The sequence below is a fragment of the Pseudomonas sp. 58 R 12 genome (assembly GCF_900005865.1).
GTDB classification, from domain to species: Bacteria; Pseudomonadota; Gammaproteobacteria; order Pseudomonadales; family Pseudomonadaceae; genus Aquipseudomonas; species Aquipseudomonas tritici.
The window spans coordinates 1-56,427 of the sequence record NZ_CVTP01000013.1 but is presented as its reverse complement, the minus strand read 5'-3'; the positions used below and the strand labels follow the sequence as shown (position 1 = coordinate 56,427).

The following is a 56,427-nucleotide window of genomic DNA, read 5'->3' as shown; positions in this document are numbered from 1 at the left end:
GCAGGAGCGCAACCTGATCGATGTCGACTACAGCGATAACGCCGATCACACGCGCTTTGCCGTGCAGGCCTACGCCGGTATGGTCTTGGCGCGCAGTCAGCAGGCACCGTTGGGCGCGTTGCGCAGCATCTTTGAACGACGCAGCGACGCCCGCTCCGGGTTGCCGCTGGTGCAGTTGGCTATCGCGTTGCAGAAGATGGGCGACCAGCCGCGTGCCGATCAAGCCTTGCTGGCCGGGCTGGCGGCGCAGCGCAATGCCAATGAATGGTTGGCCGATTACGGCAGCCCGCTGCGCGATCAGGCAATGATCCTGGCGTTATTGGAAGAAAACGATTTGGCCAAGGGCAAGCGTGAGGAGCGCTTGTTCACGCTGTCGGATCAACTGGCGGCCAGTCCGTATCTGTCGACCCAGGAGCGTAATTCGCTGTTCCTGGCGGGGCGCCTCGGTTTCGCCAAGCCGGATTCGAACTGGCAGGTGTCGCTGACCGGCAGTGGCGGTGTGCAAGCGTTGAATAATCAGCAATCGACGCTGGCGCTGGAAGGCAAGCTGCTTTCCAGTGATTTGACCTTGAGCAATCAGGGCGAAACGCCGGTGTATCAGCAACTGACGATCTCGGGTTATCCACAGCTGCCACCGGCTGCCGGCGGCGACAACCTGAGCATTCGCCGTGAGTACCTGGGCATGAATGGCCAGCCGTTGAATCTTCGTAGCCTCAACAGTGGGGATCTGGTGCTGGTGCATCTGGCGGTCGGTGCCAAGCAACGTGTGCCGGATGCCTTGGTGGTGGATTTGCTGCCCGCTGGCCTGGAGCTTGAAAACCAGAACCTGGCGCAGAGTGCTGCCAGCCTGGAGAACGCCAGCAGCCAAGTGAAGGAGTGGCGTGAGTCGATGCAGAACGCGTCGCTCAAGCATCAGGAGTTCAGGGATGATCGGTATGTGGCGGCGATTAATCTGGAGGGGTCTGGCACCACGCACCTGCTGTATCTGGCGCGGGCGGTGACACCGGGGACTTATCGCGTACCACCGCCGCAGGTGGAGTCGATGTACCGACCGAATTGGCAGGCGGTGGGGGAGACGCCGGCGGATTTGGTGATCAAGGGGCGCTGATAACCTAACTGGCAGGACTGGCTCCCACAGGGGGGTTGAGGTGTTTGTAGGGTTAGTGGACGACCCAGCTCAGGAGCCATAGGCCGAGCAGTAGCCAGATGATGCCCATGATGACCGAGGCGCGCATGAAGGCGCGTACGGCGGAATACAGGAACAGCAGGCCGATGATCAGGGTAATGATGCTGATGATCGAGGTGTCCATGCCCAGGGTGCGGGACAGGCCTTCGACGAAGTTGCCGCCGGCGTTGGTCAGGGCACCGAACAGGCCGCTGAGGCCGTCGACGATAAAGCGGATGATGGAACCGAGCGCCTGGCCCAGCCATTCGAAAAAGCTTTCTACCTGCATGTGTGTGTCCTGATGAAGAGGTGGGCGTATCTGTGTCTTTGGTTGTTATTGCGAGAGGCTAGTTCCCTACAAGCATAGAGGTTTGCTCGGTTGAATTTGCGATTAAGTTGCGTCATTTGCGGGTGTACGCTCCCACATTTACTGCGCTGGGCTTTGGGGGCAGTGGTGTTGGTGGTGGTGTTGTTGTGGGGGGCGGATCGGGTTTGGCCGTTGCCGTTGCCCCAGGATGATTTGGCGCGGGTGGTGTTGGCTGAGGATGGCACGCCGTTATGGCGGTTTGCCGATGCGAATGGGGTGTGGCGCTATCCCGTGCAAACCAGCGAAGTGTCGCCGTATTACCTGGATGCGTTGCTCACCTATGAAGACCGTTGGTTCTATCAGCATCCTGGCGTAAACCCGCTGGCGCTGGTACGGGCGACTTGGCAGAACCTGACCGGGGCGCGTGTGGTGTCGGGGGGCAGTACGTTGTCGATGCAGGTGGCGCGGTTGTTGGATCCGCATTCGCGCACCTTCCACGGCAAGTTGCGCCAGTTGTGGCGCACGGCGCAGTTGGAATGGCACCTGTCCAAGGAGGAAATCCTCAACCTCTACCTGAATCGCGCACCGTTTGGCGGAACATTGCAGGGCGTGGCGGCGGCCAGTTGGGCGTATCTGGGCAAGTCTCCATCACAATTGACCCATGCCGAAGCCGCCTTGCTCGCGGTTTTGCCCCAGGCGCCCAGCCGATTGCGCCCGGACCGTCACCCGCAGCGTGCCCAGGAAGCGCGCGACAAAGTGCTGCGTCGTCTTGGCGAGTTCAAGGTGTGGCCGCAAGCCGCCGTCGATGAAGCCCTGCAGGAACCGCTGCTGCTCGCCCCGCGCCTGGAGCCGAGCTTGGCGCCCCTGCTCGCGCGCCGCCTGAACCGCCCCGACAGCCCGCCGCTGATCCGCACCACCCTGGATGCCACCCTGCAACGCCGCCTCGAAGACCTGCTGTTGGGTTGGCGTGCACGCTTGCCGGAGCACACCTCCGCCGCGATCCTGGTGGTGGAGGAAGAAACCATGGCGGTACGCGCCTACCTCGGCTCGGTGGACATCAATGATGCCAAGCGTTTTGGCCATGTGGACATGATCAGCGCACTGCGTTCGCCGGGCTCCACCTTGAAACCCTTTCTCTACGGCATGGCCCTTGATGACGGGCTGATTCATTCTGAGTCCCTGCTGCAGGACGTGCCGCGGCGTTACGGGGATTACCGGCCGGGCAACTTCTCCATGGGTTTTACCGGCGCAGTGCCGGCGAGTACGGCGCTGTCCAGTTCGCTCAACCTGCCGGCGGTACAGTTGCTGGAAGCCTATGGGCCGAAGCGGTTCGCCGCCGAGATGCGTATCGGCGGGGTGCCTTTGGCGTTGCCGGCGTTGGCCGAGCCGAACCTGGCCTTGATCCTGGGCGGCGCAGGCAGCCGTCTGGAAGATCTGGTGAGCGGCTATAGCGCCTTCGCCCGTGACGGCAGGAGTGCAACTATTCGATTACAGCCGGACGATGCGCTTAGGGAGCGGCCATTACTGTCGCCAGGGTCCGCCTGGATTGTGCGGCGCATACTCAGCGGCCAGGCGCGTCCCGACCGCGACCCGCGTGCCGAGCTGGTGCAACGCCCGGTCCTGGCCTGGAAGACCGGCACCAGCTACGGCTTTCGTGATGCCTGGGCGATTGGCGTGGGGCCGCGTTACTTGATCGGCGTGTGGATCGGCCGCCCGGACGGCACGCCGGTGCCGGGCCAGTTCGGGCTGGCCTCGGCGGCGCCGTTGATGTTGCAGGTGCACGACGTACTGAGCAACCGCGACAGCCAGCGCGGCATCAGCGCGCCGGTCAAACCGGTGCCCGCCAATGTCGGCGTGGCAGCGATCTGTTGGCCACTAGGCCAGCCCATGAGCCGCAGCGACCCCAATTGCCGCCGCCAGCGCTTCGCCTGGACGCTGGACAACACCACGCCGCCGACCTTGCAGGCACTGGACCAACCGTTGAGCGTGGGCCTGATGGAAAGCGTATGGGTCAATGCCAAAGGCTTGCGGGTCGACGCCCATTGCCCGGGTGCGGAGCCGAAAAACATCGCCCTGTGGCCTGCGCCCCTGGAACCCTGGCTGCCAAGGGCCGAACGCCGCGAAGCACGCATCCCGCCCGCTGACGCCGATTGCCCGCCACCGGCGCTGGCCGCGTCTTCACCGCTGTCGATCGTTGGCGTACGCGAGGGCGACCAACTGCGCCTGCCCGCCGCCAGCCAGCAAACCTTGCGCCTGAAAATCTCCGCCCTCGGCGGCAGTGGCCGGCGCTGGTGGTTCCTCAACGGCGCGCCACTGGGCGACAGCGCCAACCAGGACTTCATCAACGCCAGCTTCGAACACCTGGGCCGCTACCAACTCAGCGTCCTCGACGAAGCCGGCCAAACCGCCCGCCTGGAATTCAGCGTCATCGACTAGAGCCTTATCGCAGGCAAGCCTACATTTTGATTTGCAAACCCATTCCAATGTGGGAGCTGGCTTGCCTGCGAAGGCGTCCTCAAGCACACCAGAGATTCACTTGCCTTAACCGCCAATCCCCCCGAAGCTACCCACCTTCAGGAGCCCCCGCATGAACCTCGAACACCTCACCGAACGCCTGCACCGCATTCGCGATACAAATAATTGGAAACAATTCCACAGCCCAAAAAACCTGGCCATGGCCGCCAGCGTAGAAATGGCCGAACTGGTGGAAATCTTCCAATGGCTGAGCGAAGACCAATCGCGCCAGCTCCCGGCTGAGAAACTCGCCCACGCTGGCCAGGAAGTCGGCGATATCGTGTTGTACCTGCTGTTGCTGTGCAGCGAACTGGGCCTGGACATGAACGAGGTGGTGCGCGCCAAATTGGCCGACAGCGAACGGCGGTTTGCCCATGAGTGATCGTCATTTCGACCAACTGGCCACGCGCTTTGCCGAAAAAATCTACGGCGGTGCCAAAGGCGCGATTCGCCTGGCGGTGCTCCAGGCCGACCTCACCGAAGCCCTGCCCAAACGCCCCTTGCGAGTCCTGGATATCGGCGCAGGCCTGGGCCACATGTCGCTGTGGCTGGCCGAGCAAGGTCATCAGGTTACCTTGGCGGAACCTGCTGAACCGATGCTCGACGGCGCCCGCCAACGTTTTGCCGACGCCGGGCAGACCGCGACCTTTATCCATGCGCCCTGGCAAGACCTGCTCGGCCAACTCACCGAACCCTACGACCTGGTGCTGTGCCACGCCGTGCTGGAATGGCTGGCCGAACCTCATGCGATCCTGCCGATGCTGCACCAGCTCACGGTGCCTGGCGGCTGGTTGTCGTTGGCGTTCTACAACCGCGATGCGCTGATTTACCGCAACCTGCTTAAAGGCCACTTCCGCAAAATGCGCAAGAACGACATGGCCGGCGAAAAGCAGAGTCTCACCCCGCAGCAGCCGCTCGATCCACGTGAGTTGGCGGCGCAACTCGAAGGCCTTTGGCAGGTCGAAAGCCAAAGTGGCGTTCGCGTATTCCATGACTATATGCCGGTGGAATTCCAGGCCCGCGCGGATTTGCAGGACCTTTTGGAGATGGAACTCGCTCACCGTCGTCACCCAAGCTTTGCCGGACTTGGGCGTTATTTGCACTGGGTCTGCCGTCCGGTTTAAACGGCTCAGTCTGCGGAGGTCGAAATGCGTCGTCTCTGTTTGATCCTGTTATCTCTCGGCTTGGGGGCGTGTTCGAGCCCCAACCCTTATGTCTCCGCTTCGGCGCCGATTCCACCGGCGCCGCCGCAGGCAGCCAATACCTTTGATGCCAGCGCCTATCCCGCGCCCGTGCGCGACTACGGCGCCTACCGCAACTGGGCGTGGCGCAATGGCCAGCTCCCGGCGGGCACGGCCTGGGCGGATTCGGCGCAAATTGCCGAAGCGGTCAGCGGCGCGCTTGACCAGCGCGGCCTGCGTCCCTTGCACGACAACCGCCCGGCAGACCTGCTGGTGAGCGCCGATGTGCGTCAGGAGAAGCGCCTCAAGCAAGTCCAGGATGACTATGGCTACGGTTACGGCGGCTACAACCGCTATGGCAATGGCTACGGCATGTACAACTCGGTGCCGATCGTACGCACCTATGAAGTCCAGGTCGTGGTGGTGCGCGTCAATCTATTCGATGCCCGCACGGGCCAGCCGGTGTGGAGTGCCAGCGCGGAAACCAGCAGCCAGGGCAGCCTCAGTGAACGGGGAGATGCCTTGCGCCAGGCGGTGCAAAAGGCAATGACGGCGTATCCTCCGAGTTAACAGCTATTCTCATCTTGAGCGCGGGTCGCTTTTTGGAGAAAAACCATGTTTTGTCGTATCGCTTTGCTCGCAGTTGTCATGTTGCTGGGCGGTTGCCAGACCAGCCAGGTCAACCACGATTTTGATGCCAGCCGGGACTTCGGCGCCTACCGCAGTTGGGCCTGGAAAGACCCGGCCCTGCAATATCGCCCGGATGACCCACGTATCAAGAGCGACCTCACCGAACAACGCATCCGTCAGGCAGTGGGCGAACAACTCGACCAACGCGGCCTGCGCCCCGCGGCACCGGGCAGCAAGGCCGACTTGAGTGTACAGGCCTACCTGATCGTCGAAGACCGCCAGCAACAAGTCACCACCAATTATGGTGGTGCATGGGGCGGCCCATGGAACGGCTATTGGGGCGCGCCGATGTACAACGAAACCCGCAACATCACCTACAAAGTCGCCACCCTCCAGATCGACCTGCTTGACGGCAAAGACGGCAAACTGGTCTGGCGCGGCAGCGACGAACAAATGATGGCCAGCTCGCCCAACCCGCAGGACCGCAACAACGCCATCCGCACCACGATCACCCGAATCCTCTCCAGCTACCCACCCCACTAAAACCCAGCACAGATTCAATGTGGGAAATCCAGTGTGGGAGCGGGCTTGCTCGCGAATGCAGTGTGTCAGTCACACATGTACCGATTGACCCACCGCATTCGCGAGCAAGCCCGCTCCCACATTGGAACTCGGTCAGCCAATAAGTCTCTGTCAATCATTCATCTGGCGACTGGCCAGCCCTTGTCTACACTCAAAACCAACTAAGGAGAGTAAGCGCTAAGGAGTGCCTGATGTCTCCCCGACTTGGTTCCCGTCAGCGTGGTGCGATTGGCCTGATGGCTGCGGGCACCCTCGCAGTGGCCCTGGTGTTCATGCTGCTCGCGGTAGACAGCGGCCGCCTCCACCTGGAAAAGCGCAAATTGCAATCCATCGCCGACACCTCGGCCCTGGAAGCCGCCGGCCGTGGCGGCCTGTGCACGCCCACCACCACCGCCAACGACTACGCCAAGGAAAACGCCACGCGCAACGGCTTCACCGTGGTCGCCGGTGACAACAGCCGTGGCCTGGCCGTGACCTGCGGAACGTTGACCACCAATGCCAGCAATATCCGTGTATTCACCGCAGACGCCACCAAAAACGATGCCGTGCGAGTGGTGGCCACGCGCAGCGTGATGACCAGCATTGCCGGCGGGATCTGGAGCATGTTCAGCGGCGGGCCAACATCCACGCAGATGATCCTGAGTGCCACTGCCGTGGCTGCGTATGCGCCGCCGGTGGCGCAGTTGACGATTCGCAGCGGCCTAGGAACGGTCGACGCCAGCAAATCTCCTCTATTGAACATGCTCATCGGCAATCTGTTGGGCGGCAACCTGTCCCTGACGGCTGCGGGCTGGAACGGCTTGCTGACGACGAACGTGAACCTACTCAGCTACTTGGATCAGCTGGCGATTCAATTGAATGTCAAGGCAGGTGACTACGATGCGTTGCTCAACACCGCTGCATCCGCCAGCCAGTTGATCGACGCCGCGGTAAAGGTGCTGCAAAAAAATGGCTCGGTGGCCACGGCGATCATTAACGACGTGATTTCAGTGAAAGCAATCGCGCCCAACACACAACTGTTGAAGGTCGGAGACCTGCTGAAGGTCGCTACTGGAACACCGGCCGCAGCCTTGAATACCAGCGTGCAGGTGTTTCAACTCCTACAGACCGTGGCGCAGCTTTCCAGTAGCAAGAGTGCGGTGAGTGCTGCAACTCAGTTGAATATTCCCTTGATAGGAAACGTTTCGGTCCAAACCAAAGTGATCGTACCTCCCCAGCTGTCGGCTATTGGTAACCCTGCAAAGGCCAAAGCGGGCTTGTTGAAGACCCCTCCGACAGATCAGATTTTTGTGCGTACGGCGCAAGTCCGCACGTTGGTGTCTATTCAACTTCCTGTGCTCAACGGACTGAGTCAGTTGACGTCTGCGGTTTCAGCGTTGACGACCCCGGTAACAGGAGTGGTCAATAACCTGTTGCACCTGAATCTTGTGGGCATGCTGGATCCGCTTCTGTGTCTAGTGTTGAAACCGTGTGACCGTACGGATGTGCAATTGCTTAGCGGCCTGGATATCAACATCGAAATGGCCAGTGCAAATGCCTATGTCACTGACTTTAGTTGCGCGAGCAATGCAACGAAGTCACTGACCGTTCAGGCGAGTACAGCGCTGGCGGACGTGTCAGTCGGAAAGGTTGACCCGGTGCAGGCATTCTCCTCGGCAGCGGCTGCCACTGTTCAGCCCGTCGCTCTAGTGGATATTGGTGTACAGACGTGCGCAGGGATTTTTGGATGTGCCCCACGTAAAGCCGGTTTGGGGGGCAGTTTATTGCTATCGGTTGTACACGCGACGGTTGGAGGCAGTACTCAGAAGCTTACGTTTTCACCGGTCAATGAAATGAACCTGACACCCACCTATCAACCCGTTGTTCCTGCTTCAGATGTAGTTAAAAGCTTGGTCAATACGCTGGGCGGGATTCAGGTGATATACGTTCCCCCTCCTGGGAATCCAACGAGCGGCCCATTGTCTAGTGTCTCGGGTTTGCTCGCGACCATCACCAACACATTGATCACTGCTGTCAAAGACGTCTTGTCGCCGGTGCTGGACCCGATCGTGAACGGGTTGCTCAGTGCACTAGGCATCACTGCTGGCAACGCCGAAGTCGGCGCCAACCTCAGTTGCCATATGGGCCGCGCCTACTTGGTGATCTAACTGATCGGCAATTCCACACAAAACCGCGCACCGTGCTCCCCATTGGCAACGCTCAACCGTCCGCCCATGTTTTCCACAATCCCGTAGCTCACCGACAACCCCAACCCCGTGCCCACGCCAATCGGCTTGGTGGTAAAGAACGGCTCGAAAATCCGCTCCAGCAACCGAGGGTCAATGCCACCAGCGTTGTCTTCCACCCAGATCCGCACATGCCGACTGTCGTGCTCGCAATGCACTGCGATCCAGGGGCGGAACGCCGGGTCCTTTTCCTGTTTGCTCAACAGCGCATCGCGGGCATTTACCACCAGGTTGATCAGCACCTGCTCAAGCTGGTCGACGTAACCTTTGACCTGCATCGCAGCGTCCGCTGGCGTGACGCGCACCTCCACACCTTTGCCGCGCAAGCCTTCACCGAGCAGTGACAGCGTGCCTTCCACCGCCTGTGACGGGTCGAAGGGTTGTTGTTCGATTTCCGAGCGGCGGCCAAACACGCGCATATGGTCCACCACCCGCGCCGCGCGCTGCACCTGGGTGTCGATGCGCTGGAGCTTGTCAGTGAGGTAGTCGATTTGCGCATCGCCAGTGCGCAGGCGCTTGAGCACATTAACGATCGCCATGCGCATCACGTTCAGCGGCTGGTTGATCTCATGGGCCAGGCCCGTGGCCATTTCGCCAAGGGTGGCCATCTTTGCGCTCTGGGTCAGTTGCTGCTGGGAGCGGCGCACTTCGGTGTTGTCGCGGCCCACCGCTTGCACTTCCACCAGCGTGCCCTGTTCATCGAACACGCCACGGTCTGACCATACCCACCAGGCGTGTTCGCGGCCGGGCAATTCCAGGCTGATTTCGGCGGTGCTGACCGGAAATTCCGCGCTCAATTGGCCGATACGTTGCACAAAGGCCTGGCGCTGTTCTTCCGACAGCCAGTGCCCCAGGTTCTGCCCCGGCAGCTGTGCGGGCAAGCATTCCAGGTAATTGGCCAGCGGCGTGTTGCCAAAGGTCAGGGTCAGGTCCGGGCGGTAGCGGCAGATCATTGCCGGGGAGTCTTCGACGAGGATGCGATAGCGCTCTTCGCTTTGTTTGATCTGCTCGGCAGCCTGGGTTGTCTCGGTGACGTCCAGCCACAGCCCGACGGCTTCCAGCGGCAATCCTAGGTCATCGCGCAGTAATTTGGCTTCATCGAGCAGCCAATGGTATTGGCCTTGTTTGTCGCGCAGGCGGTAGCGGCTGCGCACGGCGCCTTCGCGCAACAGTTGGCGGGTGCGTTCGAAGTACAGGTCGCGGTCTTCGGGGTGAATCAGCGACGCCAGGCTGTCGTGGTTACACTCGGCCAACGTCCAGCCCAGCAGCGGCAGCAGGCTATCGCTGAAGAACGCCGGGTGCAGGGCACCGCTGACATAGCGCTGCACATAGATGACTGCCGGTGAACTGGCGATGAGGTTGTCCAGGCGCGCATGGGCGGCGGCGGCTTGCAGTTGTTGGTTCTTGATGTCGCTGATGTCGAGCATGAAACCGACCCAGCGGCGGTCATCGCCCATGCCCAGCACCTGGCCCTGTACGCGGTACCAGAGGGGGTTGTGCTCGGCGTCGGTGCGTTGCAGGCGTACGCTGGTCAGCAGCGGTTTGCCCAGTGCCTGCAGATCGTGCAAGCGGCTGTTGAGTTCCTGGCGGTCGGCGGGGTGGATCAGCTCCAGCCACAGGCCCAGCGGTTGGTGGGTGGGGCCGTCCTCCGGGCTGAGGCTGTGCAGCAACTGCGGGGCGAGCTGGATTTCCTGGGTAGCCGGCAGCAGCTCCCACCAGCCGGTGCCGAGCAGGCCTTGCAGGGCTTCCATGCGGTCGAGCTGTTGATGATAGCGTTGCTCGCGCAAGCGGCTCAGCAAGGGGGCGGCGAGGGCGGCGGTGAGGTTCAGCCAGTCCTGTTCGCGGGCGTGTTGCTGGCCGTTGTAGAGGCCGCAGAGTAACCACGCGGCGATGCCCTGGCTGTCACGGTAGGGCACCAGGAATCCATCGGCATTGCCGAAAATGCTCTGCAGGCGTGGGTTGTCGCTACGCTCCTGGGCCAGGCTCAACGGCGTGTTGCCACTCACACTGTCGAGGCTGGTGCCCAGGTGTTGGCCGGTCCGCCACAAGGCGGGGGCATCGTGGGCGGCGTAGTGGCTGTAGATCCGCCAGTCCTGGTCTTCTTCATCGAGCAACGCCAGCGCGAGGCAGGGAATTCGCCAGCGCTGCGCCACGCTCCGCAGGTGCTCGTTGAACACCTCGGGCAGTCGGGCCAGGCTGCACACCCGCAACTGGCTGCTTATCTGGCAGGCCAGTTGATGATTCTGCTCACGGTGTTGGGCCAGTTGCGAGCCAGCCAGCAAGTCGCCGACGTCCAGCAGGCGCAGGCTCCAGCCGTCACCCTCGGCTTCGATCCAGCCGCGAGTGTGCAGGACCTGGCCGGTAGCACCCTGGAAGTCCAGGTCCAGGTTCTGGTGCTGCCAGTCTTCCGGACGGCCTTCAATGCTCAACGCGCTGCTGGCGCACAACAGGTCACGCAATAGTGGTCGGGTTTCGCCCACCTCATGCGACGCGAGCTGCGGCCGCAGAGTGCCGCTGATGCTCAATACGTGGCCCTGGGGATCCAGTTGCAGATGCAACCCTGGCGTGGGTGCGGCGGGCGTGTCGAGCGGCGTGGCGCTGGTGCGGCCGAGCAGGCGCCCGAAGAGGTTATCCCCCGAGGTCAAAACTGCAGACTCGACATGGCCGTCAGGTTGGCCGGCAGATTTGGCACGGGGCCTATGCCCGGCACTACCAATGTCGGAAACACTGAATAGAGACGGCTGGTGGGGTATTTAATCGTCACAGTCAGCGTGGTGCCGTTGTAGGCGGCGGTGATTAAATCGTCGGTAAATTGGAAGCTGGGTGGAATCCAGTTCAACTGCTGGATCGCCGTGGTTTTGGCGCGATCAGTCACCTGCGTGCCATAAGCGGTGCCCGCGGCTACCGGGTCCACCGCCATGGCCTGGCGTACGGCCTCCGCTGCCGCCTGGTTGAACGACTGCATTAACAGCATTGGCAGGCTATAGCTGATCAATCCATAGAACACCGCAAAAAAGATCCCGAAGACCAGCGCGAACTCAATCGCCGCCGCACCTTTTTGCTTTCTAGGGAGGCTTGTTTTCATGACTGCGTCTACCCTGACGGCTACTACTTGATATCAGCATAGAATCATTCGGCAAAAAGGGATGTTTTTTACGTGATCCATGGCGTGGTGATACTGCTCTGGTTGGGGCTCTGTGCATGGCAGGACATGCATCAACGGCAAATCGCCAACGGCTTGACCCTGGGGGCGGCGCTGCTGGCGCTGTTCTACCTGTTATGGACGGGCACCACCTGGCTCGGAGCGCCCGCCGGCGAAGGTGGCTGGGCCTTTGCCGTGGCACTGCTGCTGACCTTGCCCGGCTATGCGCTGGGCCGCTTTGGCGCGGGTGATGTGAAGCTGCTGGCCGCCCTGGCGCTGGCCAGTACGCTGGACTATTTATTGTGGTCTTTGATCGGCGCAGCGCTGTTCCAAAGTGGCTGGGTGCTTTTCCGTCAAAGGCTTAGCGCACCTCTTCAAGGTGCGGCTACGGGAGCGTCAACAAAACAGCCTTTTGCGCCCTTTGTATTGACTGGGTTTGGACTATATTGGTTTTGGATCCATTAGGCTGACGAGGTCTCTATCGCGGTGTACAGAGTCGGAAAGTAGGTCTACGTTTATTAACTGGATGTATAGGATTTTTTGTCAAAAGGGATCGATCAATCTTTTGGCTTTCCAGGCATGGAGTGGCGCGTGAACAAGCTTACCTCAGCGGTGAAAGTGCTCGTGGTCGACGATCAGCCGATGATCGTGGAAGAGCTCTGCGAATTTCTTGAAGGCAGTGGTTACCGCTGCGTCCCTTGTGAATCCAGTCGGCATGCGTTGCAACGCTTCGGCGAGGATGCCGACATCGGCTTGGTCCTGTGCGACCTGCATATGCCGGACATGGATGGCATCGAGCTGGTGCAGGCCATGCAGAAGGTAGCGGGCAAGCAGCGGGCGTTCGAAGCGATCATGCTGACCGGACGTGCCGACAAGCAGGACGTGATCAAGGCCCTGCGCGCAGGAATCTCGGATTACTACCAGAAGCCGATCAACCTCGATGAGTTGCTCGAAGGCCTGCAACGCCAGGAAGCGGCGTTGGAAGAACGGCAAAAAGAGCTGCAACTGGGGCACTTGAACCAGAAGCTGCAATACCTCTCCGAATCCATCAATGACCTGTACCAGGACCTCGATAAAGTGCGCCGCAGCCCAAGCCCCGGCTTGGTGGACGATGGCGAGCCGGTCGCCGAAGAGGCTGGACCAGTGGAGATTCCGACCATCTTCAACCAGCTGTCACCGCGCCAGCTCGATGTGGCTCGTCTGGTGGGCAAGGGCCAGACCAACTACCAGATTGCCTGTGAGCTGGGGATCACCGAGAACACCGTCAAGCTGTACGTGTCTCAGGTGCTGCGCCTCACCCACATGCACAACCGCACCCAGCTGGCGTTGGCCTTGTCACCGAATAACTCGGCGATGCGCCAACGGGTCACCGCCCACTAGGGTGTCACTGGCTCTTCCCGCCTTGGGAAGACCCTCCCGACTCCGATTCAAAGAACTCCGGAATCGGATGCTTATTGCTGTCCAGCCAGCGCTGAAAGGCTTGCTCCCGTTCTGCGGGAGTGGTCCTTTGCGGTGTCGCCGAAGCGGCCCGACCATTGACCTGCAAGGCCAGCCAGTTTTCCGTCTCCGCTTGTTGCGGGGACGACGGGCCAGGTTCGAGAGCCAGTGCGCTCAGCGGCAGCAGCGCCAGGCCAATAAGGTAATGTGCTTTCATCAATCACTCCTTACTTGAGGGTCACCGGCAGGGCATCGCTCACCGCCGCTACTTTGCGCGTCGCCGCGCGGGAGCCCTTGAGTTTTTCCGCGCGTGCCTGGGCAACGGTGACTTGCTCGGGGTTCAGGCCCAACTGGCTGACCACTTTCGCCGCTTGCCCCCAGTCGTCCTGATAGATCAACAGCGTCACCAGGTTGACGGCGGCCAAAGGATCGCCCTGCTTGAGCTCGATGGCGGTCATGAATTCAAAGCGAGCGTCTTCCAGGCGCAACTGGTTGAGGTACACCACGCCCAAGTCATTGCGGATCTTTTCGTCCGTGGGCGCCAGCCGCGCCGCTCGTTGCATATGGGCCATCGCTTGGTCGTTGTCGCCCTTGGCCGCGGCCAATTGCCCCAGGCCGTGTTCGCCTTCAGCGGTCATGCAGGTGCCGAGCAGGCTGCGGTACAACGGCTCGGCCTCGCTGCGCCCCAGCAAGCGGTAATTGCGGGCCTTGCGCTGGCGCACCTGGGGCAAGGACTCGGGCTGGCTTTGCAGGTTGGCGAGGCTGGCGTGCAGCTTGCCTTCGTTGGCCAGGTCGTCCGACAGGTTGAGCGCCAATTCCTGGTCTGAACTCGGCTTGGCGCAACTGCCGGATGAGGTCATCGCGGCCCAGGGTGATTGGCCGTTGGTGGCGCAGCCGCCGAGCATCAGCAGGGCCACGCCGGCAATCAGTACTTTCATCAACGTCTCCTCAAAAGTGATTCAAAGCGCTGGCGATGCCGATAAACGCCGGGCCACCGAGCACGATCAGCAACGCGGGGAACAGAAACACCATCATCACCACTGACATTTTTGCCGACATCTTCGAGATGTACTCCTGCAGGCGAGTCAGGCGTCGGTCGTCGAGCAACTGCTTGAGCGCCAGCAAGGACTTCATCGCGCCGCCACCCTGATGGATCAATTGCTGCAGGATGATGCAGGTGTCGGTGAACTCATCCACTTCCAGCAAGCGCGCGGTCTTGCCCAGTTCTTCGCTCAGCTCCAGGCCGGAATCGACACGCGCCAGGATCAGCCGCAATTCATGGGTAAGCGCGGGTAGCAGGCGTTCGGCTTCGTTGCCCAGCACCCGCAGCGACTGCTCGACCGCCATGCCCGACTCGAACAAGATGCGCAGCAGCGGAATGAACGTTGAGATTTCTTTGGCGATGGCCTGCTGGCGATGTTTGGCCGCCGCAGCCAACACGCGTTTTGGGAGCAGGTAGCCGATGCCCAGCGCAAACATCGGGGCAATCCATGCAGGTTCTGCGTGAGGAAACAGCAGTTGCTGGCCGATGAGCGTCAGACCCAGCAGCACGATAGGCAAACCAATCTGGAAGGCAGCAAACAGCGAGCGCTGGCTAGCCTTGCGCCAGCCGACCCGGTTGAGCAGGATCTGCGTCTCGTTGTCCAGGCTGACCGAGCGCTGCGCCAGGGTGCTCGCGCCCAATTGACGTATGAGCGTGCCGATCCTTGCATCGCCGCTCATCCGCCCCTGCAAGCGTTCAGCCACCCGGCGTCTGCGACGTCGATTCTCGAGCACTTGGCCGCCCACCAATACCGCGGCGGCGAGCAACAACAAGGCGCAGGCCAAAAGTGCCATCTCAGACACTCCTCAGCATGCGCCACATGATAAAGGTGCCGCCGAGGTCCATTGCCAGCGCGGTGAACAGCATCATGCGCCCCGTGCCGTCGTTCCACATGGTCATCAAATAGCCGGGGTTGACCACCATGAAGTAACCCACGATCAACACGGGCAGGCCGCCCAGCACATAGGCCGTCATGCGCGTTTCGCCGGTCATGGCTTTGAGTTGACGGGCGCCTTGTTCCCGCTCGCGAATCATGTTGATCAGGTTTTCCAGCAATTCGCTGGCATTGCCGCCATAGCGATGGTTGACCTTCAAGCCAAGGGCAAACAGGCGGAATTCGTCCTGTTCGTAAAACTCGGCGAAGTCGCTGACCGAATCCGGCAGACTGATCCCCATGCGCACATTGCGTTGCACGCGACCCATGGCGTCCTTCAGTGGGTTTTCAACGCTCTCGACCCCGCCCAGTACGGCGTCTGCCAGGGTTCTGCCGGATTTGAGGCTGCGTACGCTATGGTCCAACAACTGTGGCAATTGCTCGACCATGCGCTGCACGCGCTGTTGATAACGCCAGCTGATAAATATGCGCAATGCCAGGGGCGGCCCCACGATCATGGCGATCAGGCCCAGCCCGTCGGCGAGCAACCAGCCCAGCAGTGCGCCGATGACCCAGGCGCTCAGCCACAGGCCCAAACGGTCCGTGGGTTTGCCCAGCCCCGCGCGCAGGAACATGCGTTCAAGGCCGGTCCATCTGGTACTCGGTTCCTGGGCCTCGGGCTGGCCATCGCCGAGGCGTTCCAACACGCGGTCCGTCTGTGCCTTGCGCAGGGCATGTTGAAGCTGCCAGAACGACAAGCCGATCAGCAGCAGGCAGACAAGCAGCAACACCGGTCCAGTCATCACGCGCTCCCTAGGGTGGCAAGGCCGATTCGCGGCGCAGTTTGTCGCCGGCCGGGTTGAGGGCTTCGCGCAAGAAACCAACGCCGGTGCGCCGGTCCAGGCGGAACAGGGTGTTGGTGACATACACGTCATCGCGCACGCCGACCACCTCCACCACCTCGCTCACGCAGCGACGGCCATCGGGCATACGCGTCAGTTGGATAATCACGTCCAGTGCGGCGCAGATCATCTGGCGCAAGGTTTTTTCCGCGATCACGCGACCGGTCAGGCCCACCAGGGTTTCCAGGCGCAGCAACGCATCCTGGGCATTGTTGGCGTGCACCGTGCTCATGGAGCCGTCGTGACCGGTGTTCATCGCAGTCATCACGTCGAGCACTTCCACACCACGGATTTCCCCGAGGATGATGCGGTCCGGGCGCATCCGCAAAGCGTTGCGGATCAGGTCGCTGGACCTGACCTCACCGTGTCCCTCAGCGTTGGGCGGACGGGTTTCCAGGCGGACCACGTGCGGGTGGCCCAGTTGCAGCTCGGCGACGTCTTCGATCGTTACCAAGCGCTCGTGGGGGTTGATCAACTGACTGAGGATATTCAGCAAGGTGGTCTTGCCGGTACCCGTACCGCCGCTGATCAGGATGTTGCAGCGCCTGCCCACGGCCTCCTGGAAGAACTCGAAAATGCTCTGGTCGATAGTCTGCATGGCCACCAGATCGCTGCTCTTGAGCATGTCTTTGCGAAACTTTCGAATCGACAGGCACGGGCCGTCCAGGGCAATCGGCGGGATGATCGCGTTCACCCGGCTGCCGTCGGGCAAGCGTGCATCCACCATCGGCGAGGACTCATCCAGGCGTCGGCCCAGCGGCGCGAGGATACGTTGCATCACGCGTTCCACGTGGTGGTCGTCGATGAAGCGCAAGTCACTCTGGTGCAGCAGGCCATCACGTTCGATAAACACCCGGTGCGGCCCGTTGACCAGGATTTCGGTGACCGACGGGTCGCGCAACAGCACTTCCAGCGGGCCGAAACCGGTGAGTTCGTCGACGATCTCTTCGGCCAGGCGCTCCATCTCATAGCGCGAAATCGCCAGGCGCATGCGCGTGATGTATTCCGACACCTTGTCGATGACAAATTGCGCCAGCGACTGGCGCGTGCCTTCGAGCAGGTTTTTGCCCGACTCCTCGATGGCGTCGATGATGTAGCGATGCAGCACCAGTTTCAGCCCATCGTGATCGCTGTTGCCGCTGACGCTGCGGGCCGGACCGCCAAACAGTTTTTCGCCGCTCATCGTCCCGCCCCCAGGATGCGTTCAAACCAGCGCATTGAGGGCTTAGCAAGGCCCTCGGAGCGTTTTGCCAGGCGCTCGCCCAAGGTGCGTACGGCTTGGGTCAGGGGTTCACGTGGGGCCAGGGCGAACAGGGTCTGGCCTTGGTTTTTCACGTTCAGGCGCAGCTCAGCGCTCAGGGGCAGCACGGCGACGCACTCAAGGCCGAAGCTTTTTTCCAGGGCGTCGGTGTCCGGCGCACAGGCCTTGATGTACCGGTCGATCACCAGCCTGGCGTGATCGAGCTTCATGCCTTTTTCGCGCCAGCGGCTGAGCACCGCGAGGTTGCGGCGACAGTCCAGTACGTTTTGGTCGGTGCACCACAGCAGCTTGTCGCAATGGCTGACAAAGGTGCGCAGCGCTTCACTGTCTGGCTGGCCGGTGATGTTCACGACGATGTGCTGGAAGTGTTGGCGCAGTGCGCTGAGTAACATGTACAGCTCGGCGGCGCTGGTCAGTTTGAGTGGCTCGTCACCGGTGGCGTACGCCAGGATGCGCAGGCCATCCAGGGCGGTGGTAAAGGCACTGTTGATCAACGTGGTATCAAGGCGGCGTAAATGCCGCAACGCATCACCGAAATTGAACGTGCTCTCCAGGCCCAGCAAGGCCAGGCTGTCGCTGCGGGGCAGGCCCAGGTCGAGCAGTAAGGTCTGCTGCCCGCTTTTCTGCACGACCATGGCCAGGTGGGTTGCCAGCATTGCGCCGTCAGCGTTGCTCTGAGTGCCAAACAGTACGGTCAGGCCCCCCAGCTGTGCATTGTGGGCGACGGTTGGCAGGCGCTTGCTCAGGCGTCGCACCAGCCCCGCCACTTCGCTGGAACGCGAGCCGTAGGCTACAAAGTCGCGGGCACCGGCGCGCATGGCGTTGAGTACCAGCTGGTTGTCCATGCCATCGCCGAGGGCGACCACGGCGAGCATCGGCTTGGCTTCCAGGGCACCTTCGATGAGCGCGCTCTGGGCCACGACGTTTTCCCGGTCGAGGCCGACGAACACCAGGTTGGCGAACGTCACGTCCACCAGCGCCAGCAGTTCGTCCAGGCTGCCGGTGCCGGCGCTGACGACTTGGCCAAGGGGCGCGAGGGCACCCTGCAGCCACTCCAGGTCGGTGGTGTTGCGCGTGATGGCGAGGAAGGTCTGGCTCAGGCTATCGCTCATTGGGAAAGTCCACTGCGACGGTCGAAATTACCGTTTTCCAGGAAGAACATCCGGTACCAGTTCGGGTCGTAGCCGCGCAGTTTTTCACCAGGCAGCGACGGCAGTTGGGCGTTGGCGGCCAACGGCTGCACCAGGTGCGGCGTGACGATCATCAGCAGTTCTTTTTCTTCGCGGCTGATGTTGGAGTCGCGGAAAAATGCCCCGAGGACCGGGATATCGCCCAGCCCGGGAAACTTGCTGATGGTGGAGCGGTTATTGGTACTGATCAGGCCACTGATCACGAAACTTTCGCCATCGGCCAGGGACACGCTGGTGTCGGTGCGGCGCACGGTCAGGGCCGGCACCTGGATGCCTTGGATCTGCACCGCGTTGCTGTAGTCCAGCTCACTGACTTCCGGCGCCACCTTGAGGGTGATGCGGTTGCGGTCAATCACGGTGGGGGTCAGGGTCAGGCGAATGCCGAACTCCTTGTACTCGATGGAGATGGTGTCGCTGCCGGCGCTGGGCACCGGGATCGGTACCTCGCCACCGGCCAGGAAGGACGCGCTCTGACCGCTCATGGCCACCAGGCTTGGGCGTGCCAGGGTGTAGGCGAAACCGCTGCGTTCCAGCGCGTTGATCATGGCTTTGACCCGGCCCCCGCCAAACCCGATGTTGAAACTCTCAGTGCTCACCGGCAGCTTGAAGACGCTCTCCGCGGGGGACAGGAGATTGGGGCTGCCAAGGAAGAAGTTTGTGCCAATGCCCAAAAACTTCGTGCTGGCTTCCTTGAGCTTGGTGCGGCTGACTTCCACAAAGCGGATATCGGTCTGCACCTGGCTGGGCAGCAGTGGGTCTTGCGATGGCGACAATGACAGGCTGGTCAGCGCCGAGGTGGCTTTGCCCTTGACGAACACCATGCTCTGGCGCGGCACGCTGGCACAGGCGGTCCACACCATCAGGCTGGTGGCGCCGCTGGTGACGCCGGTCAGCAGGAAGTGACGGTCGCCATTGACGCGCACATCGGCAATTTTCGGGTCGCCGATTGCCAGGCGCGTGATCGCCACTGGCGATTGCAGCTCTTGTTGCAGGCCTTCTCCCACTTCGACCACGGCCGGCAGTTGACCCAGGGCGCTGCAGTTGCCCGGCGCCGCCAAGGCCATGCCGACCGGCAGGCACGACAGCATCAAAGCCCAAGCCATTTGCGTGAACATGGGTGCGTAGCGATGGCTCATTCAAGGCATCCTTGCTCGATCACGGAGTTTGTGGCGCCGCTTGGGCACCGCGAATCACTTCAATGCCACGGCGCACGCCAGGCCCGCCACCGGCCGGCGCGATTCGTTTTGGCGGGCCGGTCAGGGCTAATTGGGTGAATTGGTAAAGGTCGCGGTTGGCGCTGTCGAGTTTCTCCGGCGCGTCGTTTTCGCCGGCCCAGTAGCGGCTGAGCAGTTGCTCCTCGGCGCTGCGTACGGCCAGGCGCAAGGTGCCGGCTTGCGCCGCGAGCATCAGGCGGCTTAATAAAGGCTCCGGCACGGCCAGCACCACGGTGCGTGCGGCGGCGCGGCGTTGGGCGGCTTGGACGCGCTCTTCGGCCGTGGCCGGCGGTGGCAGTGCGGGCTGGCCATCGTTGGCCAAACCCAACTGATCGCCGACGCTGAGCAGGCGCATCGCCGGAAGGGCAACCTGGGCCGATTGCTCGCTGTTGCTGGCATCCTGGCGCAGGAACAGCAACACATCCACGTAATCCCCGGGGGTCAACTGGCCGCCCGCGCCGATCACCTCATCCACGGCGACGGCCAGCGCGCGTTCATTGGGACGAATCATGCGCGCCAGCGGGCCACCGCCGCTGAAGCTGTCCTCGGTGAGCCAGGTGCCTGCACCCAGGGCGCGCAGCGGCATGCGGCCGAGGGCCTGGTCGAGTTGGGTCAGGCTGCCGGCAGGCACGGTGCGCAGTTTTTCCACCGCGAGGTCGGCGGCGGTCAGGGGAATAAAGGCGGGCACGTCATGCACCAGGACCACTACCGGTTGGCGGGTTTGGTCTTCAGCGGTGGCGACGGTGTTTTCCACGGAAACGACAGGTGCGGCGGGGGCTGCGACAGGTTCCGGTGCGCGGCTCAAAACAAGCCCCCAGTACCCGGCGATCAATGCCCCGATCAGCAACAAGCCGGCCAGGACCATGCTGATGCGACTGTTCATGACGGCTCTCCCTTTCCCCGTTGCACTACACACCCGTCTAATCCAAACGAGTTAATCCGCAACCTGGCTGTTATGAACATCTAACGATTTGGCTATTTGAAGGTAGCTCAGCTAGGACAAAAAGCCATTAACCCAGGAAAAAATTATCGGTCCTTTAAACCTCGCCTTTTAAACCCTACGTTTATGGCGCCAACGTTGCGACTAATACTTTGTGATTAATCCGTTCTTACAGTTGTGAGTCTGAGGTTTGTTGACAATGCTTTAGTGGCACGCCGTGATCATCTGGTGATAGAGCCCTTCCGGCTTTCAGTGGCGTTTTAGGGAGAAGTATTATGTTCCTTGACATGATGTTGAAACTTTATGTCCAGACGCAGTTGTTTTTTCAACGCAAAGACGGCGCGTCGGGTATTGAATACGCGATTATCGTGGCCATGGTTGCACTGGTGATCGTCGGTGCAGGTACAGGCCTTGGAACTAAGATCAAGTCCATCTTTGATAGCGTCGCTACTAAAATGACGACTTGATAGTCTGCTGATAACTGTGAGAAACACTCATTAACGTTCTTTCTGTCCAGGTACAGCCATGAGCGCCTCTTTTTCTTCCCGCCAACAAATTCTTTTGGTGGATGATGAAGAGGACGCCCTCATCGAACTCGCCGAGTCCCTCGAAAACGAGGGGTTTGTCTGTTTTACCGCCAACTCCGTCACCTTCGCCCTGCAAGAATTGACACTCCATCCCGACATCGCCCTGGTCATCACCGACCTGCGTATGCCCGAGGAAAGTGGCATTTCCTTGATCAAGCGCCTGCGCGAACACACCTCACGTTCTCATCTGCCCGTGATTGTGATGTCGGGCCATGCCGAAATGGATGATGTGAGCGACATGCTGCGTTTGCAGGTGTTGGACCTGTTCCGCAAGCCGATCTACCTGGTGCGGCTGATCGACACGTTGAACAACCTGTTTCCCCTTCCCAACGCTAAATCGTAGTGAGCGGGCTTGCCCCGCGCTGGGCTGCGCAGCAGCCCCATTGGCGGCGCTGAGTTTCCACAGTTGGAACGGAGGCGGCTGAATAGTGGGCTGCTGCGCAGCCCCGCGCGGGGCAAGCCCGCTCACTACAGTCAGAGCTGATAACTGAAGCTTAACGAGTAGCGCGGGCGTCGATCGAAGCTGTCCAGCGCTACGTCGGACATCGGCTTGGCGACTTCCAGCGCGATGTTGTAGTACTTGGCGTCGCCAAAGCGCAGCCCCACCGCTGCCGATGACATGTCGTTACCCTTGACCGGCAGGTCGTTGAACCAGGTCTTGGCGCGGTCGAACACCACGTAGGGTTGCAGGATCCTCACCCAGTCGCCGGCGCGGTTGTAGCTGTAGTTGACCTCGTACGCCACGCCCCAGCCTTTGTCGCCCGTGCCCTGGTCGTCGGGGTAGCCGCGCCCGAAGCTTTGCCCGCCGAAGGTGGCGCGTTCGCTGTCGGGCAGGTTGTCGTTACTCCAGTAGAGCGCACCGGACAGTACGCCTTGCCAGTTGTCGAGCAGCTTGTTGCTTTGCACGCCGGACAGGCGCAGGCGGAAGAAGTCGAGGTCGGGTTTAAGACCGCCGAAATCCGTGTGAGTCGTGGCGCCCATGCCATTGATGCCTTGGTACACACCGCCGCTGATGATGCGCAGCGACGTGGTGTCTGCCTTGCGCCAGTCTCCTTCGAAGGCCAGGGCGCGCAGGTCGGTTTGCAGTTCAAAGCGCTGGGGGAAGCCGTCCAGTGTGTAACGGGTGGTCTGGTCGACGGCATAGAGGCGCGTACCGAGGCTCAACGACTCCGTGGGCGAGGCGATAAAGGGGTGGCTGAGGCCGATTGAGTAACGGTCGATTTCCTGGTGCGGCTTGAGCTCGAAGCCATCACCCAGTTGCAGGCGGGTGCTGGGGTCGGCGCGGTAGCGTTCGCCCGAGAGCACCACCTGGGTGCCCTCGGCATTGATGAATTGGCTGTAGCTGGCGCGGTAGTAATGTTCTTTGTCTTCGCCAGGTGGAAACAGGCCGCTGAGGCTCAGTTGTTCGCCCATGGACGTCCATGAGTTGCTGGTGCCGGTCAGCAGCGCCTGGGTTCCGCCGCGGCTGGCCTCGTTGAGGCTCATGCTGGTGGTGAAGGGCTTGCGGCTGGCGGTGATCTGCATGTGAGTGCCGCCGTCTGTCGTGCTTGGCGGAGGCACTTGCGCCTGCAAGGTCACGCCTGGGATGGCGCTCATCAGGGTGGTGTAGCGCTCGAAGGTCTTGCGCGTGAGTGGGCGCTCGGCCGTGAGTTTTCCCGCCAGTTTGTCGACGTAGGACGAGACGGCGCCGATGTCGCCTTGCAGCTGGTAATCGCGGATGTAGCCTTCGACCAGCACCACCTGCACCAGGCCGCCTTCGAAGCGTTGTTCCGGCAGGAAGGCGTAGGACAGCAGGTAGCCGTCTTCCTGGTAGCGCCGGGTGATGTTGCGGGTGGCTTCGATCAATTGCGCCAGGTTGGTTTCATGGCCAATCAGCGGCTCGAATACCTGGGCGATGTCCTTGAGTGGGTAAACCGTTCCGCCGTCGATCTGCAGTTTTCGAATGGTCACTTTGCTGTCCATCAGCAACGGCTGCCCGGCGGTGGGGGCTGGCACCGGCACCTGGGTGGGCGTCGCGGCCGGTCGGTAGGCATCGGCGGGCAGGTTGGGCACCGGAAGGTTACGGATGGTGTCGTTGCTGTTGAGGAAGCTGGGTAGGGTATCGGCGTGGGCGTAAGCACTGAGGGTGAGCAATAACAACGGTGTCAAAGCGCGCATAGGACACTCCATGGTCAAAATTGCTGCAGCGTTTCGCAGATGCCCGCCGGGCTCTGGGGGCGCGGTTCGGGTGTTTTCAGGGGTCGATCATTGACCCCTAAAAAAGACGAGAGACTTAGTGGGTCTCTCGTCTCAACCAAGCGTAGGCGCTGTAGGTGAGGCCGTCTAATCGGCCAGGTGCAATTCTAATTTTTGCCGGTCAGGCCACCCAACAGCCCACCCAGCAGGCCCCCATTTGCACCGGCGCCTGCTCCTGCACCCGCAGAGGCACCGGCGCCGAGGTTCAGGCCTCCACCGAGCAAGCCACCACCGGTATTGGTGCCGCCGGTGACCAGGCCGCCGATCGACGCGACGGTGCCACCCACGGCGGTCACGGTGCCGCCCAGGGCGTTGGTGACCGGGTTGGCAGTAGTGCCGCTGATTTTGCCGCCGAGGCTGCCAACCGCGTTGCCCACATGGGTGACCAGGCCGTTGACCGGGGCGCCCAGGCCGGTGGAGCCGCCAATGGTTTGGGTCAGGCTCTGCACGCCGCTGGTCACAGGGTTGAGTGCATTGCCGATGGGGCCGGTCAGCCCTGCGACCGGAACGCTGGTTTTAGTGCTTGGCGTGCCACCACCGAGGGCGGCCACGGTGATGCCCGTTTTGACACCGGTGACGCCTGCTGCGCTGACCACGCCATTGGTGTTGCCAGCATCCAGGCCACCGCCGGCACCGGCGATCACGCCACCGATGAGTTCGGCGAGGCCCAGTTTATCGGTGCTGCCTGTACCGCTGTCGTCGCTGCCGCCGCTGGTGTCCGCATCAGGGTCGACATAACCGCGGGCCTTGTCGACCACGCCGCCAACGCCATTGAACACGTGGCCCACGGCGCCAGTCACGGGGTTGCCCGTGCCGCCTGCGCTGGCGACTTTATCGCCCAGGCCATCGACGGTATCGCCGACTTTTTCCAGCAGGCCGCTCACCGGCTTATCAAGGCCCGTCGCGTTGCCGACTTTAGCGGTGGTGTTTTCCACCAGGGAAACAACCGGCACCAGGACTTTCGCACCTGCCGCGTGGGTAACCGAACCCAGTGGGCCGCTGGTGCTCGCGGTACTCAGGGTGTCACCAAGCATGGTCACGGCATAGCCGACCTTGCCCACCACATTGCCCACCGCCGGTGCGGCGCCGCCGACCACCGGCACGTTCCCGAGCAGGGTGGCGACGTTGGCACCGGTCACGGTCACGCCATCTCCCAGGTCGGACACACCATTGGCCACGCCAGCGACGGTTTTGCCCAGTGCGTTACTGTCGGTACCCAGCGTCCCCAGGCCATCCGACAAGCCGCGTCCGATGGTGTCTACTGCGTTGCCGGTCGCCGTTACCAGGTCGCCAGCGGTTGCGCCAACGATCGGCAGGCTGCCAAGGGTAGTGCCCAGGCTCCTGAAGGTGTTGCTGAGGTCGGTCATGGTATCGCCGCCGGTATCGACCACGTCGGCAGTGACCAGTGAGGCTGAGCTGACGCCTGGATCGGTGCCGCCGCCAGTCCCGCCACCGCCGGCATCGGAGGAACCGCCGGAGGAACCACCGCTTTTATGCCCGCCACCACCGCTGCTGCAGCCGCCGAGTGCCAGTGCTACTGCCAGGGCCAGCGCGGTACTTGCTTTCCAAAACACGATTTGAGTTTTCATGATTGAGTTCCCTGCACCTGTACAACCTTGGTTGTCTTCAAGCGCTCGCTATTTCTTGGGATAGCGATGCGTTTGTCCGTGTGGCTATAACAGCCCCGGCGGCGCGCTCTCTCAATTATCTCTTTGGTATTAACGATTTATATACCGCTGCAATGAACCGGTTAAGCGACTAATGCCAAGGGTATAGGGGGAGGGTGTATCAAGATGTATATATTTTTGAAATCAAAGAGTTGAATAAAAAAGCGGACTTAAAAAAGTCCGCTATTACTTAAGGTGTATATATACAATTAATCAGTTTGTTTCAGGCTATCGGCCGCCACTTACCTACCATATGTTCAATGTCGCCAGCGCCTTTCAACCACAACTCACCGGTGGAACCGGCGGCGCTGGTTAATAACGTCACATCACCGGGCAGGCGCACGGGTTTCTTGAACTCGACGTCTATTTCGATATTGGCGGCGGGCAGGTGTTCGCTGAGGGCGGCGAGCGTGCGCGCCTTGTTCCATAACCCGTGAGCAATGGCCTGAGGGAAGCCGAACAGCTTGGCGGTCAGGGCGCTGAGGTGGATCGGGTTGTAGTCACCGGAGACCCGTGCATAACGGCGGCCGATGTCGGCAGGGGCTTTCCAGCGGGTCAGTTCGTTGACATGGGTCGGGGAAGGCTGGGCGTGATCCTCTGCGTCACCTTCCAGTTTCACGCCCCGGCACAGCATGCGGCTCTCAGCTTCCCAGAGCAGGCCGAGGGAATCCTCGACGCTGGTCACTAATTCAAAGGTCGCGCCTTTGGGGTGGGGCTTGAGGTTTTGTGTGTGCACGCTGATGGACAGCTCGCTGACGCCGCCCAGAGGACGGTGAATGCGGATGCGATTATTCAGGTGAATCAACCCCAGCAGTGGGAAGGGAAAGTTGCTGTCCGTCAGCAGCTGCATCTGCAAACCAAACGCCAGGATATGCGGATAAGTTGCCGGCAGAATCGGGCTGTCGGTAAAACCACAGACCTTGCGATACGCCGCCACCTGCTTAGGGTCGATGCTCACCCGACAGCGCAACCCCTGTTCGGGCAGGGTGTTGCCGGTAATCTTGCGCTTAAGCGCCGCGCGCCAATACAGCGGCGGCAGAAACGGCGTAGCGCCTAATGTCTTCCATTGCATGCCTATGCTCCCAGGATACTTTGCCCACACACCCGCAGCGCTTGCCCGCTGACCGCACCGGAACCCGGTTGGCCAAGCCAGGCCACCGCTTCGGCGACGTCTTGCGGCAAGCCACCCTGGCCCAGCGAACTCATGCGCCGCCCGGCCTCACGCAGCGCGAACGGAATATGCGCGGTCATCTGGGTTTCGATAAAACCGGGGGCCACGGCGTTAATGGTGATGCCGCGTTCCTTGAGCAATGGCGCCCAGGCTTGCGCGAGGCCGATCAACCCGGCCTTGCTCGCGGCATAGTTGGTTTGCCCACGGTTACCGGCGATGCCGCTGATCGATGCCAGCAGCACCACGCGGGCGTTGTCGTGCAGGGTGCCGCTGTCGAGCAAGGCCTTGGTCAATAGTTGCGGTGCGTTTAGATTGACCGCCAGCACCGCGTCCCAGTATTCCGGAGTCATATTCGCCAGGGTTTTATCGCGGGTGATACCGGCGTTGTGCACCAGGATGTCGAGGCCATCGGGCAGTTGTTCGATCAATTGGCTGGCGGCGTCTTCGGCGCAGATATCCAGCACCACGGTGCGGGCACCCAGGCGCGCGGCCAGGGCTTCGAGGTCGGCCTTGGCCTGCGGCACGTCGAGCAGGATGACCTCGGCGCCGTCGCGGGCCAGGGTTTCAGCGATAGACGCGCCAATGCCTCGGGCGGCGCCGGTGACCAGCGCCTTGCGCCCGGCCAGTGGTCGCGTCCAATCCTCAACGGGGGTGGCGCAGGCTTCCAGGCGAATCACCTGGCCGGAGATATACGCACTTTTCGGCGAGAGGAAAAAGCGCAGCGCGCCTTCCAGTTGGTCTTCGGCACCCTCGCCGACGTAGAGCAATTGCAACACGCCGCCATTGCGCAACTCTTTGGCCAACGAGCGGCTGAAACCTTCCAAGGCGAGCTGGGCGCTGGCGGCGAACGGGTCGCGGAGGCTCTCCGGCGCGCGGCCGAGGATCACCACGTGGGCGCTGTTATCCAGGTTTTTCAGCAACGGCTGGAAGAACTCGCGCAGTTGCTTGAGCGTGTCGGTGTGCTGCAGATCGCTGGCATCGAATACCACCGCCTTGAGTTTGGGGCCATGGCCGGGAATCCACGTCGAGGCTTGGCTGCCGTAGGTGTAGATAGCGTCGGTGAATTTGTGAGCAAACGCTTGCACGTTGGTTGCCAGCGCACCACCGCCCAGCAGCAACGCGCCTTCCACCGGACGCAGGCGCCCGGCTTGCCAGCGTTCCAGGCGTACCGGTGACGGCAGGCCAATGGCGGCGACCAGGCGATGGCCGAGGCTTGAGTTGGCGAAGTCGATATAACGGTCAGACATGGAACGCTCTCCGAAGGCTGGGGTTCAAAGGGTTGACCACCCCGGGGTGGCAGTCGTTCGATTGAGCCTAGGCTAGGCTTGATGATTCCACCCACAACCATCAGGAGCTTTCCATGACTCAATTGCGCCGTGTAGCGATCATTGGCGGTAACCGCATTCCTTTCGCTCGCTCCAATGGTCCGTATGCCACCGCGAGCAACCAGGCGATGCTGACGGCTGCGCTGGAAGGCCTGATCGAACGCTACAAGCTGCACGGCCTGCGCATGGGCGAAGTGGCGGCCGGCGCGGTGCTCAAGCATTCGCGCGACTTCAACCTTACCCGCGAATGTGTGCTGGGCTCGCGCTTGTCGCCGCAGACACCGGCCTATGACATTCAACAGGCCTGCGGCACCGGGCTGGAAGCCGCATTGCTGGTGGCCAACAAGATTGCCCTGGGCCAGATCGAATGCGGGATTGCCGGCGGGGTGGACACCACTTCCGATGCGCCCATCGGTGTAAATGAGGGCCTGCGCAAGATTCTGCTGCAAGCCAACCGCAGCAAATCCATGGCGGATAAATTAAAAGTCCTGTTACAACTTCGTCCCCATCACCTCAAGCCCGAACTGCCACGTAATGGCGAGCCGCGCACAGGCCTGTCCATGGGCCAACATTGCGAATTGATGGCGCAGACGTGGCAAATCCCCCGCGCCGAACAGGATCAGTTGGCCCTGGAAAGCCACCAGAAAATGGCCGCCGCCTACGCTGAAGGCTGGCACAACGATTTACTCACACCGTTCCTGGGCCTGACCCGCGACAACAACCTGCGCCCCGACCTGACCCTGGAAAAACTCGCCGCGCTTAAACCCGCCTTCGAGCGCAGCGAGAAGGGCACGCTGACTGCCGGCAACTCCACGCCCCTCACGGACGGCGCGTCGTTGGTACTGCTGGGCAGCGAAGCCTGGGCCAAGGAACGCGGCTTGCCAATCCTGGCGTATCTGCGCGATGGTGAAGCGGCGGCGGTGGATTTCGTCAACGGTGCCGAAGGCCTGCTGATGGCACCGGTATATGCCGTGCCGCGGCTGCTGGCGAGGAATGGCCTGACGCTGCAAGACTTCGATTACTACGAGATCCACGAAGCCTTCGCTGCCCAGGTTTTGTGCACACTCAAGGCCTGGGAAGATGCGGACTACTGCAAGACGCGCCTTGGGCTTGACGCGCCGTTGGGGGCCATCGACCGCAGCCGGCTTAATGTAAAAGGCAGTTCCCTGGCCGCCGGGCATCCGTTTGCCGCCACAGGTGGGCGTATCGTCGCCAATCTGGCCAAGTTGCTCGACGCAGCAGGTAAGGGGCGAGGCCTGATTTCGATCTGTGCCGCCGGCGGTCAAGGCGTGACGGCGATCATCGAGCGTTGATTGCGCCACAAATTGGCATATTGGATGCATTCTGAAGGGGTCAGAGGTCGGTAGCCTCTCCCACCGGCGAGCCGATTGCCGTATAACGAGTGCCACACGCGTGTTTGGTAATACAGGACCCACAATAAAAGCTGATGAAGACTCCTAAACGCATTGAACCCCTGATCGAAGACGGTCTGGTCGACGAAGTGCTGCGCCCACTCATGAGTGGTAAAGAAGCAGCTGTTTATGTGGTGCGCTGCGGCAACGAATTGCGTTGCGCCAAGGTTTACAAGGAGGCGAACAAACGAAGTTTTCGTCAAGCGTCCGAATACCAGGAAGGCCGTAAGGTCCGTAACAGTCGCCAGGCCCGGGCCATGGCCAAAGGCTCCAAGTTCGGCAAGAAAGAAACCGAAGATGCCTGGCAGAATGCCGAAGTGGCGGCGTTGTTCCGCTTGGCCGGCGCGGGCGTTCGCGTGCCCAAGCCTTACGACTTCCTGGAAGGCGTGCTGTTGATGGAGCTGGTGGCCGACGAGTATGGCGACGCCGCGCCACGTCTGAACGACGTGACGCTGGATCCGGACCAGGCGCGCGAATACCACGCCTTCCTGATCTCGCAGATCGTGCTGATGCTATGTACCGGCCTGGTGCACGGTGACTTGTCCGAGTTCAACGTACTGCTGACGCCAACCGGCCCGGTGATCATCGACCTGCCCCAGGCGGTGGATGCGGCGGGCAACAACCACGCGTTCAGCATGCTGGAGCGGGACGTGGGCAACATGGCTTCCTACTTCGGGCGTTTTGCTCCCGAGTTGAAGAAGACCAAGTACGCCAAGGAAATGTGGGCGCTGTACGAAGCCGGCACCTTGCACCCGGCCAGCGTCTTGACCGGCGAGTTCGACGAACCGGAGGAGTTGGCGGACGTGGGTGGTGTGATCCGCGAAATCGAAGCAGCGCGGCTGGATGATGAACGTCGTCAGGCGATTCGCGCGGCGGATGATGCGCCGCAGAGCAAAGTGTCGGACGAGCCACCGCCACCGCCGTGGATGCAGTAGTCAGAGCAACTGCGATCGAATGTGGGAGCTGGCTTGCCTGCGATAGCATCAACTCGGTGTGACTGACATACCGAGGTGTCTGCATCGCGGGCAAGCCCGGCTCCCACACAAGCCAGCTCCCACAGTTGTTTTGTGTACGCCTGGTCAGGCGCAACAGCTGCCCGATGCCAACTCCTTGAGAATCGGACAATCCGGCCGATGATCGCCCTGACAGTGCTCCACCAGGTCCTGCAATGTATCGCGCAGTTGTCCCAGTTCCAGAATCTTCTGGTTCAACTCTTCGATGTGTTGGCGCGCGAGCGCCTTCACGTCAGCGCTGGCCCGTTGCCGGTCCTGCCACAGGGTGAGCAACTTGCCGACTTCCTCCAATGAAAACCCCAAATCCCGCGAACGCTTGATAAACGCCAGGGTGTGCAAGTCATCCTGGCCGTACACGCGATAGCCACTGTCGGTGCGGTGGGCGGCTTTGAGCAGGCCGATGGATTCGTAATAGCGAATCATCTTGGCGCTGAGCCCGCTCTGGCGTGCGGCTTGGCCGATGTTCATGGGCGTTGATCCTCCAGATCCTTGGGTTTCCAAGTCTTCAACAGTAACGCATTGCTTACCACGCTGACGCTGGACAAGGCCATCGCGGCCCCCGCCAGCACTGGATTGAGCAGGCCAAACGCTGCCAGGGGAATGCCAATTAAGTTATACACAAAGGCCCAAAACAGGTTCTGGCGGATTTTTGCGTAGGTCTTGCGGCTGATCTCCAGCGCGGCCGGCACCAGGCGCGGATCGCCGCGCATCAGGGTGATACCGGCCGCGTGCATGGCCACGTCGGTGCCACCGCCCATGGCGATGCCGATATCGGCGGCGGCCAGGGCCGGGGCGTCGTTGATGCCGTCGCCGACCATCGCGACGACGTCGGTTTTCTTTAGTTCGGCGACGGCGGCGGCTTTGTCGGCGGGCAGCACTTCGGCATGCACATCATCGATGCCCAAGGCCTCGGCGACCACGCGGGCGCTGCCGCGATTGTCACCGGTGAGCAAATGGCTGCTGATGTGCTGGGCCTTGAGTTGCTGCACAGCCTCCAGCGCACCGGGCTTGAGGGTATCGCCAAACGCGAACAGCCCCAGCACACGCGGTTGCGCACCTTGCTCGATCAACCAGGACAAGGTACGCCCCTCGGCTTCCCACGCCTTGGCGGAGTCGGCAAGGTCGCCCATGCGTAAGCCGCTTTCTTCCAGCAGCCGACGATTGCCCAAGGCCAGCGGTTGCCCCTCAAGCGTGCCGGCGATACCGCGCCCGGTCAGGGATTGGCTGGCGCTCACGTCGGTCACGTTCAAGCCTTGTTCATGGCACGCATCCAGCACGGCCTTGGCCAACGGGTGTTCGCTGCCGCGTTGCAACGCGCCGGCTTTTTGCAGCAGCAGCGCTTCATTGCCATCCACTGCCGCCAAGTGGGCGATTTTCGGCGTGCCTGAGGTGAGGGTGCCGGTCTTGTCAAAGACCACGGCGCTGACTTCATGGGCGCGTTCCAGGGCTTCGGCGTCCTTGATCAGGATGCCGTGGCGTGCAGCGACGCCTGTACCGGCCATGATCGCGGTGGGAGTGGCCAGGCCCAGGGCGCACGGGCAGGCGATCACCAGTACCGCTACGGCATTGATGATCGCGGTCTCCAGGGACGCGCCATACAGCCACCAGCCGATCAAGGTGACGGAGGCCAGCACCAACACGGCAGGGACGAACACCTGGCTGACTTTATCCACCAGTTTCTGGATCGGCGCCTTGGCGGCTTGTGCGTCTTCCACCAGGCGGATGATCCGCGCCAGCACGCTTTCGGCGCCGAGGGCCAGCGTGCGCACCAACAGGCGGCCTTCACCGTTGATGGCGCCGCCGGTGACTTTATCGCCGGTCTGCTTGGGCACCGGCAGGCTTTCGCCGCTGATCAAGGCTTCATCGGCATGGCTTTGACCGTCCACCACTTCGCCGTCCACCGGGAAGCGTTCGCCGGGTTTGACCAGCACCAGGTCATTGAGCTTCAAAGCGCTGATGGCGACGTCTTCTTCGCGACCGTCGAGCACTCGAATCGCCCGTTCGGGACGCAGGGCTTCCAGGGCGCGGATGGCGCTGGCGGTCTGGCGTTTGGCACGGCTCTCCAGGTATTTACCCAGCAGCACCAGCGCGATCACCACCGCCGAGGCTTCGAAGTACAGGTGCGGCGCCATGCCTGGGTGGGCCGTGAGCCATTCATAAATGCTCAGGCCGTACCCGGCGCTGGTGCCGATGGCCACCAGCAGGTCCATATTGCCAGCGCCGGCCCGCACGGCTTTCCAGGCGGCGATATAGAAGCGCGCGCCAAAGATGAATTGCACCGGTGTGGCCAGGGCGAACTGCGCCCAGGCGGGCAACATCCAGTGCAGGCCAAAAGGTTCCACCAACATGGGCAGCACCAACGGCAGTGCCAGCAGGATCGCCAGCAGCAACGCCCAACGCTCGCGATGCAGGCGCTGGGCTTGATTGGCTTCGGTGGCCGTTTCGCTTTGGGGTAGGGTGGCGGTGTAGCCGGCCTTGTCGACGGCGGCGATCAGCACGCTGGCGTCCATTTGGCCAAGCACTTCAACATGGGCACGTTCGTTGGCCAGGTTGACGCTGACGCTTTGCACCCCCGGCACTTTGCCCAGCGCGCGCTCGACCCGGCCGGCACAGCTGGCGCAGGTCATGCCGCTGATGGGCAGGTCAAAGGTGGTGGATCCATTCATGGGGCAGTCCTCCAGGAGAAGTTGCCCCTAGGATCAACCTTGACCTGTGGGGAAGGTCAAGCGCCGTTAATATTCCAGTGCGGCGGGTTTGAGGTACATGCCGTCGGGGCCCTGGGCGATGCGCAATTTGCGCACGTCACCGACCTTGAGCGTGATGTTCTGCGCGGGTGGCGCGAGCAGGCCTGGCAGGCAACCTGGGGATTGGCCCGGTAGCAGCTTCAAGCGCAACGACAGGTTGCCCGCCGGCAGGTTGAACGACGTGGCTTGCTCCTGGAACAACCGGCCGGCCAGTTGATCATTCAGGTATAGGCCGATCTCGCAGTTGGTCGGCACTTCCAGGCGTTCCCGGGAAATGATCAGCACCGCATAGTCTTCTGCGGCAACGGCCTGGGGCGCAGCGGCAGACAAGCTCATCAGGCCGGCAAGGGCAAAAAAAGACCAGCGCATAGCGAATGCTCCGTGGTTTGAATCGAAGAGGAATGAAGCTTGGCCTTTGAGGCCGCCAAATACCAGCCCGGCAGAAGTTTTCAGAACTTGACCTTACCATCGTGGCAAGGTCGAGACTGGGTTCAACCTCATCAAAGGAGTCATGTCATGCAAGTATTCAGCGTTGAAGGAATGACCTGCGGCCATTGCGTTCGAGCGGTGACCCAGGCGCTGCAGAGCCAGGACCCGGCGGCCAGCGTAAAGGTCGACCTGGCGGCAAAGGAGGTCGGCGTCGAGAGCCGCCTGTCTGCCGAACAGGTGATCAGCCTGATCACGGAAGAAGGCTACAGCGCCAAGCTTGCCTGACGGGTAAAAATAGTTAGCGAGCTATCGTGTTCAATGCGCCCAAGCGCGGCTAGACTGTCGGGCTGCCGTTTGACTTGGGTGCCCGATGAACCTTCGCATAATCCTGATTCTGGGCGCCTTGAGCGCCTTCGCTCCGTTGGCGATCGATTTTTACCTGCCGGGCTTCCCGGCAATGGCCAAGGCCTTTGCCACCGATGAAAAACACATCCAGCTGACCCTGGCGGTGTACTTCGCTGGCCTGGCCATCGGCCAGTTGATCTATGGCCCACTCGCGGACCGCTTTGGTCGACGCGGCCCGCTGCTCAGTGGTGTCACTCTGTTTACGCTGGCCTCCTTTGCCTGCGCCTTCGCGCCGTCCCTGGAATGGCTGATCGGCGCGCGTTTCGTGCAGGCCCTCGGTGGCTGCGCCGGCATGGTGATTTCCCGCGCGGTGGTCAGCGACAAATGCGATGCGGTGGGCTCGGCCAAAGTGTTTTCCCAATTGATGCTGGTCACCGGCCTGGCGCCGATCCTCGCGCCGCTGGCTGGCGGTGTGATGGTGGGATTATGGGGCTGGCAGTCGATTTTCCTGGCGCTGTCGATATTCAGCGTGATGGCGGCAATCGCCGTGGCGATCGGGCTGCCGGAAACCTTTCCGGCCCATCAGCCGCGCCAGCCGTTGTCCGGGTCGTTACGTCGCTACGGCTCGCTGTTGTCCGATCGGGTTTACCTGGGTTACGCGCTCACCGGCGGTATTTCGATTGCCGGGATGTTTGCCTACATTGCCGGTTCACCGTTCGTGTTTATCCAACTCTACGGCGTGCCAGCCGAGCATTACGGCTGGCTGTTTGGCTCTAATGCCGCAGGCTTTATCCTGGTGGCACAGGTGAATGCGCGGTTGCTGGCCAAGCGTGGCCCGGCGTACCTGCTGTCGCGCAGTGTGTGGGTTTACCTGTTGGCGGCGTTGACGCTGCTCGGCATCACGGCCTTACGCACCGAAGCGCTGTGGCCGTTGCTGGTGCCGCTGTTTATCTGCATCGCGAGCCTGGGCTGCATTTTGCCCAATACCTCGGCGTGTGCCATGGGCGGGCAGGGTGCACGCGCCGGTAGCGCGTCGGCGCTGCTCGGGTGCATTCAGTTTGGCGTGGCGGCGGGCGCTGCTTCATTAGTGGGTCTGCTGCACGACGGCACGGCGATGCCGATGGCCATCGTCATCAGCCTGTGCGGTGTATTGGCGGTAACGATTGCGATGTCGACCCAGCGCCTGCAACGGGCGAGGGCCGAGCAGGCGCAGGGCTGAAGCGCGGATCAGCCAGCGGCGGAGCGTTGCTGGCTGTTCGGAAAGCGGTGGGGGGCTTGGATACGGGCTTGCAGGGTGTCGGCAAAGGCACGGGCTTCGGCCTCGGTGCGGAAGGTGAACGCGTCGCCGTCGAGACGAACCTGCCATTTATTGCCTGCGGATTTTGCTAACGCTTTTATCAGGATCTTCATTGCTGACTTCCTCACGTAAAAGAATCGTGGCAAAGGCGGCCAATATAAACCCGAATACGCTCACACATATGACAAAGATCAACTCTCAGACTAGCGGTGTCGTCCATTACTCACAGGAATAATGGACAACACTGACAGACGTTTTTCAGAACCCTTCCAGCACGATCTTGCCCTTGGCCTTGCCGCTTTCCAGCAGCGCATGGGCACGCCGCAGGTTCGCCGCATTAATCACACCGAAGTGCTCACCCACTGTGGTTTTCAGGGTACCTGCGTCGATCAGTTCGGCCACGCGATTGAGCAGGTTGTGCTGTTCGATCATGTCCGGGGTTTCGAACATCGAGCGCGTGTACATGAACTCCCAATGCAGTGACAGGCTCTTGCGCTTGAGCTTACTGACGTCCAGTGCCTTGGGATCGTCGATCAGCGCGAGCTTGCCCTGGGGTTGCAGGGCTTCGACCAGTTGGTCCAGGTGATGGTCGGTCTGGGTCAGGCTGGCGACGTGGGTCACTTGCGCGTGGCCGGCTGCTTTCAGCGCTTCGCTCAGCGGTTGGCTGTGATCGATCACCAGGTCGGCGCCGAGGGCCTTGGCCCATTCCTGGGTTTCCGGGCGCGAAGCGGTGCCGATCACTTTCAAGGCGGTGAGCTGGCTGGCCAACTGGGTCAGGATCGATCCTACGCCACCCGCGGCGCCGACGATCAGCAGGCTCTGGCCTTCATCCTGTTTGCCTTCACGCACTTGCAGGCGTTCGAACAGCAGTTCCCAGGCGGTGATGGCGGTCAGTGGCAGGGCGGCAGCGTCGGCAAAACCCAGGCTTTTCGGCATGTGCCCGACGATGCGTTCGTCCACGGTGTGCAATTCGCTGTTGCCCCCCGGGCGTACCAGAGAGCCGGCGTAGAACACCTTGTCACCGGCCTTGAACAGCGTCACTTCGCTGCCGACAGCCTTGACCACGCCAGCCACGTCCCAGCCCAGCACCTTGGCGGCGCCGTTTTCCGGGGCGACGTTCTGGCGCACTTTGGTGTCCACCGGGTTGACCGAGATGGCTTTGACTTCCACCAGCAGGTCACGCGGGCCGGCGACGGGCGCTGGCAACTCAATGTCTTGCAGGGCGTTCGGGTCGTTGATCGGCAGCGAGGCGTAGTAGGCAATGGCTTTCATGATGGCTCCAGGAAAAGGGCGGGTGATCAGGCAAGAAACTTCAGGCGCTTGAGGTCGAAGTGTTCGATCACATCAGCGGCCTTGGCGCGAAAGCTCTGGATGTGCGCGCTCTGGTCGTGGTCGGCCAGTGCTGCGTCGTCGCTCCAGCGTTCGAGCATGTAGAAGGTTTCGGGGTGTTGCAGGTCCTGGTGCAGGTCGTACTGCTCACAACCGGCCTCAAGGCGGGTGGGTTCCAGCAGGCCGCGCAGCAAGGTTTCCAAGGTGGCCTGCTGGCCGGGTTTGGCGATCAGCGTGGCGATGACGTTAAAGGCAGTGGACATATTCAACTCCAGATACGTAATGAACGGGATGCACGGATGATTGGCTATTTCCCCAGGAGATAAAAGCCGCTAAAACAAAGGTCTGTTTCAACCAAATTTTGATAATGAGCGGGAATGCATGCTGCGTTTTGATGATTTGCAGTTGTTTGTGCGTGCGGCGGACCTGGGTAGCCTGTCCGCTGCCGCACGGGTGATGGACCTGTCGCCTGCGGTAGCCAGTGCCGCGCTCAAGCGCATCGAACAGCAACTGGGCACGCGCTTGCTGGCGCGCTCTACCCGCAGCCTGCGCTTGACGGCTGAAGGCGACGGTTTCCTGGAATATGCTCGCGCCGCGTTGAGCTCGCTGGATGAAGGGCGGCGCTTATTGGCCAGCGGCCAGGACCATGTCAGTGGCGTGCTCCAGCTGTCGGCGCCTTCCGATTTCGGGCGTAACCAATTGCTGCCGTGGCTGGATGAATTCCAGCATGAGCACCCGCAACTGAGCGTGCGCCTGTTGTTGGGTGATCGAATTGCCGACTTGTTCCGCCAGCCGGTGGACATCGCCCTACGCTACGGTGAACCCGAGGATTCCAGCCTTGTCGCGCTCCCCGTCGCGCCGGAAAACGTTCGCGTGTTATGCGCTTCCCCCAGCTATCTCACGCGGTTTGGCGAGCCTCGGCAGTTGGATCAACTGGCCCAGCACAATTGCCTGCTGTACATGCTCGGTAGCCGGGTCCACGACCACTGGACTTTTCACGACGGTAAACGCGACGTCAGCCTGACCGTCTCCGGCGACCGTTTCAGTGACGATGCCGACGTAGTCCGCCGCTGGGCGGTGGCGGGTGTAGGCATTGCCTACAAGTCCTGGCTGGATGTGAGTACTGACGTGCTGGCCGGGCGCCTGCGCTTGATCCTGCCTGAGCTGCGCGGTGAGCGTACGCCACTCAATCTGCTGTGTGCTCATCGCGCGCAACTGAGCAAACCCATCAACCTGTTGCGGGAAATGCTCGTGTCCCGTTGTGCGATGTTGACTGCCCAATTACCGGAGCCATTGAGCGCGACGTAACGGCCTCCATCAAAGCAGGAAATTTCACTCAGATACCGTCCCTATCTACGCTGTCAGACGCCGTGGAACCGGCGATTTACGGCCCTATACTTTGGCGCCAACCTCAGTAGAAAAATAAATCGACAGGGAGTGAAAAGATGGAAGTGGCACCTTGCATCAGTCAGATCGCCAGCTTGCTCGCCGAGCCCAAACGCACCGCCATGCTGTGGGCCTTGATGGATGGCTCGGCCAAATCGCCGGTTGAGTTGGCAACGCTCGCCGGGTTGTCTCCGACATCCGCCAATGCGCACTTGGCGCGAATGACCGCAGGTGGTTTGCTGCGGGTTGAGGCCCGGCGTGGCAAGCGTTTGTTTCGTGTTGCGGCACCTGATGTCAGCGCTGCCATCGATGCCTTGGCCAGAACCACCATGGCGTGTGTTGCACGCAGCGCGCCGGGCGTAACAGCGGCGGCCCTGGTTGCACCGCCGCTGTTACGCCATGCCCGGTTGTGCCACGGCCACCTCGGCGGGGAGCTGGGGGCGCAGTTGTATCAACATCTGTTGGAGGCGGGGTGGATCGAGCGCTATGAGTTGCGTACCGACATTACGGTCAAAGGCGCGCAGCACTTGGCCGGCCTGGGTATTTTCATTCAGGCATTGGCATCGCCGCTGGTGTGTAGCTGTTTTGACTGGAGCCAGCAGCAACCGCACCTGGGCGGTGCGTTGGGGGCAGGGTTGTTGCAACTGTTTTTGCAGTCGAACTGGATCAGTGTGATCAACGAGTCGCAGGCCTTGCAGGTGCACGCTATCGGGCAGCGGGAAATCGCCCGATTCACCCTGGCTGGGTGAGGTGGTGATGTGAGAACGATGAGTTCAATGTGGGAGCCGGGCTTGTCGAACCGTCGAACCGCCGCGATAGCGGTGTGCCAGGCAATAAATTGCTCACTGATACACCTCTATCGCAGGCAAGCCAGCTCCCACATGTTGGACTGCGTTCAGTCAATTATGGCTTGACCAGTCTGGCATCCAGGCTGTTTTGCGCCAGGCGCTTGGCCTGGTCCTGGGTCATGCCCAGCGAGGTGTACAGCGCGTGGAAGTTCTCGGTGACATAGCCGCCGAAGTACGCCGGGTCATCCGAATTCACCGTCACCTTCACGCCACGCTCGAGCATGTCGAGGATGTTGTGTTGGGCCATGTCGTCGAACACACACAGTTTGGTGTTGGACAATGGGCACACGGTCAGCGGGATCTGCTCGTCGATGATGCGCTGCATCAAGCGCTCGTCTTCGATAGCGCGCACGCCATGGTCGATACGCTCGATCTTCAACAGGTCGAGGGCTTCCCAGATGTATTCGGGCGGGCCTTCTTCACCGGCGTGGGCCACGGTGAGGAAGCCTTCGTGACGGGCGCGGTCGAACACGCGCTGGAACTTGCTCGGCGGGTGACCCATTTCCGAACTGTCCAGGCCCACGGCCACAAACGCGTCACGGAACGGCAAGGCCTGGTCCAGGGTTTTCTCGGCTTCGGCTTCGCTCAAGTGGCGCAGGAAGCTGAGGATCAAACCGCTGGTGATGCCCAGTTGTTGCTCGCCATCTTTAAGGGCAGCGGCGATGCCGTTGAGCACCACTTCGAACGGCACGCCACGGTCGGTGTGGGTCTGCGGGTCGAAGAAGGGTTCGGTGTGGATCACGTTCTGCGCTTTGCAGCGCAGCAGGTAGGCCCAGGTCAGGTCGTAGAAATCCTGGGAGGTGCGCAGCACATCGGCGCCCTTGTAGTACAGGTCAAGAAACTCTTGCAGGTTGTTGAACGCGTAGGCCTTGCGCAGGGTGTCGACGTCGTTCCACGGCAGAGCAATCTTGTTGCGCTCGGCCAGGGCGAACAGCAACTCAGGCTCCAGCGAGCCCTCCAGATGCAGGTGCAATTCAGCCTTGGGCAGGGCGTTGAGCCAATCGTACATTTTCTAAATTCTCATCAGGTGCAATGGCGGCATTCTACAGGCCATGGCTGAAATAATCGGTAAAACCTGACCAGCAGGAGAGTTTTGGCTTTATTCATGCAAGAACCCTCTCAATTAAGATGTAACGAAACGTTAGCGACATCGCGCAGTCTGTACCCCATCAATGACAGATTTGCGGTACTAAAAGGCCCGAAATGCTCACCTCACTCAAGCAAGAAAAATTCATGCTGCTGGCGCTGATTGCCGCCATCGCCGCCTACCCGCTGGAGCACTGGATGCTGCACAGCGGACAAATGGTGGCGCTGCTGGCTGGCGCGGCACTCATTGGCTTTATTGTGATGGCGTCGATGCGCGTTGCCCATCACGCCGAGCAACTCGCGGAAAAAGTCGGCGACCCCTACGGCACCATGATCCTCACCCTGGCCGCCGTGCTCGTGGAGGTGGTGATCCTGGCGATCATGATGAGCAACGAGCCTTCGCCCACCCTGGTGCGCGACACCATTTACTCGGCGGTGATGCTCGACATCAACGGGATTCTCGGCCTGGCTGCGCTGATGGGCGGTATCAAGCACGGTGAACAGTCCTACAACGACGATTCGGCGCGTACTTACAGCGTGATGATCCTCACCGCCATGGGCGTGTCGATGGTGGTGCCGGAATTCATCCCCGAAGCCGACTGGAAAATTTACTCGGCCTTCACCATTGGCGCGATGGTGGTGTTGTACACCCTGTTCCTGCGCATGCAGGTGGGACCGCACAGTTATTTCTTCAGCTACAGCTACCCGGAAAAACGCCGCAAGAAGCAGCCGGAAGAACAGGAAGCGCCGTCGGTTAACCTGGCATTTTCCATCGGCACGCTGGTGTTTGGGGTGGTGGTGATCGGTGCATTGGCCGAAGTGATGTCTAAGACCCTGGACCTTGGCCTGGAAGGCACGGGCGCGCCGCCGGTGATCACGGCGATTGTGGTCGCGGCCATTTCGGCAGCGCCGGAAATTTTGACGGCGTTGCGCGCCGCGTTGGCGAACCGCATGCAGTCGGTGTTGAATATTGCGTTGGGTGCTTCGTTGTCGACGGTGATCCTGACGGTGCCGGTGATGGAAGCCATGGCGCTCTACACCGGCCAGCCGTTCCAGATGGCGATGACGCCGGTGCAGACCGTGATGGTGTTGATCACGCTCATTGTGAGCGCGATCAACCTCAACGATGGCGAAACCAATGCCATCGAAGGGATGACGCATTTTGTGTTGTTTGCGACCTTCATTATGTTGTCGTTGTTGGGGTTGTAAGGGTCTTCGGCACACCCCAAAACTAATGTGGGAGCTTTGTTTGGATTAGGTTCCGGCGATCAACTGCCGTGCCGCCTGGGTGTGATCGGCGATCAAGCCTTTCAGGTCCAGGCCTTCCACTTGGCCGTCAATCACACGCCACTTGCCGCCGATCATCACTCGATCCGCCCGATCCGCACCGCACAGCAGCAGTGCCGAGATTGGGTCGTGGCTGCCGGAGAAACGCAGCTCATCCAGCTTGAACAACGCCAGGTCGGCCTGCTTTCCTACCGCCAATTCGCCAATGTCTGTACGCCCGAGCAACTGCGCTGAACCTTTGGTCGCCCAGCCCAGCACGCCTTGCGGGGTGATCTTTTCCGCGCCGTAACGCAAGCGCTGGATGTACAGGGCTTGGCGTGCTTCAAGGATCATGTTTGACGCATCGTTGGAGGCGGAGCCATCCACGCCCAGGCCGATCGGTGCGCCTGCTGCCAGCAGGTCCAGCGTCGGGCAGATGCCGGACGCCAGACGCATGTTCGAGCTTGGGCAGTGGCAGATGCCGGTGCCGGCGGCGCCCAGGCGCGCAATCTCATCCGGGTTGAAGTGAATGCCATGCGCCAGCCAGGTGCGCGGGCCGAGCCAGCCGACGCTGTCCAGATAATCCACGGTGCGCAGGCCGAAGCGTTGCAGGCAGAAGTCTTCTTCGTCGAGGGTTTCCGCCAGGTGGGTGTGCAGGCGTACGTCGAGGCTGTTGGCCAGTTCGGCGCTGGCTTGCATGATTTCCGGGGTGACGGAAAACGGCGAGCAGGGGGCCAGGGCAATCTGGATCTGTGCGCCGTCGCCGCGCTGGTGATAGTCGCGGATCAGGCGTTGGCTGTCTTCAAGGATGACTTGGCCCTGTTGCACGGTCTGCTGCGGAGGCAGGCCGCCATCGGCTTCGCCGAGGCTCATGGAGCCGCGGGTTAGCATGGCGCGCATGCCCAATTCGCGCACGCTTTCAACTTGCACGTCGATCGCGTTTTCCAGGCCGTCAGGGAACAGGTAATGGTGGTCTGCCGCCGTGGTGCAGCCAGAAAGCAGCAACTCCGCGAGTGCCACCTTCGACGCCAGGGCGAGTTTTTCCGGGGTCAGCCGCGCCCAGACCGGGTAGAGGGTTTTCAACCAAGGGAACAATGGCTGATTGACCACCGGCGCCCAGGCGCGGGTCAGGGTTTGATAGAAGTGGTGGTGGGTGTTGATCAGGCCGGGAAGGATCACATGTTCGCGCGCGTCGAAGACATGCCCGCAAGGCACGGCAGGCTCTCTTCCCCAGCCCAGTACTTCGGTGATCACACCGTCTTGCAGCACCAGGCCGCCACGGCCATCGAGACCATTGGCAGTGAAAATCGCGAGGGGGTTTTTTAACCAGATACGGGTCGCAGGCATTGGCCGGCTCCTCTGAATGATGGGTTCAGGTTTGCCAGCTCAGTGTTGCCCTGTCTGCTGATCCAGGGTCGCCGGTGAAGGCGAGGGGCAGAGTTTACTTGTAGTCTATGTTCGGGTCTATCTGTAGGAGCGCGGTGCTCTTGAGATTATCGCGGGCAAGCCCGCTCCCACAGTGGATGGGTATTTACCAGGCGATGGTGTCGCCTTTGTAATCGATGAAGTGATGGCCGCCTTTACCGGTGTAGGCATTCACTTGGTCCACCAGGCCGCGCACGCTGGTGTCGACATCGATGTGCGCATTTTCGCCGCCCATATCGGTCTTCACCCAGCCTGGATGCAGTGACAACACCGTGAGTTTAGGGTCACCCAGTTGGGTGACAAAACTGTTGGTCATGGAGTTGAGCGCCGCCTTGCTGGCCTTATACAGCGCCAGGTCCGCCCCGTCGGGGATGGTCACGCTGCCCAGTACCGAACTCATGAAGGCCAGTACGCCGCTGTCCTTGCGGATCTGCCCGACAAAGCGCTGGGCCAGGTTGATCGGCGCCACGGCATTGGTGAAGAACAGTTGGCCGACTTCGGCCAGGGTGGCGTGGCCGGGTTCTTGATTGGCGGGTCCCTTGACGCCGGCGTTGACGAACAGCAGGTCGAACGTGCGTTCCTTGAGACGCCTGCTCAGGGCGATCACGGCTTGCTGATCGTCCATGTCGAGTTTCTCGATCTGCACCGGGCCGACGACTTTCAGGGCATCGGCGTTGCTCGGATCACGCACGGTGGCGGTCACGTCCCAGCCGTCCTGGAGCAGTTGCTTGACCAGGCCAAGGCCCAGCCCGCGCGAGGCGCCGATGATCAATGCGGTTTTTGGCGTAGACATGAAGGGCTTCCTGTGGAATGGAGGTTCACGGGTTCAATGGACAACGTTGCCCGAGCCTTTGCTGCAACTCGTGACGCAATTGGCCGAGTTCGGCGATGCGGGTTTCGATCAGGTTGAGCTTGTCTTGCAGCAGTTGTGTGACGGCGCTGTCGGGGTCGGGCGCGTGCCACAGGGTGGCGACGCTGCTGCCGATCTCGCCCAGGCTGAAGCCCAGGCGTTGCGCGGTCCTGATGTAGAGCACCAGTTGCACCATGTCCGCAGGGTAGTCGCGGTAACCGTTGGCACTGCGTTGTGCGGCGATCAACCCGCGCTGCTCGTAGAAACGCAGGGTGTCGCGGCTGACCTGGCTGGCCTGGGCTAATTCGCCAATACGCATCGGGCGCACTCGAAGGGGCTTGACCTTGGAGCATACTCCAGGCTTTACCTTGCTGGCTTCTTGAATTAAAGGAGCTAGTTGAGATGTGGACCACTGCCCAATACCGAACCCTGGTGCGTGCCAGCGCCTGGTATGACTTGATCGTTACCGCAGCGTTTGTCACGCCGTGGAGTTTTTTGTTTTTGCACAGCCTGTTGCAGGGCTTGAACCTGCCTGGGGAATTTCCGCCGTTTGCCCCGGCGCATGTGCTGATGGCCAATTTGCTGGGGTCGATTGTGTGCGTATGGGCGGTGCTGCGAATTCGTGATCCCCAGCGCAAATTCGGTGTGTACGATGCAGCAGGTCGCGCATTGTTTAGCACTTGGCAGCTCTACGCGCTGGCGCACGGTGCCACGTCGATACTTTGGGGGATTGTGCTGTTTGAAGTGCTGTGGGGCATCGCGCAACTGCTGCCGGTGCGGTCGGTACCGGCAGATTGATTCAGCGTTGCAGCAAGATGCGCCCACGGCTCAGGTCGGCAAGCTGGGTTTGCAGGGTGTCGATCTGCGCTTCGCCCAATGCGAGTTGCAGCTCGACGCCGTTGGCGGTGAAGGTTTCTTCCACCACCAGCCCGCCCAGTTCAGCCACGCGCAGTTTCACCAGGTTGAGCTCGGCGAACCCGCAAGCGCAACTTAAGGGCACACGGCTGATCAATTCGATGCGTTCGGCATTTTGCAGGCATTTATTCGCGCCACCGCCGTACGCACGCGCTAGCCCGCCGGTGCCCAGTTGGATGCCGCCGTACCAGCGAATCACCAGCACCGCGACCTGATCAAAACCCTGTGCCTCGATGGCCGCCAGGATCGGCCGCCCGGCTGTGCCGCCGGGTTCGCCATCGTCGTTGCTGCGGTATTGATCGGCGAGTTTCCAGGCCCAGCAATTGTGCGTGGCGTTCAGGTCGCTGTGCTGCTCGAAAAAAGCCTGGGCGTCCTGCGGGCTGGTGATCGGTGCGGCGAGCGTGATGAAGCGGCTTTTGCGTATTTCTTCGCGAAATTCGCAAAGGCCGGTGAGCGTGAAAGGCATAAGTCGCTTCGTTTATTGGACGGGCTTGATGCCACAGCCCTTGAGAATGATGTGGATCAGGTTGGTGCCGGCGTCGTCCATGTCCTGCTTGGTCAGCTTGGTGCGACCGGTGACGCGGCAGATCTGGGTGGCGAAGTCGGCGTAGTGCTGGGTGCTGCCCCACAGCAGGAAGATCAGGTGCACGGGGTCGATGGGGTCCATCTTGCCGGCGTCGATCCAGGCCTGGAACACCGCCGCGCGGCCACTGAACCACGCACGATAGTCCTGGCTGAAATATTCGGTGAGGCATTCGCCGCCGCTGATGATCTCCATGGCGAAGATCCGCGAGGCCTGGGGTTGGCGCCGCGAGAACTCCATCTTGGTGCGAATGTAGCGGGTGAGGGCTACGGCCGGGTCGTCCTCGGCGGTCAGCGCGTTGAAGGTGCTGTCCCACAGTTCGAGGATGTTGCTGAGCACCGCGATGTACAGGCCCAGTTTGTTGGTGAAGTAGTAGTGCAAGTTGGCCTTTGGCAGCCCGGCACTGGCAGCAATCGTATTCATGCTGGTGCCTTTGTAGCCATGGCGCGCGAACTCATCTTCAGCAGCCTGGAGAATCGCTTGTTCGTTCTTTTGCCGAATGCGGCTGGCGGGTTTACCGGCTTGGTTGCTGTGGGCAGGAACTTCGAGGCTCATGGAGGTTTCCGTGCTGATCGATAGAGACGACGTGTGCACAGATAACCCACCCTCAAGCCTCAGACAAGTCCTGATGCAATAAAACTGTCAAAGCGGTTCCAGCGTGTCGCTTTCCGGTGTGTGGTTTGCGGCGACGCGGGTGGGTTTGGCTTCCGGTAATAGCAGGCACAGCACAATGGCAGTCAGGCCGCCGCTGGTGATAGCGGAGTCGAACAGGTTCTGCACCAGCGTCGGCATCAAGTGCAGCAGGTTCGGTTGGGCGGCGATACCCAGGCCCACACCAAACGAGGTGGCGATGATCAGCATGCTGCGTCGGTCCAGCGGTGCCTGAGCAAGGATGCGCACACCGGCGGCGGCCACGCTGCCGAACATCACCAGGGTCGCGCCGCCCAAGACCGGCTTGGGGATTTGCTGCAGGACTGCGCCAATCAATGGAAACAACCCGAGGCAAAACAGCACCACGCCGATATATAAGCCGACGTATCGGCTGGCGACGCCGGTGAGTTGAATCACGCCGTTGTTCTGCGCGAACGTGGTGTTGGGGAAGGCGCTGAAGGTGGCGGCGATCATGCAACTGACACCATCGCCGAGGACGCCACCCTTGAGGCGGCTTATATAAGAAGGGCCGCTGATGGGCTGGCGGGCGATCATGCAGTTGGCGGTGAGGTCACCGACCGTTTCGATGCTGCTGATCAGATAAATCAGCGCGATCGGCAGGAAAGCGCTCCAGTCGAAGTTGAAACCAAAGCGAAACGGAATAGGCAGGCTGACCAGCGGCAGGTCGGGCAGGGCTTGAGGCACGAGTTTGCCGCTGAACCACGCGGCCAGGCTACCGAGGGCCAGGCCGATGATGATTGCCGACAGGCGCACCCAAGGTGTGTTGGATCGGTTGAGCAGGATGATGGTCAGTACCACGAACACACCCAGCGCCAAGTTGATAGGCGCGCCGAAGTCCGGGGCGTTGAAACCGCCGCCAAGGTCGGTGATGCCGACCTTGATCAAACTGATGCCGATCAACGTGATGACAATTCCAGTCACCAACGGCGTGATGACTCGGCGCAGTTGGCCGATAAAGCGGCTCAGCACGATCTGCACCACGGCGCCGAAAAAGCACACGCCAAAGATCATCGCCATGATGTCTTCCGGGCTGCCGCCACGTTGCTTCACCAAAAAGCCCGCCGACAACACCGCGCCAAGAAACGCAAAGCTGGTGCCCTGCAGGCAAATCATCCCCGCGCCGATACCAAATGGCCTACGTGCCTGAATGAACGTGCCGACACCGGAGACCATCAACGCCATGCTGATCAAGTAGGGCAAATGGGCGGTCAGACCCAGAGTGGAGCCGATGATCAGCGGCGGGGTGATGATGCCGACAAAGGCGGCCAGCACATGTTGCAGTGCGGCGAGCAAGGCCGGAGCGGGTTTCGGGCGGTCATTGAGGCCGTAGATGAGGTCGCTGGGGCTGGAGGATTCTGGTGGCATGGCGGGCAAACTCGAGTCGGACTGTTCTAGGTCCCTGTGCGCTTGCAAAAAACTGTCCAAGTGCTCAGCTTTTTGTGCGCGGTCCGCGTTAGCGCGTTGCTGCCAGACTTTCCAGGAAGCTTTCCAGCACCAAATGGGGGCGACGGCCCTTACGCGTGACCGATGCGAGGCTCAAATCGTAAAAACGTGTAGCCGGTTTCAGCGGGCGCAGTCGTCCTTGTTGTATCCACAGGCTGGCGTAGTGATCGGGCAGGTAACCGATATAGCGGCCGGTGAGGATCAGGAATGCCATGCCTTCGCGGTCGGAGGCGCTGGCGGTGCAGTTGAGTGCCTGGTAATGGGCCTGGATCTCGGCGGGCAGGCGGAACGTCGGTGCGATGGCGTCCTGGTCATCGATGCGAGCGTCGTCCAACTGCTTGTCGTCGGCATAGAACAACGGGTGGCCGACCGCGCAGTAGAGCAGCGAACGCTCGCTGTACAGCGGTTGATATTCCAATCCCGACAGGGCGCTTGCCTGGGGCACCACGCCGACATGCAGGCGACCGTCGAGCACGCCTTGTTCGACTTCGTTGGGGGCGATCATGCGGATCTGGATTTGCACATCCGGGCCGCGTTCCTTCAATTGTGCGAGCGCGTGGGTGATGCGCATGTGGGGCAGGGTGACGAGGTTGTCGGTGAGACCGATGATCAGCTCGCCGCGCAGATGCTGGTGCAGGCCGTTGACCTCGGTGCGAAAGCTTTCTAGGGCACTCAAGAGTTGCAGGGCCGATTGGTAGACCTCGCGGCCTTCTTCGGTCAGGGAGAAACCGGCGCGGCCGCGTTGGCACAGCCTTAGCCCGAGGCGTTGCTCAAGATCGCTCATTTGCTGGCTGATGGCCGAACGGCCTATGCCCAGCACGGTTTCTGCCGCTGAAAAACCACCGCACTCCACCACACTGCGAAAAATGCGCAGCAGGCGGATATCGAAGTCGCTGACTTGGGCCAGGGGATCGGGTCGACGGCTGCTCATAGTTTAGTGACGGCCTGACTGAAGGTTAGAAGAGTTGGATTTCACCGACTTTATCGCCATGGCAATTTAGCTGCAACCACGCGTTTCAATCCCGACGCTGCCTTCTGCCTTGCGAGGTTTTGCTGATGAACATGCCCGAAAACGCCCCATCGTCCCTGGCCAGCCAACTGAAGCTGGACGCGCACTGGATGCCTTACACCGCCAACCGTAACTTCCAGCGTGACCCGCGGCTGATCGTGGCCGCCGAAGGCAGCTGGTTGATGGATGACAAAGGCCGCAAGGTGTATGACTCGCTGTCGGGCCTGTGGACCTGTGGCGCCGGGCACACGCGTAAGGAAATCCAGGAAGCGGTGTCCAAACAACTGGGGACTTTGGACTACTCGCCGGGCTTCCAATACGGTCACCCGTTGTCCTTCCAACTGGCGGAAAAGATTACGGCCCTGACCCCTGGCAACCTTAACCATGTGTTCTTCACCGACTCCGGCTCCGAGTGCGCCGACACGGCGGTGAAGATGGTGCGTGCGTACTGGCGCCTGAAAGGTCAGGCCACCAAGACCAAGATGATCGGTCGCGCCCGTGGTTATCACGGTGTGAACATCGCCGGCACCAGCCTGGGCGGCGTCAACGGCAACCGTAAAATGTTTGGTCAGGCGATGATGGATGTTGATCATCTGCCGCACACCCTGCTGGCGAGCAATGCATTCTCCCGTGGGATGCCGGAGCAGGGCGGTATCGCGCTGGCTGATGAATTGCTCAAGCTGATCGAGTTGCACGATGCATCGAATATCGCGGCTGTATTTGTCGAGCCAATGGCCGGCTCTGCGGGCGTGCTGGTGCCGCCACAGGGTTACCTCAAGCGTCTGCGTGAGATCTGTGACCAGCACAATATCCTGTTGGTGTTCGACGAAGTGATCACCGGGTTTGGCCGTACCGGTTCGATGTTCGGGGCCGACAGCTTCGGCGTGACCCCAGACCTGATGTGCATCGCCAAGCAAGTAACCAACGGCGCGATCCCGATGGGCGCGGTGATTGCCAGCAGCGAGATCTATCAGACCTTCATGAACCAGGCGACGCCGGAGTATGCGGTGGAATTCCCCCACGGCTACACCTACTCGGCGCATCCGGTGGCGTGCGCAGCTGGCCTGGCGGCATTGGACCTGCTGCAGAAGGAAAACCTGGTGCAGAGCGTAGCCGAAGTCGCACCGCACTTTGAGAATGCGCTGCACGGTTTGAAGGGCAGCAAGAACGTAATCGATATTCGCAACTATGGCTTGGCCGGTGCGATCCAGATTGCCCCGCGTGACGGTGATGCCATCGTGCGTCCATTCGAGGCCGGCATGGCCTTGTGGAAAGCCGGTTTCTACGTGCGTTTTGGCGGTGACACCCTGCAGTTCGGACCAACCTTCAACAGCAAGCCGCAGGACCTGGATCGCTTGTTCGATGCGGTCGGCGGAGTGCTGAACAAGATCGACTGATTTCTCCTTCTATATAGAACAATTTTTCAGGAGCCCTGCATGAGCCTTATCCAGCATTTGATCAACGGTGAGATGGTCAACGACAGTGGCCGCAGTGCCGACGTGTATAACCCGTCGACCGGCCAAGTGATCCACCATGTGCCGTTGGCCAGCCGTGAAACCATTCAACAAGCGATCGACTCGGCCAAGGCTGCGTTCCCGGCGTGGCGTAATACCCCGCCAGCCAAGCGCGCCCAGGTGATGTTTCGTTTCAAGCAGTTGCTGGAGCAGAACGAAGCACGCATCTCGCAGTTAATCAGCGAAGAGCATGGCAAGACGCTGGAAGACGCGGCCGGTGAGTTGAAGCGCGGGATCGAAAACGTGGAGTACGCGTGCTCGGCGCCGGAGATTCTGAAGGGCGAATACAGTCGTAACGTAGGACCGAACATTGATGCCTGGTCGGACTTCCAGCCGCTGGGCGTGGTTGCCGGTATTACGCCGTTCAACTTCCCGGCGATGGTGCCGTTGTGGATGTACCCGTTGGCGATAGTCTGCGGTAACTGTTTCATCCTGAAACCATCGGAGCGTGATCCGAGCTCGACGCTGTTGATCGCGCAATTGCTGCAAGAGGCCGGTTTGCCTAAAGGCGTGCTGAGTGTGGTGCACGGTGACAAGGGTGCGGTGGATGCACTGATCGAAGCACCGGAAGTGAAAGCACTGAGTTTCGTGGGCTCGACGCCGATTGCCGAATACATTTATTCCGAAGCGACCAAGCGTGGCAAACGCGTGCAGGCACTGGGTGGGGCGAAGAACCACGCGGTACTGATGCCGGACGCGGACCTGGATAACGCGGTGAGTGCCTTGATGGGCGCGGCGTATGGTTCCTGTGGTGAGCGTTGCATGGCGATTTCGGTGGCTGTGTGCGTGGGCGACCAAGTGGCGGATGCGTTGATTGCCAAGCTGGTGCCGCAGGTCAAGGCGCTGAAAATTGGCGCGGGCACTTCTTGCGGGCTGGATATGGGGCCGTTGGTGACGGGCCAGGCGCGTGACAAAGTCAGTGGCTATATAGAAGACGGAGTGGCGGCGGGGGCTGAGCTGGTTGTCGATGGTCGCGGCTTGAGTGTTGCCGGGCACGAAGAGGGCTTCTTCCTGGGGGGGAGTTTGTTTGATCGTGTGACGCCTGAGATGCGTATCTATAAAGAAGAGATCTTCGGACCGGTGTTGTGCGTGGTGCGGGTGGATAGCCTGGAAACGGCGATGCAACTGATCAACGATCATGAATACGGTAACGGTACCTGTATCTTCACGCGTGACGGTGAAGCGGCACGGCTGTTCTGCGATGAGATCGAAGTGGGCATGGTCGGCGTTAACGTTCCCCTGCCAGTGCCGGTGGCTTATCACAGCTTTGGTGGCTGGAAGCGATCGCTGTTCGGCGACTTGCATGCGTACGGTCCGGATGGGGTGCGCTTCTACACACGTCGCAAGGCGATTACACAGCGCTGGCCGCAACGGGCGAGCCATGAAGCGTCGCAGTTTGCCTTTCCTAGTCTTTAAGGCTCGGTAGGAAGAAAGCCGGCCCCTTGGGGCCGGCTTTTGCGTTTCTGGGGGCTTTTTGACCTATATGACAGAAATGTGAAAAAAAGGGGTTGACGGCAGATCCTGGAAGTCTATAATTCGCCCCACTTCCGGCGCAGTCGAAACGGAAAACTCCTTGGTAAACAAAGAGTTATGCGTGATTCGACAGCGAGTTGCTTCAGTTGATCGAAGCCCAGAAGGAGTTGGTAGGGCAGCGTTGTTTGGCTCTATTAACGTTTCGATCCTCTCGGTCGAAAGCGGAGAAAAAGAGGTGTTGACAGCAGCGTGTAACGCTGTAGAATTCGCCTCCCGCTAACGAGAGATCGGAAGCGCAAGTGGTTGAAGTTGTTGAAGAATTCTTCGAAAACTTCTGAAAATAATCACTTGACAGCAAATGAGGCTGCTGTAGAATGCGCGCCTCGGTTGAGACGAAAGATCTTAACCAACCGCTCTTTAACAACTGAATCAAGCAATTCGTGTGGGTGCTTGTGGAGTCAGACTGATAGTCAACAAGATTATCAGCATCACAAGTTACTCCGCGAGAAATCAAAGATGTAACCAACGATTGCTGAGCCAAGTTTAGGGTTTCTTAAAAACCCAAAGATGTTTGAACTGAAGAGTTTGATCATGGCTCAGATTGAACGCTGGCGGCAGGCCTAACACATGCAAGTCGAGCGGTAGAGAGAAGCTTGCTTCTCTTGAGAGCGGCGGACGGGTGAGTAATGCCTAGGAATCTGCCTGGTAGTGGGGGATAACGTTCGGAAACGGACGCTAATACCGCATACGTCCTACGGGAGAAAGCAGGGGACCTTCGGGCCTTGCGCTATCAGATGAGCCTAGGTCGGATTAGCTAGTTGGTGAGGTAATGGCTCACCAAGGCGACGATCCGTAACTGGTCTGAGAGGATGATCAGTCACACTGGAACTGAGACACGGTCCAGACTCCTACGGGAGGCAGCAGTGGGGAATATTGGACAATGGGCGAAAGCCTGATCCAGCCATGCCGCGTGTGTGAAGAAGGTCTTCGGATTGTAAAGCACTTTAAGTTGGGAGGAAGGGCAGTTACCTAATACGTGATTGTTTTGACGTTACCGACAGAATAAGCACCGGCTAACTCTGTGCCAGCAGCCGCGGTAATACAGAGGGTGCAAGCGTTAATCGGAATTACTGGGCGTAAAGCGCGCGTAGGTGGTTTGTTAAGTTGGATGTGAAATCCCCGGGCTCAACCTGGGAACTGCATTCAAAACTGACTGACTAGAGTATGGTAGAGGGTGGTGGAATTTCCTGTGTAGCGGTGAAATGCGTAGATATAGGAAGGAACACCAGTGGCGAAGGCGACCACCTGGACTAATACTGACACTGAGGTGCGAAAGCGTGGGGAGCAAACAGGATTAGATACCCTGGTAGTCCACGCCGTAAACGATGTCAACTAGCCGTTGGAAGCCTTGAGCTTTTAGTGGCGCAGCTAACGCATTAAGTTGACCGCCTGGGGAGTACGGCCGCAAGGTTAAAACTCAAATGAATTGACGGGGGCCCGCACAAGCGGTGGAGCATGTGGTTTAATTCGAAGCAACGCGAAGAACCTTACCAGGCCTTGACATCCAATGAACTTTCTAGAGATAGATTGGTGCCTTCGGGAACATTGAGACAGGTGCTGCATGGCTGTCGTCAGCTCGTGTCGTGAGATGTTGGGTTAAGTCCCGTAACGAGCGCAACCCTTGTCCTTAGTTACCAGCACATAATGGTGGGCACTCTAAGGAGACTGCCGGTGACAAACCGGAGGAAGGTGGGGATGACGTCAAGTCATCATGGCCCTTACGGCCTGGGCTACACACGTGCTACAATGGTCGGTACAGAGGGTTGCCAAGCCGCGAGGTGGAGCTAATCCCAGAAAACCGATCGTAGTCCGGATCGCAGTCTGCAACTCGACTGCGTGAAGTCGGAATCGCTAGTAATCGCGAATCAGAATGTCGCGGTGAATACGTTCCCGGGCCTTGTACACACCGCCCGTCACACCATGGGAGTGGGTTGCACCAGAAGTAGCTAGTCTAACCTTCGGGAGGACGGTTACCACGGTGTGATTCATGACTGGGGTGAAGTCGTAACAAGGTAGCCGTAGGGGAACCTGCGGCTGGATCACCTCCTTAATCGACGACATCAGCTGCTCCATAAGTTCCCACACGAATTGCTTGATTCATTGAAGAAGACGATAAGAAGCAGCCCGAAATTGGGTCTGTAGCTCAGTTGGTTAGAGCGCACCCCTGATAAGGGTGAGGTCGGCAGTTCGAATCTGCCCAGACCCACCAATTTTGTGTGGGAAACGCCTGTAGAAATACGGGGCCATAGCTCAGCTGGGAGAGCGCCTGCCTTGCACGCAGGAGGTCAACGGTTCGATCCCGTTTGGCTCCACCACTACTGCTTCTACGTTATGAAAGCTTAGAAATGAGCATTCCATCGTTATGATGGTGAATGTTGATTTCTAGTCTTTGATTAGATCGTTCTTTAAAAATTTGGGTATGTGATAGAAAGATAGACTGAACGTTACTTTCACTGGTAACGGATCAGGCTAAGGTAAAATTTGTGAGTTACTCAGTTTTGAGTATTATCGAATTTTCGGCGAATGTTGTCTTCACAGTATAACCAGATTGCTTGGGGTTATATGGTCAAGTGAAGAAGCGCATACGGTGGATGCCTTGGCAGTCAGAGGCGATGAAAGACGTGGTAGCCTGCGAAAAGCTTCGGGGAGTCGGCAAACAGACTTTGATCCGGAGATGTCTGAATGGGGGAACCCAGCCATCATAAGATGGTTACCTTACACTGAATACATAGGTGTATGGAGCGAACCAGGGGAACTGAAACATCTAAGTACCCTGAGGAAAAGAAATCAACCGAGATTCCCTTAGTAGTGGCGAGCGAACGGGGACTAGCCCTTAAGTGGCTTTGAGATTAGCGGAACGCTCTGGAAAGTGCGGCCATAGTGGGTGATAGCCCTGTACGCGAAAATCTCTTAGTCATGAAATCGAGTAGGACGGAGCACGAGAAACTTTGTCTGAATATGGGGGGACCATCCTCCAAGGCTAAATACTACTGACTGACCGATAGTGAACTAGTACCGTGAGGGAAAGGCGAAAAGAACCCCGGAGAGGGGAGTGAAATAGATCCTGAAACCGTATGCGTACAAGCAGTGGGAGCCCACTTTGTTGGGTGACTGCGTACCTTTTGTATAATGGGTCAGCGACTTATTTTCAGTGGCGAGCTTAACCGAATAGGGGAGGCGTAGCGAAAGCGAGTCTTAATAGGGCGTCTAGTCGCTGGGAATAGACCCGAAACCGGGCGATCTATCCATGGGCAGGTTGAAGGTTGGGTAACACTAACTGGAGGACCGAACCGACTACCGTTGAAAAGTTAGCGGATGACCTGTGGATCGGAGTGAAAGGCTAATCAAGCTCGGAGATAGCTGGTTCTCCTCGAAAGCTATTTAGGTAGCGCCTCATGTATCACTGTAGGGGGTAGAGCACTGTTTCGGCTAGGGGGTCATCCCGACTTACCAAACCGATGCAAACTCCGAATACCTACAAGTGCCGAGCATGGGAGACACACGGCGGGTGCTAACGTCCGTCGTGAAAAGGGAAACAACCCAGACCGTCAGCTAAGGTCCCAAAGTTATGGTTAAGTGGGAAACGATGTGGGAAGGCTTAGACAGCTAGGAGGTTGGCTTAGAAGCAGCCACCCTTTAAAGAAAGCGTAATAGCTCACTAGTCGAGTCGGCCTGCGCGGAAGATGTAACGGGGCTCAAACCATACACCGAAGCTACGGGTATCACGTAAGTGATGCGGTAGAGGAGCGTTCTGTAAGCCTGTGAAGGTGAGTTGAGAAGCTTGCTGGAGGTATCAGAAGTGCGAATGCTGACATGAGTAACGACAATGGGTGTGAAAAACACCCACGCCGAAAGACCAAGGTTTCCTGCGCAACGTTAATCGACGCAGGGTTAGTCGGTCCCTAAGGCGAGGCTGAAAAGCGTAGTCGATGGAAAACAGGTTAATATTCCTGTACTTCTGGTTATTGCGATGGAGGGACGGAGAAGGCTAGGCCAGCTTGGCGTTGGTTGTCCAAGTTTAAGGTGGTAGGCTGAGATCTTAGGTAAATCCGGGATCTTAAGGCCGAGAGCTGATGACGAGCTAACTTTTAGTTAGCGAAGTGGTTGATGCCATGCTTCCAAGAAAAGCTTCTAAGCTTCAGGTAACCAGGAACCGTACCCCAAACCGACACAGGTGGTTGGGTAGAGAATACCAAGGCGCTTGAGAGAACTCGGGTGAAGGAACTAGGCAAAATGGCACCGTAACTTCGGGAGAAGGTGCGCCGGTGAGGGTGAAGGACTTGCTCCGTAAGCTCATGCCGGTCGAAGATACCAGGCCGCTGCGACTGTTTATTAAAAACACAGCACTCTGCAAACACGAAAGTGGACGTATAGGGTGTGACGCCTGCCCGGTGCCGGAAGGTTAATTGATGGGGTTAGCTAACGCGAAGCTCTTGATCGAAGCCCCGGTAAACGGCGGCCGTAACTATAACGGTCCTAAGGTAGCGAAATTCCTTGTCGGGTAAGTTCCGACCTGCACGAATGGCGTAACGATGGCGGCGCTGTCTCCACCCGAGACTCAGTGAAATTGAAATCGCTGTGAAGATGCAGTGTATCCGCGGCTAGACGGAAAGACCCCGTGAACCTTTACTATAGCTTTGCACTGGACTTTGAATTTGCTTGTGTAGGATAGGTGGGAGGCTTTGAAGCGTGGACGCCAGTCTGCGTGGAGCCAACCTTGAAATACCACCCTGGCAACTTTGAGGTTCTAACTCAGGTCCGTTATCCGGATCGAGGACAGTGTATGGTGGGTAGTTTGACTGGGGCGGTCTCCTCCTAAAGAGTAACGGAGGAGTACGAAGGTGCGCTCAGACCGGTCGGAAATCGGTCGTAGAGTATAAAGGCAAAAGCGCGCTTGACTGCGAGACAGACACGTCGAGCAGGTACGAAAGTAGGTCTTAGTGATCCGGTGGTTCTGTATGGAAGGGCCATCGCTCAACGGATAAAAGGTACTCCGGGGATAACAGGCTGATACCGCCCAAGAGTTCATATCGACGGCGGTGTTTGGCACCTCGATGTCGGCTCATCACATCCTGGGGCTGAAGCCGGTCCCAAGGGTATGGCTGTTCGCCATTTAAAGTGGTACGCGAGCTGGGTTTAGAACGTCGTGAGACAGTTCGGTCCCTATCTGCCGTGGACGTTTGAGATTTGAGAGGGGCTGCTCCTAGTACGAGAGGACCGGAGTGGACGAACCTCTGGTGTTCCGGTTGTCACGCCAGTGGCATTGCCGGGTAGCTATGTTCGGAATAGATAACCGCTGAAAGCATCTAAGCGGGAAACTAGCCTCAAGATGAGATCTCACTGGGACCTTGAGTCCCCTGAAGGGCCGTCGAAGACTACGACGTTGATAGGTTGGGTGTGTAAGCGCTGTGAGGCGTTGAGCTAACCAATACTAATTGCCCGTGAGGCTTGACCATATAACACCCAAGCAATTTGACTACTCTAACGAGCATCAGATTGCGGTGTGTGAAGACGATAGAACCGAAAGTTCGATCTCACGAAAACACCGAAAGCTGTCACATACCCAATTTGCTGAAGCGAGGCCATCTGGCCACGACTCAGTACCCGAATTTCTTGACGACCATAGAGCATTGGAACCACCTGATCCCATCCCGAACTCAGTAGTGAAACGATGCATCGCCGATGGTAGTGTGGGGTTTCCCCATGTGAGAGTAGGTCATCGTCAAGATTAAATTCC

General features: G+C 60.1%; 50 protein-coding genes, 2 tRNA genes and 3 rRNA genes (1 of these 55 only partly in view). 26 read left to right on the top strand and 29 right to left on the bottom strand.

Annotated features, from left to right (window positions below):
• A protein-coding gene (locus BFP95_RS06665) for an alpha-2-macroglobulin family protein (protein WP_065909642.1) crosses the window boundary here: on the top strand, positions 1–1,108 show its end. It extends 3,791 nt beyond the left edge of the window; the window shows 1,108 of its 4,899 coding nt (coding positions 3,792–4,899); its start codon lies beyond the left edge, outside the window; the stop codon is at positions 1,106–1,108.
• 52 nt (positions 1,109–1,160) lie between these two features.
• Here the strand turns inward: BFP95_RS06665 and BFP95_RS06660 are convergent, their stop codons facing one another.
• Complete coding sequence (locus tag BFP95_RS06660) at positions 1,161–1,454, bottom strand: hypothetical protein (RefSeq protein ID WP_049710209.1); 294 nt, start codon at positions 1,452–1,454, stop codon at positions 1,161–1,163.
• A 141-nt stretch (positions 1,455–1,595) separates the two neighbouring features.
• On the opposite strand from BFP95_RS06660, the gene pbpC reads away from it, so the two are divergent.
• From pbpC to BFP95_RS06630, 6 genes are all read left to right on the top strand, one after another.
• The gene (gene pbpC, locus BFP95_RS06655; protein WP_083224210.1) at positions 1,596–3,908 is read left to right on the top strand and encodes a peptidoglycan glycosyltransferase PbpC; all 2,313 of its coding nucleotides are present in this window, start codon (positions 1,596–1,598) and stop codon (positions 3,906–3,908) included.
• A 151-nt stretch (positions 3,909–4,059) separates the two neighbouring features.
• Positions 4,060–4,368, top strand: coding sequence for a MazG-like family protein (locus tag BFP95_RS06650; RefSeq protein ID WP_010567659.1), 309 nt, complete (start codon positions 4,060–4,062; stop codon positions 4,366–4,368).
• Positions 4,361–5,110 (top strand): methyltransferase domain-containing protein, encoded by a 750-nt coding sequence (locus BFP95_RS06645; RefSeq protein WP_065874279.1) that lies wholly within the window; start codon positions 4,361–4,363, stop codon positions 5,108–5,110. The genes BFP95_RS06650 and BFP95_RS06645 overlap by 8 nt, the downstream gene beginning before the upstream one ends.
• Before the next feature lie 24 nt (positions 5,111–5,134).
• Complete coding sequence (locus BFP95_RS06640) at positions 5,135–5,737, top strand: DUF4136 domain-containing protein (RefSeq protein WP_065874278.1); 603 nt, start codon at positions 5,135–5,137, stop codon at positions 5,735–5,737.
• Between the two features lie 45 nt (positions 5,738–5,782).
• Entirely contained in the window at positions 5,783–6,340 is a 558-nt protein-coding gene (locus BFP95_RS06635) for a DUF4136 domain-containing protein (protein WP_065874277.1), read from the top strand.
• A gap of 230 nt (positions 6,341–6,570) precedes the next feature.
• Entirely contained in the window at positions 6,571–8,526 is a 1,956-nt protein-coding gene (locus tag BFP95_RS06630; protein WP_065879941.1) for a pilus assembly protein TadG-related protein, read from the top strand.
• Here the strand turns inward: BFP95_RS06630 and BFP95_RS06625 are convergent.
• Positions 8,523–11,249: a PAS domain-containing sensor histidine kinase gene (locus tag BFP95_RS06625; protein WP_065889036.1), complete on the bottom strand. Its 2,727-nt coding sequence runs from the start codon at positions 11,247–11,249 to the stop codon at positions 8,523–8,525. The two genes, BFP95_RS06630 and BFP95_RS06625, sit on opposite strands and share 4 nt — an antisense overlap.
• Positions 11,246–11,689, bottom strand: coding sequence for a TadE/TadG family type IV pilus assembly protein (locus BFP95_RS06620; protein WP_065874274.1), 444 nt, complete (start codon positions 11,687–11,689; stop codon positions 11,246–11,248). The genes BFP95_RS06625 and BFP95_RS06620 overlap by 4 nt, the downstream gene beginning before the upstream one ends.
• Before the next feature lie 72 nt (positions 11,690–11,761).
• Between BFP95_RS06620 and BFP95_RS06615 the strand changes: the two genes are divergently transcribed.
• Positions 11,762–12,211 carry a prepilin peptidase gene (locus tag BFP95_RS06615; RefSeq protein WP_065889034.1) on the top strand — a complete coding sequence of 150 codons (450 nt, stop codon included), beginning with the start codon at positions 11,762–11,764 and terminating at the stop codon, positions 12,209–12,211.
• A 126-nt stretch (positions 12,212–12,337) separates the two neighbouring features.
• Complete coding sequence (locus tag BFP95_RS06610; RefSeq protein WP_065889032.1) at positions 12,338–13,126, top strand: response regulator transcription factor; 789 nt, start codon at positions 12,338–12,340, stop codon at positions 13,124–13,126.
• 4 nt (positions 13,127–13,130) lie between these two features.
• On the opposite strand, the gene BFP95_RS06605 is transcribed toward BFP95_RS06610, so the two are convergent.
• Genes BFP95_RS06605 through cpaB form a run of 8 tightly spaced genes read right to left on the bottom strand, consistent with a single transcriptional unit; the run spans position 13,131 to position 20,549 of the window.
• Positions 13,131–13,400, bottom strand: a complete 270-nt coding sequence (locus tag BFP95_RS06605) for a DUF3613 domain-containing protein (RefSeq protein WP_065874272.1) — start codon at positions 13,398–13,400, stop codon at positions 13,131–13,133.
• A 10-nt stretch (positions 13,401–13,410) separates the two neighbouring features.
• On the bottom strand, positions 13,411–14,121 hold the full coding sequence (locus BFP95_RS06600; protein ID WP_065874271.1) for a tetratricopeptide repeat protein: 711 nt from the start codon (positions 14,119–14,121) through the stop codon (positions 13,411–13,413).
• 10 nt (positions 14,122–14,131) lie between these two features.
• Positions 14,132–15,019: a type II secretion system F family protein gene (locus BFP95_RS06595; RefSeq protein ID WP_065874270.1), complete on the bottom strand. Its 888-nt coding sequence runs from the start codon at positions 15,017–15,019 to the stop codon at positions 14,132–14,134.
• A gap of 1 nt (position 15,020) precedes the next feature.
• Entirely contained in the window at positions 15,021–15,902 is an 882-nt protein-coding gene (locus BFP95_RS06590; RefSeq protein WP_065874269.1) for a type II secretion system F family protein, read from the bottom strand.
• 10 nt (positions 15,903–15,912) lie between these two features.
• Positions 15,913–17,184: a CpaF family protein gene (locus tag BFP95_RS06585; protein ID WP_065874268.1), complete on the bottom strand. Its 1,272-nt coding sequence runs from the start codon at positions 17,182–17,184 to the stop codon at positions 15,913–15,915.
• The gene (locus BFP95_RS06580) at positions 17,181–18,374 is read right to left on the bottom strand and encodes a pilus assembly protein (RefSeq protein WP_065874267.1); all 1,194 of its coding nucleotides are present in this window, start codon (positions 18,372–18,374) and stop codon (positions 17,181–17,183) included. The genes BFP95_RS06585 and BFP95_RS06580 overlap by 4 nt, the downstream gene beginning before the upstream one ends.
• Positions 18,371–19,588 carry a type II and III secretion system protein family protein gene (locus BFP95_RS06575; protein ID WP_065909640.1) on the bottom strand — a complete coding sequence of 406 codons (1,218 nt, stop codon included), beginning with the start codon at positions 19,586–19,588 and terminating at the stop codon, positions 18,371–18,373. Before BFP95_RS06575 ends, BFP95_RS06580 begins: the two co-directional genes overlap by 4 nt.
• 19 nt (positions 19,589–19,607) lie before the next feature.
• On the bottom strand, positions 19,608–20,549 hold the full coding sequence (gene cpaB, locus BFP95_RS06570; protein ID WP_065889029.1) for a Flp pilus assembly protein CpaB: 942 nt from the start codon (positions 20,547–20,549) through the stop codon (positions 19,608–19,610).
• Between the two features lie 332 nt (positions 20,550–20,881).
• Here cpaB and BFP95_RS06565 point away from each other — a divergent pair, with 332 nt between their 5' ends.
• Both BFP95_RS06565 and BFP95_RS06560 read left to right on the top strand, forming a co-directional pair.
• Entirely contained in the window at positions 20,882–21,073 is a 192-nt protein-coding gene (locus BFP95_RS06565) for a Flp family type IVb pilin (RefSeq protein ID WP_065874264.1), read from the top strand.
• Between the two features lie 58 nt (positions 21,074–21,131).
• Positions 21,132–21,536, top strand: coding sequence for a response regulator (locus tag BFP95_RS06560; RefSeq protein WP_065874263.1), 405 nt, complete (start codon positions 21,132–21,134; stop codon positions 21,534–21,536).
• A gap of 131 nt (positions 21,537–21,667) precedes the next feature.
• On the opposite strand, the gene BFP95_RS06555 is transcribed toward BFP95_RS06560, so the two are convergent.
• The 4 genes from BFP95_RS06555 to BFP95_RS06540 form a co-directional block, all read right to left on the bottom strand.
• Complete coding sequence (locus BFP95_RS06555; RefSeq protein ID WP_065874262.1) at positions 21,668–23,350, bottom strand: ShlB/FhaC/HecB family hemolysin secretion/activation protein; 1,683 nt, start codon at positions 23,348–23,350, stop codon at positions 21,668–21,670.
• Positions 23,351–23,535: 185 nt separating this feature from the next.
• A complete protein-coding gene (locus BFP95_RS06550) occupies positions 23,536–25,017 on the bottom strand; it encodes a collagen-like triple helix repeat-containing protein (protein ID WP_065909638.1) in 1,482 nt (493 codons plus the stop codon).
• A 301-nt stretch (positions 25,018–25,318) separates the two neighbouring features.
• Positions 25,319–26,167, bottom strand: coding sequence for a MaoC family dehydratase (locus BFP95_RS06545; RefSeq protein ID WP_065909637.1), 849 nt, complete (start codon positions 26,165–26,167; stop codon positions 25,319–25,321).
• A 2-nt stretch (positions 26,168–26,169) separates the two neighbouring features.
• Positions 26,170–27,513, bottom strand: coding sequence for a 3-oxoacyl-ACP reductase (locus BFP95_RS06540; RefSeq protein WP_065879950.1), 1,344 nt, complete (start codon positions 27,511–27,513; stop codon positions 26,170–26,172).
• Positions 27,514–27,626: 113 nt separating this feature from the next.
• Here BFP95_RS06540 and BFP95_RS06535 point away from each other — a divergent pair, with 113 nt between their 5' ends.
• Both BFP95_RS06535 and BFP95_RS06530 read left to right on the top strand, forming a co-directional pair.
• Positions 27,627–28,904 (top strand): acetyl-CoA C-acetyltransferase, encoded by a 1,278-nt coding sequence (locus BFP95_RS06535; RefSeq protein ID WP_065874258.1) that lies wholly within the window; start codon positions 27,627–27,629, stop codon positions 28,902–28,904.
• A 134-nt stretch (positions 28,905–29,038) separates the two neighbouring features.
• Positions 29,039–29,938: a PA4780 family RIO1-like protein kinase gene (locus BFP95_RS06530; RefSeq protein WP_065874257.1), complete on the top strand. Its 900-nt coding sequence runs from the start codon at positions 29,039–29,041 to the stop codon at positions 29,936–29,938.
• A gap of 144 nt (positions 29,939–30,082) precedes the next feature.
• On the opposite strand, the gene cueR is transcribed toward BFP95_RS06530, so the two are convergent.
• From cueR to BFP95_RS06515, 3 genes are all read right to left on the bottom strand, one after another.
• Positions 30,083–30,484 (bottom strand): Cu(I)-responsive transcriptional regulator, encoded by a 402-nt coding sequence (gene cueR / locus BFP95_RS06525; RefSeq protein WP_010213432.1) that lies wholly within the window; start codon positions 30,482–30,484, stop codon positions 30,083–30,085.
• Positions 30,481–32,682 (bottom strand): heavy metal translocating P-type ATPase, encoded by a 2,202-nt coding sequence (locus BFP95_RS06520; RefSeq protein ID WP_065874256.1) that lies wholly within the window; start codon positions 32,680–32,682, stop codon positions 30,481–30,483. Before BFP95_RS06520 ends, cueR begins: the two co-directional genes overlap by 4 nt.
• A gap of 66 nt (positions 32,683–32,748) precedes the next feature.
• Entirely contained in the window at positions 32,749–33,129 is a 381-nt protein-coding gene (locus BFP95_RS06515) for a hypothetical protein (protein WP_065874255.1), read from the bottom strand.
• 147 nt (positions 33,130–33,276) lie between these two features.
• Here BFP95_RS06515 and BFP95_RS06510 point away from each other — a divergent pair, with 147 nt between their 5' ends.
• On the top strand, positions 33,277–33,474 hold the full coding sequence (locus BFP95_RS06510; RefSeq protein WP_065874254.1) for a heavy-metal-associated domain-containing protein: 198 nt from the start codon (positions 33,277–33,279) through the stop codon (positions 33,472–33,474).
• 85 nt (positions 33,475–33,559) lie between these two features.
• Positions 33,560–34,753 (top strand): multidrug effflux MFS transporter, encoded by a 1,194-nt coding sequence (locus BFP95_RS06505; RefSeq protein WP_065879953.1) that lies wholly within the window; start codon positions 33,560–33,562, stop codon positions 34,751–34,753.
• An 8-nt stretch (positions 34,754–34,761) separates the two neighbouring features.
• On the opposite strand, the gene BFP95_RS06500 is transcribed toward BFP95_RS06505, so the two are convergent.
• The 3 genes from BFP95_RS06500 to BFP95_RS06490 all read right to left on the bottom strand — a co-directional run bounded on the left by BFP95_RS06500 (position 34,762) and on the right by BFP95_RS06490 (position 36,423).
• Positions 34,762–34,944, bottom strand: a complete 183-nt coding sequence (locus BFP95_RS06500; protein WP_049710180.1) for a hypothetical protein — start codon at positions 34,942–34,944, stop codon at positions 34,762–34,764.
• A gap of 145 nt (positions 34,945–35,089) precedes the next feature.
• Positions 35,090–36,103, bottom strand: a complete 1,014-nt coding sequence (locus BFP95_RS06495; protein ID WP_065889023.1) for a zinc-binding alcohol dehydrogenase family protein — start codon at positions 36,101–36,103, stop codon at positions 35,090–35,092.
• Between the two features lie 26 nt (positions 36,104–36,129).
• Positions 36,130–36,423 (bottom strand): putative quinol monooxygenase, encoded by a 294-nt coding sequence (locus tag BFP95_RS06490; protein ID WP_065874251.1) that lies wholly within the window; start codon positions 36,421–36,423, stop codon positions 36,130–36,132.
• Between the two features lie 118 nt (positions 36,424–36,541).
• Here BFP95_RS06490 and BFP95_RS06485 point away from each other — a divergent pair, with 118 nt between their 5' ends.
• Positions 36,542–37,468: a LysR family transcriptional regulator gene (locus tag BFP95_RS06485; protein ID WP_065879955.1), complete on the top strand. Its 927-nt coding sequence runs from the start codon at positions 36,542–36,544 to the stop codon at positions 37,466–37,468.
• Between the two features lie 137 nt (positions 37,469–37,605).
• Positions 37,606–38,295 carry an ArsR/SmtB family transcription factor gene (locus BFP95_RS06480; RefSeq protein ID WP_065874249.1) on the top strand — a complete coding sequence of 230 codons (690 nt, stop codon included), beginning with the start codon at positions 37,606–37,608 and terminating at the stop codon, positions 38,293–38,295.
• A gap of 154 nt (positions 38,296–38,449) precedes the next feature.
• On the opposite strand, the gene BFP95_RS06475 is transcribed toward BFP95_RS06480, so the two are convergent.
• Positions 38,450–39,403: an adenosine deaminase gene (locus BFP95_RS06475; RefSeq protein WP_065874248.1), complete on the bottom strand. Its 954-nt coding sequence runs from the start codon at positions 39,401–39,403 to the stop codon at positions 38,450–38,452.
• Between the two features lie 194 nt (positions 39,404–39,597).
• Here BFP95_RS06475 and BFP95_RS06470 point away from each other — a divergent pair, with 194 nt between their 5' ends.
• Positions 39,598–40,689 (top strand): calcium:proton antiporter, encoded by a 1,092-nt coding sequence (locus BFP95_RS06470; protein ID WP_065909635.1) that lies wholly within the window; start codon positions 39,598–39,600, stop codon positions 40,687–40,689.
• Positions 40,690–40,734: 45 nt separating this feature from the next.
• Here the strand turns inward: BFP95_RS06470 and BFP95_RS06465 are convergent, their stop codons facing one another.
• From BFP95_RS06465 to BFP95_RS06455, 3 genes are all read right to left on the bottom strand, one after another.
• Positions 40,735–42,093: an 8-oxoguanine deaminase gene (locus BFP95_RS06465; RefSeq protein WP_065874246.1), complete on the bottom strand. Its 1,359-nt coding sequence runs from the start codon at positions 42,091–42,093 to the stop codon at positions 40,735–40,737.
• 184 nt (positions 42,094–42,277) lie between these two features.
• Positions 42,278–42,964, bottom strand: coding sequence for an SDR family oxidoreductase (locus BFP95_RS06460; protein WP_065909633.1), 687 nt, complete (start codon positions 42,962–42,964; stop codon positions 42,278–42,280).
• 25 nt (positions 42,965–42,989) lie between these two features.
• A complete protein-coding gene (locus BFP95_RS06455) occupies positions 42,990–43,340 on the bottom strand; it encodes a MerR family transcriptional regulator (protein WP_065909631.1) in 351 nt (116 codons plus the stop codon).
• Between the two features lie 83 nt (positions 43,341–43,423).
• Here BFP95_RS06455 and BFP95_RS06450 point away from each other — a divergent pair, with 83 nt between their 5' ends.
• Positions 43,424–43,819 carry a hypothetical protein gene (locus BFP95_RS06450; RefSeq protein WP_049710170.1) on the top strand — a complete coding sequence of 132 codons (396 nt, stop codon included), beginning with the start codon at positions 43,424–43,426 and terminating at the stop codon, positions 43,817–43,819.
• Position 43,820: 1 nt separating this feature from the next.
• Here the strand turns inward: BFP95_RS06450 and BFP95_RS06445 are convergent, their stop codons facing one another.
• The 4 genes from BFP95_RS06445 to BFP95_RS06430 form a co-directional block, all read right to left on the bottom strand.
• Positions 43,821–44,402, bottom strand: coding sequence for an IMPACT family protein (locus tag BFP95_RS06445; RefSeq protein WP_065909629.1), 582 nt, complete (start codon positions 44,400–44,402; stop codon positions 43,821–43,823).
• Positions 44,403–44,414: 12 nt separating this feature from the next.
• Complete coding sequence (locus tag BFP95_RS06440; protein WP_049710168.1) at positions 44,415–45,074, bottom strand: TetR/AcrR family transcriptional regulator; 660 nt, start codon at positions 45,072–45,074, stop codon at positions 44,415–44,417.
• An 87-nt stretch (positions 45,075–45,161) separates the two neighbouring features.
• On the bottom strand, positions 45,162–46,556 hold the full coding sequence (locus tag BFP95_RS06435) for a uracil-xanthine permease family protein (protein ID WP_065874243.1): 1,395 nt from the start codon (positions 46,554–46,556) through the stop codon (positions 45,162–45,164).
• 88 nt (positions 46,557–46,644) lie between these two features.
• Positions 46,645–47,565 carry a LysR family transcriptional regulator gene (locus tag BFP95_RS06430; protein WP_065874242.1) on the bottom strand — a complete coding sequence of 307 codons (921 nt, stop codon included), beginning with the start codon at positions 47,563–47,565 and terminating at the stop codon, positions 46,645–46,647.
• 125 nt (positions 47,566–47,690) lie between these two features.
• Here BFP95_RS06430 and BFP95_RS06425 point away from each other — a divergent pair, with 125 nt between their 5' ends.
• The 7 genes from BFP95_RS06425 to rrf all read left to right on the top strand — a co-directional run bounded on the left by BFP95_RS06425 (position 47,691) and on the right by rrf (position 56,418).
• A complete protein-coding gene (locus BFP95_RS06425; protein ID WP_065889014.1) occupies positions 47,691–49,040 on the top strand; it encodes an aspartate aminotransferase family protein in 1,350 nt (449 codons plus the stop codon).
• 39 nt (positions 49,041–49,079) lie between these two features.
• Positions 49,080–50,573 (top strand): CoA-acylating methylmalonate-semialdehyde dehydrogenase, encoded by a 1,494-nt coding sequence (locus tag BFP95_RS06420; RefSeq protein WP_065874240.1) that lies wholly within the window; start codon positions 49,080–49,082, stop codon positions 50,571–50,573.
• A 630-nt stretch (positions 50,574–51,203) separates the two neighbouring features.
• Positions 51,204–52,740: ribosomal RNA gene (locus BFP95_RS06415) — 16S ribosomal RNA — on the top strand.
• 82 nt (positions 52,741–52,822) lie between these two features.
• Positions 52,823–52,899, top strand: a tRNA-Ile gene (locus tag BFP95_RS06410).
• A gap of 30 nt (positions 52,900–52,929) precedes the next feature.
• Positions 52,930–53,005: transfer RNA gene (locus BFP95_RS06405), tRNA-Ala, on the top strand.
• Positions 53,006–53,254: 249 nt separating this feature from the next.
• Positions 53,255–56,146 (top strand): 23S ribosomal RNA (locus tag BFP95_RS06400).
• A gap of 156 nt (positions 56,147–56,302) precedes the next feature.
• A 5S ribosomal RNA gene (rrf, locus tag BFP95_RS06395) occupies positions 56,303–56,418 on the top strand.
• The 16S, 23S and 5S rRNA genes sit together here with 2 tRNA genes alongside, the layout of an rRNA operon.
• The last annotated feature ends 9 nt before the right edge of the window (positions 56,419–56,427 follow it).

Bases quoted from the DNA above. Each gene is read 5' to 3' on its own strand.
- BFP95_RS06660 (WP_049710209.1), bottom strand. From the start codon at position 1,454: ATGCAGGTAGAAAGCTTTTTCGAATGGCTGGGCCAGGCGCTCGGTTCC.
- BFP95_RS06650 (WP_010567659.1), top strand. From the start codon at position 4,060: ATGAACCTCGAACACCTCACCGAACGCCTGCACCGCATTCGCGATACA.
- BFP95_RS06645 (WP_065874279.1), top strand. From the start codon at position 4,361: ATGAGTGATCGTCATTTCGACCAACTGGCCACGCGCTTTGCCGAAAAA.
- BFP95_RS06640 (WP_065874278.1), top strand. From the start codon at position 5,135: ATGCGTCGTCTCTGTTTGATCCTGTTATCTCTCGGCTTGGGGGCGTGT.
- BFP95_RS06635 (WP_065874277.1), top strand. From the start codon at position 5,783: ATGTTTTGTCGTATCGCTTTGCTCGCAGTTGTCATGTTGCTGGGCGGT.
- BFP95_RS06630 (WP_065879941.1), top strand. From the start codon at position 6,571: ATGTCTCCCCGACTTGGTTCCCGTCAGCGTGGTGCGATTGGCCTGATG.
- BFP95_RS06620 (WP_065874274.1), bottom strand. From the start codon at position 11,689: ATGAAAACAAGCCTCCCTAGAAAGCAAAAAGGTGCGGCGGCGATTGAG.
- BFP95_RS06605 (WP_065874272.1), bottom strand. From the start codon at position 13,400: ATGAAAGCACATTACCTTATTGGCCTGGCGCTGCTGCCGCTGAGCGCA.
- BFP95_RS06600 (WP_065874271.1), bottom strand. From the start codon at position 14,121: ATGAAAGTACTGATTGCCGGCGTGGCCCTGCTGATGCTCGGCGGCTGC.
- BFP95_RS06595 (WP_065874270.1), bottom strand. From the start codon at position 15,019: ATGGCACTTTTGGCCTGCGCCTTGTTGTTGCTCGCCGCCGCGGTATTG.
- BFP95_RS06590 (WP_065874269.1), bottom strand. From the start codon at position 15,902: ATGACTGGACCGGTGTTGCTGCTTGTCTGCCTGCTGCTGATCGGCTTG.
- BFP95_RS06585 (WP_065874268.1), bottom strand. From the start codon at position 17,184: ATGAGCGGCGAAAAACTGTTTGGCGGTCCGGCCCGCAGCGTCAGCGGC.
- BFP95_RS06580 (WP_065874267.1), bottom strand. From the start codon at position 18,374: ATGAGCGATAGCCTGAGCCAGACCTTCCTCGCCATCACGCGCAACACC.
- BFP95_RS06575 (WP_065909640.1), bottom strand. From the start codon at position 19,588: ATGAGCCATCGCTACGCACCCATGTTCACGCAAATGGCTTGGGCTTTG.
- cpaB (WP_065889029.1), bottom strand. From the start codon at position 20,549: ATGAACAGTCGCATCAGCATGGTCCTGGCCGGCTTGTTGCTGATCGGG.
- BFP95_RS06565 (WP_065874264.1), top strand. From the start codon at position 20,882: ATGTTCCTTGACATGATGTTGAAACTTTATGTCCAGACGCAGTTGTTT.
- BFP95_RS06560 (WP_065874263.1), top strand. From the start codon at position 21,132: ATGAGCGCCTCTTTTTCTTCCCGCCAACAAATTCTTTTGGTGGATGAT.
- BFP95_RS06555 (WP_065874262.1), bottom strand. From the start codon at position 23,350: ATGCGCGCTTTGACACCGTTGTTATTGCTCACCCTCAGTGCTTACGCC.
- BFP95_RS06550 (WP_065909638.1), bottom strand. From the start codon at position 25,017: ATGAAAACTCAAATCGTGTTTTGGAAAGCAAGTACCGCGCTGGCCCTG.
- BFP95_RS06545 (WP_065909637.1), bottom strand. From the start codon at position 26,167: ATGCAATGGAAGACATTAGGCGCTACGCCGTTTCTGCCGCCGCTGTAT.
- BFP95_RS06540 (WP_065879950.1), bottom strand. From the start codon at position 27,513: ATGTCTGACCGTTATATCGACTTCGCCAACTCAAGCCTCGGCCATCGC.
- BFP95_RS06535 (WP_065874258.1), top strand. From the start codon at position 27,627: ATGACTCAATTGCGCCGTGTAGCGATCATTGGCGGTAACCGCATTCCT.
- BFP95_RS06530 (WP_065874257.1), top strand. From the start codon at position 29,039: ATGAAGACTCCTAAACGCATTGAACCCCTGATCGAAGACGGTCTGGTC.
- cueR (WP_010213432.1), bottom strand. From the start codon at position 30,484: ATGAACATCGGCCAAGCCGCACGCCAGAGCGGGCTCAGCGCCAAGATG.
- BFP95_RS06520 (WP_065874256.1), bottom strand. From the start codon at position 32,682: ATGAATGGATCCACCACCTTTGACCTGCCCATCAGCGGCATGACCTGC.
- BFP95_RS06515 (WP_065874255.1), bottom strand. From the start codon at position 33,129: ATGCGCTGGTCTTTTTTTGCCCTTGCCGGCCTGATGAGCTTGTCTGCC.
- BFP95_RS06510 (WP_065874254.1), top strand. From the start codon at position 33,277: ATGCAAGTATTCAGCGTTGAAGGAATGACCTGCGGCCATTGCGTTCGA.
- BFP95_RS06505 (WP_065879953.1), top strand. From the start codon at position 33,560: ATGAACCTTCGCATAATCCTGATTCTGGGCGCCTTGAGCGCCTTCGCT.
- BFP95_RS06500 (WP_049710180.1), bottom strand. From the start codon at position 34,944: ATGAAGATCCTGATAAAAGCGTTAGCAAAATCCGCAGGCAATAAATGG.
- BFP95_RS06495 (WP_065889023.1), bottom strand. From the start codon at position 36,103: ATGAAAGCCATTGCCTACTACGCCTCGCTGCCGATCAACGACCCGAAC.
- BFP95_RS06490 (WP_065874251.1), bottom strand. From the start codon at position 36,423: ATGTCCACTGCCTTTAACGTCATCGCCACGCTGATCGCCAAACCCGGC.
- BFP95_RS06485 (WP_065879955.1), top strand. From the start codon at position 36,542: ATGCTGCGTTTTGATGATTTGCAGTTGTTTGTGCGTGCGGCGGACCTG.
- BFP95_RS06480 (WP_065874249.1), top strand. From the start codon at position 37,606: ATGGAAGTGGCACCTTGCATCAGTCAGATCGCCAGCTTGCTCGCCGAG.
- BFP95_RS06475 (WP_065874248.1), bottom strand. From the start codon at position 39,403: ATGTACGATTGGCTCAACGCCCTGCCCAAGGCTGAATTGCACCTGCAT.
- BFP95_RS06470 (WP_065909635.1), top strand. From the start codon at position 39,598: ATGCTCACCTCACTCAAGCAAGAAAAATTCATGCTGCTGGCGCTGATT.
- BFP95_RS06465 (WP_065874246.1), bottom strand. From the start codon at position 42,093: ATGCCTGCGACCCGTATCTGGTTAAAAAACCCCCTCGCGATTTTCACT.
- BFP95_RS06460 (WP_065909633.1), bottom strand. From the start codon at position 42,964: ATGTCTACGCCAAAAACCGCATTGATCATCGGCGCCTCGCGCGGGCTG.
- BFP95_RS06455 (WP_065909631.1), bottom strand. From the start codon at position 43,340: ATGCGTATTGGCGAATTAGCCCAGGCCAGCCAGGTCAGCCGCGACACC.
- BFP95_RS06450 (WP_049710170.1), top strand. From the start codon at position 43,424: ATGTGGACCACTGCCCAATACCGAACCCTGGTGCGTGCCAGCGCCTGG.
- BFP95_RS06445 (WP_065909629.1), bottom strand. From the start codon at position 44,402: ATGCCTTTCACGCTCACCGGCCTTTGCGAATTTCGCGAAGAAATACGC.
- BFP95_RS06440 (WP_049710168.1), bottom strand. From the start codon at position 45,074: ATGAGCCTCGAAGTTCCTGCCCACAGCAACCAAGCCGGTAAACCCGCC.
- BFP95_RS06435 (WP_065874243.1), bottom strand. From the start codon at position 46,556: ATGCCACCAGAATCCTCCAGCCCCAGCGACCTCATCTACGGCCTCAAT.
- BFP95_RS06430 (WP_065874242.1), bottom strand. From the start codon at position 47,565: ATGAGCAGCCGTCGACCCGATCCCCTGGCCCAAGTCAGCGACTTCGAT.
- BFP95_RS06425 (WP_065889014.1), top strand. From the start codon at position 47,691: ATGAACATGCCCGAAAACGCCCCATCGTCCCTGGCCAGCCAACTGAAG.
- BFP95_RS06420 (WP_065874240.1), top strand. From the start codon at position 49,080: ATGAGCCTTATCCAGCATTTGATCAACGGTGAGATGGTCAACGACAGT.